This window comes from Paenibacillus sp. TC-CSREp1 (genome assembly GCF_050171015.1).
Classification (GTDB): domain Bacteria; phylum Bacillota; class Bacilli; order Paenibacillales; family Paenibacillaceae; genus Paenibacillus; species Paenibacillus silvae.
The window spans coordinates 173,015-230,685 of sequence record NZ_JBNOKM010000010.1 but is presented as its reverse complement, the minus strand read 5'-3'; the positions used below and the strand labels follow the sequence as shown (position 1 = coordinate 230,685).

The following is a 57,671-nucleotide window of genomic DNA, read 5'->3' as shown; positions in this document are numbered from 1 at the left end:
AGAACGCTTGATGTTGGAGGAAACGAAATGGTTCAAACGCTCCGGGTCGATTCCGCATTGCAGTAAAATTTTCATGATGTCGATCTTGGTGGCTTCGACTGGTGTACCTGCCGGCTTAGGATCGCCCATATTTGGATGCTTCATCTTCATTCCGCTAACCTCTCTTATCTTATACTTTCTCTTCACTCCAAAACTAAGCCTAATTATACTTGAGAACGTTCCTTGATGTTGTCGTCTCATGGCGAGAGCGTTTTTGGAGCGGGTTCTAATTTTGTCGAAAGCAAAAAGGAGCCTTGCAGCGCCAGTTTAGCGGCTGTAAGGCTCCTTTTTGTTTTTTTATCTTTTATACACTTTTATATAGAAAAGAAAAATTCATTAACCTCCGGTACGTGCAAGCTCACGCATGTTGGCTTCAAATGCGGCGAGCAGAGCAGCTTCACCTGTCAGACCTGTCGCTTGCACACGCTCGATCTGTTCAGTCATACGTTTGAAGTCTTTTGGAATGACACGTACGAACTGATTCAGGGAATCCTGCCACGTATCCAGAATACGCTGACCTGCTGTACTTCCCGTAAGTGCTACGTGACGTTGAATCATGCCGCGCAGATCCGCACTTTCGGAAGCATCCTCAATACGCTCCAGAAGAACCATTTCCAAGTTGCAGCGCTGCAGGAATGTGCCTTGTGGATCATACACATAAGCGATACCACCCGACATGCCTGCTGCAAAGTTACGGCCTGTATCACCGAGTACTACCACGCGTCCACCGGTCATGTATTCACAACCGTGATCGCCCACACCTTCAACGACCACTTTGGCACCCGAGTTACGTACGGCAAAACGTTCACCAGCAATACCGCGGATGTATGCTTCACCGCTCGTTGCTCCATAAAGGGCAGTGTTACCGATAATAATGTTATTCTCCGCTTCAAACGTCGCTTTTGGCGAAGGCATAACGATCAGTTTGCCTCCTGACAAGCCTTTACCCACATAGTCATTAGAGTCGCCTTCAACGGTGAGTGTTATGCCTTTTGGTACGAAAGCACCAAAGCTTTGTCCGGCTGAGCCAACAAATTTGAATTTAACGGTATCTTCTGGCAGGCCAGCAAGACCATATTTGCGTGTAATCTCACTGCCCAGAATTGTACCTACAGCACGATTCACGTTTGTGATAGGTAAAACCGCCTCAACAGGCTGACCCGATTCGATTGCAGGCTGTGCAAGTGGTACGAGCTGCTGCATATCAAGCGTCTCTTCCAACTGATGGTTCTGATGCTGTGTGCGGTAACGTGCAGAGCCTTCCGGCATCTCAGGCACGTGCAGCAATACAGACAGATCCACACCTTTTTTCTTCCAGTGGTCTACTGCTTCTACTGCTTCCAGACAGTCTGTACGTCCAACCATCTCTTGAATTGTACGGAAACCAAGCTCTGCCATAATCTCACGCATATCTTCAGCGACGAAACGCATAAAGTTCACAACATGTTCAGGGTCTCCCATGTAGTTTTTACGCAGTTCCGGATTTTGTGTTGCCACACCAACTGGACAAGTATCCATTTGGCAGACACGCATCATGATACAACCAAGTGCAACGAGTGGAGCAGTGGAGAAACCATACTCTTCCGCACCAAGCAAAGCAGCAATCGCCAGATCGCGTCCATTCAGCATTTTGCCGTCCGTCTCCAGTACGACACGATCACGCAGATTGTTCAGCATCAGTGTTTGATGTGTTTCAGCAAGACCCAGCTCCCACGGCATACCGGCGTGACGGATGGAACCTTGTGGAGAAGCTCCTGTACCTCCATCATAACCGCTAACCAGGATAATATCTGCACGGCCTTTAGCTACACCCGCAGCAATCGTACCTACTCCGACTTCGGATACCAGCTTCACGTTAATTTCAGCACGCGGGTTGGCATTTTTCAAGTCATAGATCAGCTCAGCCAAGTCCTCGATCGAATAGATATCGTGATGCGGCGGCGGAGAGATCAAACCTACACCTGGTGTAGAGCCGCGAACTTCAGCTACCCAAGGGTACACTTTACGGCCTGGAAGCTGTCCGCCTTCACCCGGTTTAGCACCTTGTGCCATTTTAATCTGAATTTCATCTGCATTCACCAGATAATTGGATGTTACTCCGAACCGTCCCGATGCAACCTGTTTGATTGCACTGCGACGGGAATCACCGTTGCTGTCTTTTACGAAACGAGCAGGGTCCTCTCCGCCTTCACCTGTGTTGGATTTACCACCCACACGGTTCATGGCGATAGCGAGATCTTCATGTGCCTCTTTACTGATCGAACCAAAGGACATGGCTCCCGTCTTGAAACGACGCATGATATTCTCTACAGACTCTACTTCCTCCAGCGGAATGGATGGTCCAACCGGCTTCAGCTTCAGCATGGAACGAATCGTCAGCAGCTGATCATTCTCACCCTGTACCAGCTTGGAGTACTTTTTGTACAGCTTGTAATCGCCAGTACGTACAGCATGCTGCAGCGTGTGGATCGTTTGCGGATTGAACAAATGCTCTTCCCCATCATTACGCCATTGGTATTCACCGCCGGAATCCAGCACTTTGTCATTGCCGTCCTTGTCTGTAAAGGCACGATTGTGATGTGTCAATGCTTCTGCGGCTACTTCCTCCAGACCAATTCCCCCGATACGGGAAGGTGTCCATGTGAAGTAACGATCTACGAAGTCGGATTTCAGACCAACGGCTTCGAAGATTTGAGCCCCGCGATACGATTGAATCGTCGAGATTCCCATTTTGGACAATATTTTAATAACGCCTTTGGTTGCGGCTTTAATATAGTTTTTAACAGCTTTCTCGTGGGAGATGCCGCGCAGCAAGCCCTGCTGAATCATGTCATCCAGCGTCTCAAATGCCAGATAAGGGTTAACTGCACTTACACCATAACCCAGAAGCAGCGCGTAGTGGTGAATATCACGCGGCTCTGCGGATTCCAGCAAGATGCTGACTTTGGTTCTCGTTCCCTGACGAATCAGGTGGTGATGCAGCCCTGCAACAGCCAGCAAAGCCGGGATTGCTGCATTTTCGGCATCTACACCGCGGTCAGACAGGATCAGAATGTTATGTCCTTTGTCGATAACCCGGTCTGCCGCTTCAAAGAGCAGGTCCATCGCTTTACGCAAACCTTCCGCGCCTTCCGCAGCCGTGAAGAAGATCGGAATCGTCATGGAGCGGAAGCCCGGACGACGAACATGGCGAATTTTCGCAAAATCTTCATTAGACAATACCGGTGTATCCAGACGAATCTGGCGGCAGCTCTCCGGCTCAGGATTCAGCAGGTTGCGCTCAGGGCCAATGGTTGTCGCTGTCGATGTAACGATCTCTTCGCGGATCGCATCGATCGGCGGGTTGGTTACCTGTGCAAACATCTGTTTAAAATAGTTATACAGACGCTGCGGACGATCCGACAGAACAGCCAGCGGTGCATCATAACCCATGGAACCTGTAGCTTCCATACCTGTGGATGCCATCGGCTCAAGCACTTTACGCAGTTCTTCAAATGTATAGCCATAAGCCAGCTGCAGCTGTGTTACATTATCATGTTTTGGATCTGGCAGCTCCGGTGCTTCCGGCAGCTCACTCAGGTCCATCAAATGCTCATCCAACCATTCCTGATAAGGGTTCTCGGCAGCAATAATCGCTTTGACTTCCTCATCAGAGATGATACGACCTTCCTGTGTGTCCACCAGCAGCATACGTCCTGGACGCAGACGATCTTTATACAGAATGTCTTCCGGTGCAATATCCAGAACACCCACCTCGGAAGACAGGATGATTCGGTCATCCTTCGTTACATAATAACGGGCCGGACGCAAGCCATTACGGTCAAGCGTAGCTCCGATCTGCAAACCATCAGTAAAGGCCATCGCAGCCGGACCGTCCCATGGCTCCATCATTGTGCTGTGATATTCATAAAATGCCTTTTTGGCAGGGTCCATATTTTCATCTGTGCTCCATGGCTCAGGAACCATCATCATTGCCACGTGTGGCAGAGAACGTCCGCTCAGATACAGGAACTCCAGCGTGTTGTCAAACATCGCTGTATCCGAACCATCCGGATTAATAACCGGTTTTACTTTCGCAATATCTTCGCCGAACAGTTCACTTTCGAACAGAGACTGACGCGCATGCATCCAGTTTACGTTACCACGCATCGTATTGATCTCACCGTTATGAATCATGAAACGATACGGGTGGGCACGTTCCCAGCTCGGGAAGGTGTTCGTACTAAAACGGGAGTGAACAAGTGCAATCGCCGATTCCACCAGCTCTTCCTGCAAATCCAGATAGAACTTGCCTACCTGCTCAGTTGTCAGCATGCCCTTGTAAACGACTTTACGACAGGACAAGCTTGGCAGGTAGAAGGACTCACCTTCCGCCTCATCTGCCGAATAACGAATAGCCAGTTCAGCACGTCTGCGAATCACATAAAGCTTGCGCTCGAAAGCCAGCTCATCCTTCACATCAGCCGATCTTCCAATAAACACCTGACGAACATATGGCTTCGCAGCCAGCGCAGAACGGCCCAGCATCTCATCATATGTCGGTACATCACGGAAGCCGAGGAAGGTCTGTCCTTCATCCGCAATAATCTTCTTCAAGCTCTCTTCATGCGCTGCACGAACCACCGGATCATGAGACAGGAACAGCATGCCTACGCCGTAAAAGCCTTGTTCAGGCAATTCAAAACCAAGACGTACCGCTTCCTGTACAAAATAACGATGTGGAATCTGAATAAGGATACCTGCTCCGTCACCGGAATTCGGTTCACTACCCTGTCCACCACGGTGCTCCATATTACTGAGCATGGTCAGTGCCTGACTAACGATATCGTGTGAAGGTACTCCTTTGATGTGGGCAACAAAGCCCATTCCGCATGCATCTTTTTCGAACTGCGGGTCATATAGACCCTGCTTTGGAGGTAATCCGATGTGTCTCATGGAACGCAACCTTTCTATAATGAAGTATTTCGGAAAGATCAAGAACATTAGCAACAGGCAACAATAAAACGGGGGGAGCCGGCATTCCGCTTGCGATAAGCCTGCCTGCTGGATGAAGAGGTGACAGCCCAGGCTGTCTGTTCATTACCTGATATTGCGGCGATGACCGCGATTATTGCGAAGGAGCGCTGCCGCCGGGTCTTCCCGTAACAGCATCTATACAACAACATGCAGCCGTTGGTACGACTACGTGTGATGAAGAAACGTTTTTTTGATTACGTATGAAGCAACGTTTTGATTACGTATTATGAAGCGACGGTTTTGTTTGCTTGTTGTAAAGCAACGTTTGATTACGGATCATAAGGCGACGTTTTTTGATATAGTTCTATTATTTTAACACCGACCTAACATCAGCGCAATTTAAACTTTTTAATACCTCCGATAAGAAATGCTTTGCAGTACAGCTTTAGTGTGATGACGTTTAAAAACATCTCTTTTTCGAATAATTATACACATTTTAAGACAGAGTACAACTGATTTTAATTACTGATAAAAGAAAATCGTTCCATATACAGCCTGCGTTTGACCAGATTTTCGCAATTTTCATATCCAAGCTTACAACAAAGCATTCCGTTTTCATACATTTGTATACAAAATAGCCTGCAGCTCATTTTTGAGCTGCAGGCTATTTGCACTATTTGACTACTATATTGCATAATTTCGATACATGCCTTTTAACTTTTTTTTGCAAAAGTTGTCCGGATCACTGTGTCTTTTCTTATTAAACTGTTGCAGCTTGACCAGCTTCTGTCACGTCAGCTTCTTTCTTGGGACGTCTGCCGCTCCAGAGGAAGTATGCCAGTGTCAGAACAATAGATACACCAGCATAAATGCTGAGTATACCTGCTTGATGCCACATCACATCAAAGTTGCCGCTCGATACAACGGCTCTGAGGCCAACAATGCTGTGAGTCATCGGCAGCCACTGACTGATCGACTGCAGCCATGATGGAATCAGCTCTACCGGGAAGGTACCCGCACTCGCTGCAAGCTGGAATACCAGCAGCAAGATGATCACATAACGTCCTGGCAGATCAAGCCAAGTAACCAGCGCCTGAACGATCAGCATGAAGGTCAGACCCGTTATAATCGTAAACAGATAAAACATTCCTGTACTGTGTGTCTCCAGTCCAAGCCCGTACAGCATGAAGCTTGCAACGATAACGGACTGGAATATGCTCACCGAACCAAACACAAGCGTACGACTGACAAAACGATTCCAGCCCGAAACACCTGGTACTGACGTTTCACGCATTTTCAGAACGATGGTGGAAATCAGCGATCCCACGAACAAGCCGATGGACAGGAAGAACGGTGTCATACCTGTTCCGTAGTTGCTCACGCTTTCCGCTTTGTTCTCGGAAGAATTAACTGGTTCCGCAAACATGTTCACCACATCATCCGTTTTCTTCACTTCGGATGTTTTCTTGGCTGCGTCATTCAGCTTGGTTGCCAGCTCTCCGGAGCCGTCCTTCAGATCCGAAAGACCATTGGCCAGTTTACCTGCTCCATCTCCAAGCTGTTTGGAACCGTCGGCTAACGAGGAAACGCCGCCGCTGAGTTTACCTACACCTGTTTGTAAAGCTGTTGTACCCGAGCCAAGCTGCTTCGCGCCAGCAGCCAGCTGCGAACCGCCTGTTGCGGCTTCACCCAGCTTGCCGCTGAACTGTTTCAAGCCATCGGAGAGCTGAGCTCCTCCCTGACTTAGCTGCCCGGCACCAGCTAGGAGTTGCTTCTGTCCATCGACGAGCTGGTTCGCACCAGCCAGCAGCTGCTGCTGACCTCCGTGCAGCTCAGTCGCGCCAGCAGCCAGCTGCTGATTTCCTTGATGGAGCTGATCAGCACCTTGTGCCAGCTTCTGCTCGCTCTCATGCAGCTGTGCACTGCCATCAGCAACAGCCTGACTTGCAGCAATCAGCTTCTGAACATCCGCACTTGCGGCCAGTTCAGGGTTGCTTTCTGCAAGCTGCTTCAATCCGGCAGCGACGCTTTGCGCGCCATCGGCTACCTTGCTGCTGCCGTCTACAGCAGATTGCAGTCCTGTTGCCAGCGTTCCGCTGCCCTGCACTGCCGTTTGCAGCCCGTCGGACAGCTTCGCACTGCCTTGTTCGGACGATTGCAGACCGGCCTGAAGCTTGTTTGTGCCATCGAGTGAAGATTGAAGGCCTGCGGCCAGTTTATCACTGCCCGTTTTCAACTGGTCAGCACCGCTTTGAAGCTGACTTGTAGCCGCCTGCTGCAGCTGCTGCAAGCCTGAAACCAGACTTGTTGTGCCGCTCTCCAGCTTGGACGCCCCATTATGCAGTGCATTTACACCGTTACTTAATGGAGACAAACCATCCTGAAGCTTCAATGTCCCGGAGGCAAGTTTCTCCAGATTGTCCTTCAGCTTCACAGCTCCGTCATCCAGCTTGACTGCCCCGCTCTTCAACTCCCCTGCACCGTCGCCAGCTTCTGCCAAGCCGTCGGATACCTCCGAGAACTTGTCGAGCAGCGTCTCTGCATACGATTCAGTCACTTTGGCTGAAACCTTGGATTTCAAATCCTTGATAGCCGTTTTTCCGATCTGTGCACCAACAAAGTTGTAATTGCCATTGGGCTCATAGATCAGCTCTGCCGGTGCAGGTTTATCATCAAGCAATGTTGTTGCTTTTGACGAGAAATTTTCTGGAATGGTGATCTGCATGTAATACTTGTCGGTTTGCATCCCTTCCTTGGCTTTGGCAGCACTGACAAATTCCCATTTGAAATCATCATTTTTCTTCAATTCATCAATAAGGTCGTTCCCTACATGGAGTGATTTCCCTTCGAGCTCGGCACCTTTATCAAGATTCACTACGGCTACCGGAAGTTTATCCACATGACCGTACGGGTCCCAATAGGCAGCCAGATAAATGCCGCTGTACAGGATCGGTATAAATAAAATAGCAATTACAGGGATCAACACCTTCGGGTTTCTCACGGCCGATCCCACATCCTTGAAAAACACGGATAAAGATTTCATGTCATTTTCTCCCCTTAACCTCTCTGCTCATCAGCAGGAATAACTAATATGAAAACAGAATGAAATTTTCTGGAATTTTCACCAAAATACGTGATGACCATCATTCTCAAACGGTCAATTCAGGGCAAAAAACAAACTTGCCCTCCGACAAGTTTTACTGTCCTTCACCTTTAACTACTTCAATCATCCTGATACAAACCTCTTAATCATCCAGATTCAAGTCACTTAAACTTGTAAATTCAAAACACGTAAATGATCTCAGCCGGCCTTGTCAGTGACTGCTATTCCCTCCATCAGGAAAAGGCGAAAGTAACTTTTGATCTCATCCTTGCTGAGCGGTTCATGTAGCTTGCTCCAGTCTGCGGTTAATGCGGTATACAAACGAATCATCATAAACGCAACGACTTGCGGATCACAATCCCGGATCTCTCCGCTTTCTCTAGCCTTCTCCAGCTCCCGTGCCAGAAAATCGGAAGTCACTTTCTCGACTTTGTCCAGTCCTGCTTTGGCCTGCAGCGTTCCAAAATCCTTTAACTCCTGCGATAGCTTAACCAGCAGCTCATGGTCACGGCGAAATTCCAGCAATGCATCCAGCACACGGAACAGATTTTCGAAAAAACTGCTCTCCTGGTGCACTTCGCGATGTGCAATGTTTTTCATCTCCTGGATAACTTCAACCAGAATCTGATCAAACAGCTGCTCTTTATTGGTGAAAAAAGTATAAATCGTGCCTTTGCCTACATTCGCAATTTTGGCAACCTGATCCATCGTAGTTGCTTTGTATCCAAACATAGCAAACGACTGAGCCGCTGCATGAATAACCTGTTGTCTCCTGTCAATCGGAGCCATTGTATCTCCTCCTTGCTTCTCGTAGATCGCTCGAATATGATGAGTGATGCAGTCGTCCTTGCAGAATTGACCATAAATACAAAACGGTCATTCGGTCACAAGTTACAATATCACCTTCGAATTAAGATTGCAACCCTAACAATGAAAAAATGTATTAATTTTTTTTAACCTAAATGCAGTGGAAACTGTAAGCTTGGTCGTCTATAGTGTAAGATGACTCAAACAGTCCGCACATACATGAAGTTTGATGTCTCAAAACGTGGAGGATGGTGTAAATATTCAGGGATGAAACATGATTCCATACATTTTCGTATATTCATGTAATAGAAGCCTTGCAGCGCCGTCTCAAGCTAACTCACGATACGAATTTTCTTATTGCAAATTTTAAAATTCTTGTCTTATAGCAAATTTTTAAATTCAAATTTAATTAAACTTATGAATAAAGGTGAACTCATGCGAAAACCAAGAGTGCTCTTATTATCAGAAGGATTCGGTACTGGTCACACGCAGGCGGCTCACGCCTTGGCACACGGAATCAAAAAAGTCAGTCCGCATGTTCATAGCCGTGTCATTGAACTCGGAAAATTTTTGAATCCAACTGTGGCTCCACTTATCTTTACTGCATATCGAAAGACACTATCGGTTCAACCCAAGCTTGTCAGCCTGTTGTATCGCACACAGTACAACAAATCGTTAAACGGCTTTACCAAACTGGCGTTGCACCGTATTTTCTATACTCAAACAGCTCAGGTTATTGCTCAGCTGCGACCGGATATCGTCATCTGTACTCATCCGTTTCCCAATGCGGTCATCTCCAGGCTTAAACGTCAGGGGCTCAAAATTCCGCTCTACACATTAATTACAGATTATGATGTACACGGAACCTGGATTAATCCTGAGGTTAACAGATATCTCGTTTCTACACCTCAAGTTAAGGGCATGCTGGAAGATCGGGGAGTTCCTTCCTCGCAAATTCAAATCACAGGTATTCCGGTTCACCCCGACTTCTGGGAAAATGGTGATAAGGTCAAGCTGAGAGAAGAAATGGGACTGCGCAATATGCCGACTGCCCTGCTTATGGGAGGCGGCTGGGGTCTTTCTTTTGACGAGGAGCACATGAAAGCTCTTGCCTCTTGGGCAGATCGGGTACAACTCGTATTCTGTCTTGGAAGCAATCAGAAGATGATTGACAGAATGAAGGAAATTCCATGCTTCCAGCATCCGAATATTCGCATTCTGGGGTACACTCGGGAAGTTAGCAAGCTTATGGATGTATCGGATGTCCTGATCACGAAGCCGGGCGGCATGACATGCACAGAAGCAATGGCTAAAGGTCTTCCTATGCTGTTTATTCCCCCACACCCTGGTCAAGAAGAGGAGAACTGTGAATATTTTGTACAAGCCGGGCATGGGCGAATCATTGACTCTGCCGATGTCATTACAAATTGCTTCCAGAAGATGTGTGATGAGCAGCAGCAAGGGACGACAACTCCTCGTAGAAATGATCAAACAGAACAAGTTGCTGCCTATGATCCGACACTTTGCGCTCAAGCTGTTCATGATTTATTGTTCCCGGCAACTACAGAAGTTACAGCTCCGTCTCTAGAGCGGTTTAAAGCCGGAATAACTGCCAGACCCTTGTCCGGTACCAGACTACCTCTATAATGCCGCTAACGGGCCTTAGAATTGGTCTGAGAGCTTAAATAATAATATATACTCATGAACGTTATGTACAAAAATAAAAATACAACAAAAAGGGTTCCTCTTCACTGATGAAGGGGAACCCTTTTATTTAACCCCATCCTACCGTATATTCTTCCAGAAAAATGGGTATATTATATGTGAAGATTCACTCGGAAAACGACGAAATAAAACTGCATTACAACATTTTCAGGGCTGATGTGAAGCTCACAACGTTAACTACCCTGCCTGTTTGCAGAATTTCAAGGCCTTTTACTTGTAGAAAGTATGATGACCGATCCTTTTCACTTCTTTCTTCGTACGAGCCACTGTCAGATCGTCCGCAAGCGTCAATGACAGGAAATAATACGTATTATCAGAGACTTCCTTCTGTCCGTTCAACGCAGCATTCACCGCTTTGATGCTGTCCTCATTCGGCGTCACCCGTTTCAAACGGCCGTTCGCAACAGGACTGAACTGGGATTTCTGATAGATGACCTTGTATATAGTATCGGGAAAATTGGCTGACCGCAGCCGGTTTAAGACAACGTTGGCAACTGCCACTTTGCCTTCGTACGGTTCACCTTCTGCCTCTGCCATGACGATTTTCTGCAGCAGAAACAGTTCTTTATCGGACACACTGTAAGACCAGGTTGCGAGTTTCGCATCTTCCTGCTTCAAAAGTTCGGTCCGCGTAAAGTAAAGTTTTTGGGGGGGAGTTGAAACAGCAGCAGCCGCTTTGGCACGTTCAATTTTGGCCAGTTTCAAGGCAGCTTCTTTTTTAGCTTTTGCGGCAGCGATCGCCTTCGCTTTTTGTCTGGCCGCAGCTTGCTTCTGTTCCTGCTCATGTTGAGCAGACACAAGCCAATTTCTGGCTGGCAACGCAGCAGTCCAGTTTACCGATTGTGCAGACGGGTGAACAGATAGACTTGTCCCATCTTCCGTCAATCGCCTCTGCTCCGGAGACAAAGACAGGTTATTATGTGTCGAAGCTGCAAGCTCCGTCATCTGTTTGCTATCACTCGCTTCATTCCACTTCCCCGTCGCTTGAACGACATTTACCCCCACTATACATACAAGCAGCACAGATAACATCGGTGCTACCCAACGATTCTTGCTTATAATATCCATTCGAAGATTCCTCCTGTCGAAACAATTCCCTAATCTAAGTAACCCAAAAAAAAGAATTTGAATAACGATGGCTAATATTACATAGGGATAAACACAATGTCAATGTGAGTTTATGGCATAAAAAAGTTTTTCAGGAAAATGAAAACGCATCCAGTGTCTCATACATTGGCGATTGTGCAAGCCTTGTCACATAAAGTACAAACCCGTCCACAGTCCATGAATTCCCATGAGAAACAGGTTCTGTAACGAGGTTGGTCACACCAATATTATCCATTCCAGGCAAGTGTCCAACATATTTTCTGGCCACGGTCACATGTGGACGATACGGCCTCAGCTCTGCTTCAAAGCCTAGCTCCTTCGTCGCCTGAACAATCGTTGCTTGCAGAAGGTGTAACCGTTCTACCTCTCCGCTAACACCCCTCCATAGAACCTTGGGTGAATGTTCCAGGCCAAATGTGCCCCATGTGTCAAGCTGCAGATCAAACCTGCTAAATTCAGCAGCAACATTACGCAGGGCTGCACGAAGATGACCTACATCACTCATCAATGTATCTCCCAAAAACTGCAATGTAATATGATAATCCCTATGGTCCGTCCATTTGCGAAAATCAAGCTTGTTCCGAATGGGCTGTACTTGCATCTGAAGAAACTGCTGAATATCCTCAGGCAGACGTACAGCGATAAACAGACGCTCCCGCCGGGATGCATGTTCCTGAATTGCTTGAGTATTCATTCCATACACCTCTCTAAAGTTCGCTCTATTATTTCATAAATATGCATAGCATTTCAAGCTGGGTAAATATAGATTGACACAAAGAGTGGCATTTGCATATAAGGCTTCATTCCTGCATTTCCTATCTTTGTGCACGTCGTGTACCTAATCTGATACACTTGAAAAGACGAATCCATTGATCTCAGGAGGAATACAACTTATGGGCAAAATCATATGTTTTCCAGCATTATCTCAAGAGCAGCAGCAGCGGATACAGCAAGCCGCACCAGGGTACACCATCCAGATCGGCAAAGCCAAGGACCTCGATCCAGCCGAATTTAAAAATGCAGAGATTATACTTGGATGGTCTTCCCTTATTCGTGAACATGCACTGAATGAGGACAATCCACTGAAATGGATTCAGGTCTGGTCGGCTGGTGTTGATCATCTTCCAATAGAGGATCTGCAGCATAAACAAATTCAGGTGACCAGTGCCAATGGCGTTCATGCCATTCCTATTACGGAAATTATTCTGGGCATGATGTTATCCCACAGCCGGTGGTTGAGACAAGCTATGCTGTATCAGCATCAGGCCGAATGGAAGGCTCCCGCCAAAGCGCTGCCGGAACTGCATGGCAAAACTGCAGTAATCGTCGGCGTTGGGGAAATCGGTACCGAGACAGCACGAGTCCTGAAAGCTCTGGGCATGCACACTGTTGGCGTACGACGTTCAGGCAAGGATGTACCGAATATAGATCATATGTATGATATGTCCGGACTGCATGAGGCTGTCCGTCAAGGCGATTACGTAATCAATATTTTGCCACTGACCGATGAAACCCATCACATTTACAATCAAGAAACATTTGATCAATTCAAATCGGATGCTTGTTTTGTCAATGTAGGTCGCGGCCCCAGCGTAGATACAGAAGCACTTCTAGGTGCTCTTCGCAGCGGGAAGCTCGCTTTTGCAGCCCTGGACGTATTTGAAGAGGAACCTCTTCCGGCAGACCACCCGCTCTGGGCAATGGACAATGTGTTAATTACACCACATATCGCAGGAAGTACTGAGCAGTACACGGAACGTGCTCTTGATATTTTCATCAAAAATCTGGAAGCTTACGTTGCTGGCAAAACTCTACCGCTTAACCTTGTCGATTATAGTCATAAATATTAACACAAACAAACGTTCCCATGCAATATGATTCAAATTACAAATCAACATAAGACACAGAATATGTTGCAAAGAATTCAGCATATAAATAAAAACTCCATCAGGAAAATATTTTCCTTGGTGGAGTTTTTCATAAGGATTCAATTTGCTTTTAACGGTCAGGAACATACCCAGATATGCCTTACAAATGCACTTTTACGAACCGTTCCATACCGCTCAATAGTCCAGCCCGCTTCCAATAAATGCTCCTGAACCCGCTCTGTAGAAACAATTACAGCTCGACCACACAATTCACGTAATTTCATCAGCATTGCCCGCTGCTCATGATCGGGAAGAACAGAGCATAGATTGTACGGCATGTCGAATATTGCCGAATCATAACTTCCCTCAAGCTCCTTCATATCCCCTAGCGTGATTCGTTGTGCATCATATCCAAAATGCGGTAAATTGACACGAGCTCCCCGCACTGCAAGTGCATTCAGATCATTACCTCTTGCATCAATGCCCATGGATAAAGCTTCAATGACAACGGTCCCCATCCCGCAGCAGGGATCAAGCAAACGATGTTGTGCCTCTGCTTCTGGAACAGCGATATTCACAAGTGCTCTTGCCAGAGCAACACCGAATCCGGTGGAGTAGTTTTGTGGCTTCTGCTGATGAACCTGCCATGATTTGTCCGATTCTGTCCACTGACCCAGGAGCCATTTTTGATGAGTTTTGATTAGTCCGAAAGTCACTTTAGGTTTCTTCATCTGTGCTGTTCCTCGGATACACATTCCGATGTCTCTTTCTAACTTGCGAGCCTGGTCATAATCCGGCACAGCGTCTCCCGCCTTCAAACAAGCCACCTTAAACGTTTCATCTGGATTCAAACGAATCTCCCTGGCCACAGGAAGTAATTCGGCAACTGCATCACCTTGTCCAAGCACATCCAGCCGTCCATGGATAAATGGACTTCTCCCCGGTAAAATACATCGTTCAGACCAAACATACGAGCTGCCGGCATTATTTATCGTCAAATCCGTTTGTAGAAGGGTGCTTAGTTCCATCTCACACAATTGCAGCTCATTCTCATGACATGCAAAGGTATACAGGTAATGAAAATGTTGAGGTTCTATAGTTTCACCTTCGTCGATACGTTCAATTGCAGCAGAGCTTGCAGGATACACCTCGGCTTTGTTCAGAATATTCTCCATAATCCCCCTATTTTCCCAGCTTTTATAGCATCCCTTCTCTTCGAGCAGTGCCAAGCGTCGGTAGTCATTGTATCCAAAGTCAGGCTGAGTGACAACTGCACAGAGTTTAGATGCAGCATGCTTTTGATCAGAAAATAAAAAAACAGGGACCTCCAGCATCGGAAATCCCCCTTATCACTATCATTAGTACCTGGTCTTAAATCTCAATTTATGCGACGTAAACATGATGGTTCAAACAACCGTTTTACCCTGTTTCTTCTATTAAAATAGAACAGCTTTATACAGAACAGATTAAACTTTCAGTTTTTCAATAGAAACGACCAGATCGTCTGACATTTCCTTCAACGTCTGAATATTACTGCTGATCATTTCCAATGAGCTTACTTGTTCCTCTGCCGAAGCAGAGACTTCCTCCACGCTTGCAGCCGATTGCTCGGACACCGCAGAAATCTGCTGACTGAAATCATTCATTTGACCACTGCTCTCTTCCATTCCGGCGAGTCCATCCGTCATGATTCCAATGACTTCTACCATGCCTTCAACGGATTGATTAATGGTCCCGAATAACTGACCTGAAGCAAGTACATGCTCCTGTCCAAGCTGTGTTTCCTGCACACCGACACGCAGCTCGTTCACAACTCCCTGAGAGTCCTGTTGAATGTCCTGAGTAATGGTCGTAATCTCTTCAACAGAAGCCTGTACAGCCTCAGATAATTTACGAACTTCGGATGCTACAACTGCAAAGCCGCGCCCACTCTCTCCAGCCCGGGCCGCTTCAATCGAAGCATTCAACGCCAGTAGGTTAGTTTGACGTGCAATATCGTGAATTACCAGAACCAGCTTGGAAATATCTTCGTTTTTGCGGTTCAGCTGCTCCATCTTGTTCATTGAGGAAGACACTACACTGGCAATCTGCTGCATCTGTTGTACGGATTCTTCCATTGCCTTGCGACCACTCTGTCCTTGCTCCAGCACCTGATTAGACATATTACGAAGCTGATTTCCCTGCTCCGCATGTTTCTGAATGTGATCATTCAGTTCTTCAACAGCGCGAGCCGATTCCACAGCAGTCTGTGCCTGACTTTCAGCAGCCTTCGCCGATTCTTCCATTGTAATCGCAATTTGCTGACTGCCAATCTTGACTTCTTCCGAAGCGATGGCCAACTCATTGCTTTGCCGATTCACGGTTTCGGCTACACGCCTTACATTTAACACCATCGAAGTCAGGTTAGCTTTCATCTCATTGACCGCTTTCGCCAGAGCACCGACCTCATCTTCATGTTTCGTATGTACATCCTGTACGTTCAACTGACCTTCCGCGATCAATTTAACGGCACTGATGACACGAAGCAGCGGTTTAACGACTTGTGTACGGATAATCGGTACAAATATAGCCGTGATGATAATCATCACAAGCACACCTATAATCACAGCCAACCTGCCATCCTGAACGGAACGGATCGTTTGGGCTGCCGATGCATCTGATTGCTGCTGATTGTAACTGACGAGATAATCCAGATTCACCTGCATCGTATCAAAGGAATCTGCTCCTTTGACAGCAACTTCCTTGGCAAGCTGTGTCTGTCCTTCGTCACTCAGTCGAATCGCTTGCGTATTGATTTTAAGGTATGCTTCCCACTTATCCTTAAACGAATTCCAGTTTTCCGCCTCTTTCGCAGACTTGCTTAGTTTATCATAAGCGGCAATAGCCTGTGCTGTCTCACGAATAAATTTGGTACGCTCTTCGTTAATCGCAGGTCTGTCGGATGCATCGGCATCAAAGTAGCGATAACTTAAAGACAAAATATGCTCTGTTGTATAGTTCAAGCGGTTGATCTCCTGAATGGACGGCATCCAGTTACGAGTAATATCATTCGTGTTCGTTTCAATTGAATTCATCCGTCCAATAATAGTGACGCTTAGAATGATTAAACAGAGGATTAACAAGTAAAACGCGATGCTGATACGCAGACCGATACTCCTGATTTTAAATCTGCTAAACATATGAATTTCCCCCTCATGACAACTTTCACATCAAATCCAACTTTAGTGCAATATCAGCGGTTAACCCATGCTTTTGGCCTCTTGCAAATTGCACTCATCTATATGATGACTACCCATAAATAGCCATAAAGTATTATAGCATTCTTTCGTCAGGTTGACGCTGTAATTTGTAAAAACATGTTGAAATTTATCGAATTAAAAAAGCTGCTTTATCCGAATACTTCAGATTTGCAGCTCTGGATTTCTTGTATAGCACACTTCACATAATGCAATTTAACTGTTGCACTGCGAAAAGCGAATCAAACACTCCTCTTTGGCTTCAGCAAGCAAACGATAGGAATCCAGCCTGCGTTCATAATCAGGCCCAGCCGTCACAACAAGTATTCCGTTGGTGTTTAACCTCTGCGTCAGCCGCCAAAGCTGCTGCCACACTTGTTCGGGTGTGCCCGCAACATGCTTCAACGCATTAGAATCTGAATGACCTGACCCAACTAGCTCACCTGAATCACTCACGCTACTCGGCCCCGTACCATATTCACGATCCAGCTGATCGCCTGACTGCCTTTGCTGATTTTCTCTGCGTTTGTCCGCCATCTCACGGCTCCAGATCAAAGCCTCTCTCTCTGAAGAAGCGCACATCACACTAACGGCCGCCATGACCACAGGCCGCTTCAGATAAGCGCTCGGAACAAATTGTTCCCGATAACGACGAACAGCCTGAACGCCATCCGAATCACTCATGAATTGACCAAACACATACCCCATACCAAACTGGGCGGCAAAGGCTGCACTTTTGAGATTGGTGCCCAGCATCCATAGGGATAGCGAAGTTTCGGGAACCGGACGAGCTGTAACCGGCACATCCTCATACGTATAACGATCCTCCAGCAGCGCGGTCAATGACGCAAGTGATTCAGGCAGCTTGGACACATGCTGCAGGTAATTGCCGCTGAGCGCCATGGTGGCATGAGGTCCTCCGCCCGGAGCCCGTCCTAATCCAAGCTCGATACGGCCCGGATACAGCGACGCAAGCAAACGAAACGACTCCGCCACCTTCAGCGGGCTGTAATGCGGCAGCAGGACGGCTCCCGAACCAAGCTGAATGGATGCCGTCCTTGCGCCGATATGTGCCAGCAGCACTTCTGGAGCAGCCGAAGCAAGCTCAGCCATGTCGTGATGCTCGGAAGTCCAATATCTGGCGTACCCCCACGCCTCAGCACGTTGAGCCAGAAGCACAGCTTGCTGAAGCGCCTGTTCAGCGGTCGCGCCATTCAACCGGGGGACCAGATCCAGCACACCGAGGCTGATATTTTTTTCAAACGTCAAAGCCTCAACTCCTAATGAGAACATGCTTCTCTGTTCTTCTTTTCTTTTCGTTTCTTTTCCACCAGATCAGAAATGGAGTCCAATAACCCAGATCACAGATGCAGCACGCTAATCGAGGTCATAGATCGAACCCACCTTCAGGCCGTACAGTTCATTATAGATTTTCTCGGCAAAAGCATCCGTCATGCCGGCGATATAATCAATCACCATATGCTCCCAGGTCCAGATTGGCTGAGATTTGGCCTGATCCTTCTCATACCGTTGCAGCCAATCGGATGGAATGATGGATTTTGACGTTTCCGGATCAAGGAACGCATCCCATAAGCGCTTGATCATCCACTCACTGCGTTTTTGCAGACGCTGTACACGCAGATCCCGAATCATCGTTACCCAAGCGAAGCTCTTGAGCACACTCACCGTGCGCAGCATGTCGAGGTCTTCCACACCCTCGCGCACGAAAGTTACTTTTTTCCAATCGCCGTCATCAATGACACCAAGGCTGCCAACAAACAGGCTAACCCAATACGCTTTCACCTCACGACGTGTACGCGAGTAGTCATGCTCACAGAAAGGCATCTTCTCATTCCAGATGCGCAGAAACGATGCAAGGACCTCTTCCACTTTTTCCGCGATCGCTTCACGGGTCCAGCCCTTCCAGAATAAATCCTCCAGCGTGGTTATTTTATCTACAATGAGCCGGTTGATATGCTGGTCCTGCAGGAAATGCTCATGCACCTCGATTTTGCCAGCCTTGATGCCGTCCTCCAGATCATGTGCAGAATACGCAATGTCGTCGCAGAGGTCCATCAGCTGCGCCTCAAGTGTTTTCTTGCCAGCAGGGATGCTCCAGCGCTCCCGAATCTCGCGAATGTACTGCCATTCATGATGGTACATGCCTTTCTTGCTCTCCGTTCCCGGATAAGGGTACTTGTTAATGCCCAGCAGCACGGCATCGGAGAGGTTCAGTCCATCGATATCCTCCCGCTTCTCCAGATACATAATAAGACGGAAGTTATGTGCGTTTCCTTCAAAATGCTCATATTTCCGCTTCAGCTCCGCGCGTACCTCGGATTCAGCCTTGGGCACTTTGGCTGTACGGCTTTTCTTCATGATCTTCTTGGTTTCTGTGTTGATCAGATCATCCAAAATGCCATCCAGCACTTCTTCTCCTTTATGTCCAAAAGGCGGGTGACCGAAGTCATGTGCAATCGCAGCACACTCCACCACCTCCGAATCAATGATAAGCCCCGGGCTCTCCGCCTGTCCAAAGTCTACCTCAGGATAGCGCCGCAGCAGACTTCTGGCCGCTTCTCGGGCAATCTGTGCCACCTCCAGGGAATGAGTCAGACGTGTGCGATAATAATCGCCCGTACCTGCTCCGAACACCTGTGATTTGCCCTGCAGCCGCCGAAAGGTCGGTGAATGTATCAGTCTGGAGTAGTCTCGTTCATACGCTGCACGCGAGCCCTCCAGTTTCGTTAATTCAGGATATTGTCTATGTTCTCTCAGATCATTCCATTGCATGTGAATCACTCCTAGCCGACTGTCTCTATTTTGAGTGATTATACACAACATCTGCGGTTTCGAAAAGCAAAACCTGCTCGTCATGTCATCTCTTCTCACATCAACTGGTGATGTACAGCCCTATCTTTATCTATTATACCCTGCGAGACTATAATCTGTGCATAGAATTAGAAACAACCTGCCGTTTGGCGGGATGAAAAAAGGGAGTCATCTGTACACATCAGAAACGAGTAGTGCGCAGTCCATGGACATGAGCAGAATACTTGGAATGTCCGCAGCACATGCATAAGCGGTAGATCTCCTATGGTGCAGCACGCACGATACATGTAGCAGACCGTAATAATATGTGAAGCGAGCTATGGAGAGGCGGGATCAGAACCTATGCAAAGGCTCGGGCATGTGCACCAGACCTGAACCCCCGCAAGGGCTTCGGCATGTGCAGCAAACCTGAACTCACGCAGAGGCTCCGGCATACGTAGCAAACCTGAACTTACGCAGAGGCTCCGGCATGTACGGCAAACCTAAACTCACGCTCGGGCTCCGGCATGTGTAGCAGACCCGAACGCACGCAAGGGCTCCGGCATGTGCTGCAAACCTGAACTCACGCAAAGCCTCCGGCATGTGCTGCAAACCTGAACTCACGCAAAGCCTCCGGCATGTGCTGCAAACCTGAACTCATGCAAAAGCTTCGAGCTGACCTCAGACATATGAAGTTACGCAGGCCATATGCAGTAGACTTCTAATATGTAGCCGACCACTCTCGTTATGAAGCGGGACACCGCCATACTAGGAGCTTCACGCCACAATTGATATACTTCAATATTGGGCAGAACGTAATTAACACTACCCGCAGGCAAGCATCCCTCCCTCCACCGCTAACGATTCTGAGAGAGCTTATTTGGCCCATTTTCACACGTTTCCGATTCTAACGATTCTCACAAACGCTATTTCACTCCAAACCCGCAAAAAAACCGGAAATATGGAGCTATGGAGAGAATTAACGTCTCTACGAATCGTTAGAAAAAATAATGTGCGAAAAAGTGCAAAATAACGTTTCCAGGAATCGTTAGAGCAAATTAGCAGGTTGAGCGGATCGGGCGGGTTCAGCGGATTGGACTGAATTTAGCTGAATGGGGTCGAGGCAAAGTATTGTAAGATGCATTAAATTGAGTTGTTGCGCGAATGAAGGAATGACACGAGTTGTACGTGAGCAGCCCCATTATAAAAAGAAAGAAACCCGGCAGGCACATAACGTCTCCTGTCGGGTCTACCTCTAAGTAGGCTGAATCAAGCTATCGAGCTGTGATTCATTACAATTTCATTTTGCCATGCATCTGCGCCAGTTGGAGCAGCTAAGTGTCCACGCGTTCTATCCTATCACAGCTTCCTGCTTTGCACCGCGTCATGCCAGCCGTGCAAGCCCAAGCTTAGAGCTTTATATAGTCACGTTAAGCATACACACTCATTCTAATCCTGATGAAGCATCAACCAGGTAACTCGATATTCAATATCGAGTTATCAGCAGACTTACACCATCACTTTGCAGATATCGTTCGTGAACTCCACCGGGTCCTGAATCGGCAAGCCTTCAATCAGCAGCGCCTGATGATACAGCAGGCTGGTGTACAAGCTCAATTTCTCTTTATCCTGTGCAAAAGCATCCTTTAACGACTTGAACACATCATGGTTCACGTTGATCTCCAGCACTTTATCAGCCTGTACATCGCCGCTGTTCGGCATCGCTTTGAGCACCTTCTCCATCTCGATCGTCAGCTCGCCCTCTGTGGACAAACATACCGGATGGCTGCGAAGACGTTTGGAAGCTTTCACCGCTTTGACTTTACCCGCCAATTGCTCCTGCATCGCTTCGAACAATTCCTTGTTGTCATTGTCCTGCGCTTCATTCTCTTCCTTCTCTGCACTATCTTCGATACCCAGGTCTCCGCTGGAGATGGATTTGAACTCTTTCTCCTTATAGTTCGTGATCATCTTGATCGCGAACTCGTCGATATCGTCCGTAAAATAGAGGACTTCGTATCCTTTTTCCAATACTCCCTCGATCTGTGGCAGCTTCTCGATCCGGCTGATCGACTCACCCGCAGCATAATAGATGTACTTCTGATCCTCCGGCATTCTGGAAACATACTCGTCCAGGCTCACCAGCTTGTTCTCTTTGGAGGACGTGAACAGCAGCAGATCCTGCAGTGTGTCCTTGTTTGCGCCATAATCGCTGTAAACGCCATATTTCAGCTGACGACCAAACGCTTGGTAGAATTTCTCGTAGTTCTCACGCTCGTCTTTGAGCAGGCTTTGCAGCTGGCTTTTAATTTTGTTCTTGATGTTCTTGGCAATCAGACTAAGCTGACGGTCATGCTGCAGCATCTCGCGGGAGATGTTCAAGGACAGGTCCTCGGAATCCACCATACCCTTCACAAAACCAAAATAATCCGGCAGCAGGTCGCCGCACTTATCCATGATCAATACGCCGTTGGAGTAAAGCTCCAGACCTTTTTCATATTCTTTGGTGTAATAGTCAAACGGTGTGTTCTCCGGGATAAACAGAATCGCATTGTATACTACAGCGCCGTCCGCGCTAATGTGCAGATGTTTGAGCGGTTTGTCAAAACCGTACCGTTTCTCCATATAGAAGTTGGTATAGTCTTCTTCGGTCAGCTCGCTTTTATTTTTACGCCAGATCGGCACCATGCTGTTGACGGTTTGCTCTTCCTTGTACTCCTCGAACTCGTTCTCCGTGCCTTCCTTCGGACGGTGATTGGTCACATCCATTTTGATCGGGTAACGAATGAAGTCGGAGTATTTTTTGATGATGGATCTCAAGCGATACTCTTCCAAAAACTCGTCATACGAGTCTTCTTCTGTGTTTTGTTTAATCGTCAGTACAATCTCTGTACCTACCGTGTCTTTCTCAGCAGGTGTGATCGTATAACCGTCCGCACCCTCGGACTCCCATCTCCACGCTTCGTCGCTGCCCAGCGTTTTACTCGTTACGGTCAGCTTGTCCGCCACCATAAATGCAGAGTAGAAGCCCACCCCGAACTGGCCGATGATGTTGTGTCCGTCTTTGGCTTCGTTTTCTTTCTTGAACGCCAGGGAACCACTCTTCGCAATCACACCCAGGTTGTTCTCCAGCTCTTCCTGTGTCATCCCGATTCCGGTGTCAGTGATCGTCAAGGTGCGGTTATCCTTATCAATCGTAAGCTTGATGAAGTAATCCTCTTTGTTGAATACGAGTGAATCGTCGGTCAATGCTTTGTAATATATTTTGTCGATAGCGTCACTGGAGTTGGAGATCAGCTCTCTGAGGAAAATTTCCTTTTGGGTATAAATGGAGTTGATCATCATATCCAGCAAACGTTTGGATTCTGCCTGAAACTCTTTCTTAATCGCCATGAATGAAGTGCTCCTTTCGAATTGGGGTATCGAATGATTCGCTTGAAAAAGGCAAGCTGCGCTGCAAGGCAGAGGTCTTGATAACGAATCGTATTTTGGAACGTTGTTATCCACCCATTTCATTACATCCGATTGAATGTGGGAGAAATTCTGTGATGAGGGCGAACGCTTCGCTTCCTGCAAATCCGATTTCGTTCACTCTCCATACTCTTGCGCAGCATAGCCACATGTTCGGCAAAATCATTCCATATGTAATGGTATAGCTGCTGAATTGTTAGCACTCAAATAGCCAGAGTGCTAAACCCTTCTTTTTATATAACATATGGGAAAATTGGGTGTCAATACGAAGACTGTTATTTTAACAAAATGATTGATTTTACACGGCATGGTACATATTTCAACTCGTTATATTGTTTCTTCACACCACACGTTCAGCACCGGATGTAGTTAGTCCTTGGCTATACGCTCGCTCGGCCGAATCACACCCCATCCCAGTGTAACGCACTTACTCCAGCAACACAAAAAACCGGCTCGAAGCTCGGTTCGGGACGGAGTGTGTGGAGAAAGCAACCGATTACTAAAATCTGCACGACGAGTAGTCACTAGCCTTAAACGCTATAGAACTCAATTTCAGCCAACCGAACGACGGATTTCAAGCACCACAACAAAGTATGGTGTATCTGAAAACGCTGAAGGCAGCCAATCTTGTTTTGTTGAAATTTCGTTCCAACCCAGAAGGTTGATCGCAGGCGTGCCAGGGCATATCAATGGAAAGCGACGCGACGGGGGGTGAAATAGCGGTGAAAGATGTACCTTAGTGGGCTTCAAGACACAAGCCTAGACACCGCAGATCAGATACCGCAGACGTCAAATCACTGAGATCCGCTGGCAAACGGTGTCGCACCAAACTCAATCCTTTACCTCCGACGTTAACTACTGTGCTGCAAGCAGCAGCGACTGGGATTCAAAAGCTAACGATTCTGAGAGACGCTAATTCACGCTTTTTCAAGTATTCTCCATTCTAACGATTCACAGGAACGTTATTTCGTCCCATGGAGCGATAATCCGGGCAAATTCTCCGATTTTGCGATGAATAAGCTTTCTGGGAATCGTTAGCTTGGGAAATAGCCGGGAAATTGACATATAAGCTTTCCTGGAATCGTTAGAGTTCAGAGCTGCAGTTCACACAGTCAAGTCGACTACCACTGTTGCTACTATTGCTATCTACATGTAGTCGCTCCCAGCACGCGCGCTCTGCCTCATGACAAGGTGGTCAGTCCAACCTACTGCTGCCACTACTTCTACTTCTACTTCTACTTCTACTTCTGCCACTATTTCTACTCTACCACCATCACTGATACTTCTACGACTTTATATAGCACGTGCCGAGGCTCCAACCTTCTCCCACTACTTCTTCGCCATCTTGGGATCAAGGGTGTCACGCAGACCATCGCCCATCAGGTTAAAGCCCAGCACGGTCAGCATAATCGAAAGGCCAGGGAAAATAAGGGTCCACGGAGCCTTTTGAATAAACTGACGAGAATCGGACAGCATTTTGCCCCATTCCGGGTCTGGCGGCTGCGCACCCATGCCAAGAAACCCGAGTGCAGCTGCCTCAATGATTGCCGTGCCAATGCCGAGCGTGCCCTGCACAATAAGCGGTGTAAGGCTGTTCGGTAAAATGTGCCGGAACAAAATACGTGCATTGCCTGCCCCCAGCGTACGTGCCGAAGTAATAAACTCTTCCTGCCGCAGGCTGAGTACCCGTGATCGCACGAGCCGTCCATAGGTTGGAATGTTCACGATGGCAATCGCGAGTAACGCGTTTTGCAGCGAGGGTCCTAGAATCGCCACAATAGCAATCGCGAGCAGAATGGCCGGAAATGCCAGCAAAATATCAAATAAACGTGAGATCAGCATGTCCGCCCATTTACCATAAAATCCGGCAATCAGGCCCAGCAGCGCTCCTGCGATCATCGAGCCAATGACCGAGAAAAAACCAACCCATAGCGATATTCGCGCTCCATGCAACACACGGGATAAGACATCTCGTCCCAAATCATCCGTTCCAAACCAGTGCTCTGCCGAAGGGGCCTGAAGTCGGTCCTGCAGCACCTGCTCTTTGTAATCATAAGGAGCGATATAAGGCGCAAGAAAGGCCAGAATGATGAAAAAAACGATAATAAGCAAACCTGCTAAAGCAAGTCGATTACGCCGAAAAGTCCTCCACGCCTCACGCCAGGGGCCAGACCCGCTCGCGGGCACTGCATCAACAGTTTGTCCAGTATTGGTCGACAATTTGGCCATACAGGTTCTCCTTTGCTGAACATATATAAGTGTAAAAGAATGAATGAATAAATGAACCAGCTGTCATATTTGCTTCATTGTGTGTATACGCAGTAATTCTCTTGCGGTGTACTTGCAGCTCATACTTGCAGTTTCTAACTTGCACTTCTAGCTTGCAGCATTTCAACTGTAATTTCGCTATTTGCAGAATCAGTTTTTTCCGCACATTCGTCCTTCTTACTTGTAACTGATCCGCGGATCAAACACGGCATACAGCAGGTCTACAATGAGATTGATAACTACGAAAAAGAAAGCAACAATCAGAATTCCGCTTTGAATCACGGGATAGTCCCGCGAACTGATTGCTTCATATATATAACGTCCGACACCCGGCCAGGCAAAGATCGTTTCTGTCAGCACGGCACCGCCCAGCAGCGACCCGGTCTGTATACCGATGACGGTCAGCACGGGAATAAATGCATTTTTGAGTGCATGTCCGTATACGACAAAAAACGGCCCCAAGCCTTTCGCCTTGGCGGTACGAATATAATCCGAGCTCATCACTTCCAGCATGCTGGAACGGGTCATTCGTGCAATAACAGCCATCGGGATCGTGCCCAGTGCCACACTTGGCAGAATCAAATGTTTGGTCACCGTCCACAGCTGATCCCAGCGTCCCGCAAGCACGGTGTCCAGCACATACAAACCTGTAATCGCATCCACCGGATCACGCGCATTCATGCGTCCGATCGACGGCAGCCACTGCAGCTTGTTCGCAAACAGCCACTGCTCCATGAGACCCAGCCAGAAAATGGGCATGGATACCCCGACAAGAGCGATGACCATGCAGCAATAATCAAACCATGAGTTATGCTTCCAGGCACTGATAATGCCAGCATTCACCCCAATAATAATGGCAAACAGCATACTCGCCATCGTGAGTTCAAGCGTTGCAGTCAGATAAGGGCCAATTTCCTGGGCAATAGGCACCTTGGTGCGGATGGAAGTGCCCAGATCCCCTTTCAGCAAGTCGCCCAGATAAGCGAAATATTGCTGGAACCAGGGTTTATCAAGTCCGAGTTGGTCCCGGAGGGCCTGCTTGGACTGTTCGGTTGCTTTTTGCCCCAGAATCGTCTCGGCCGGATCACCAGGTATCGCATGAATGATCGAAAAAACGATTAGCGTCATGCCCAGCAGAACGGGCAGCAGTACCAGCACACGTTTGACAATATAGCTGTTCAACTCCAGATCACCTGCCCTAAACGTATCATGCGTATGATTTCATATAAGCGAGATAAGAAAAAGCACTGGCAAACACACATGCTTTGGATCGTCACTTCCAGGATGCAGAATCATCTAACAAGCATTGCATGTCCACCAGTGCATTTGCCCTGGTTACACAGTCATTTGTGCCTTACCTTTGTTTGATTTTAATTTGGTTTGGTTTCGTTTTACTCAAAATAAGCTCCCGCATACGATTCCGTTCCCAGAGGAGACGTCACAAATCCTTTCAGATTCGCTTTTCCAGCCAAAATCGGCGTGGTATGCACAAGCGGAATCCACGGCGCGTCCTCCTTGATGATTACCTGAGCCTGTTTGTACAATTCAGCACGCTTGTCCTGATCCGTCTCCTGCTGCGCTTTCGTCAGCAAACCATGCAGTTCCTCATTCACATAGTAGCTGCGGTTGTTGCCCGGAATAGCGTCCTTGTCCAGCAGGGTGTACAGGAAGTTATCCGGGTCACCGTTGTCTCCCGTCCAACCGAGCATGTAAATATCGTCCTTCTCCCCGGCTTTGGAATCGTCCAGATAGGTCGCCCACTCGGGGGATTCAATGTTTGTTTTCACACCAATTTTCTCAAAATCCGCCTGAATGGCCTCCGCTACCTTCTTGCCATCCGGCATATATGGACGGGACACAGGCATTGCATAAAATGTCACCGGATCAGGCAATCCGTCAGGGTAGCCCGCTTCGGCCAGTAAAGCTTTTGCCTTTTCCAGATCATAGGTATAATCTTCAATCGTATCATTGTAACCCCATAACGTTGGAGGCATCGGGTTGACCGCTGGCTTCGCCTGTCCCGCAAAGAAGGCGTCGATCAGAGCCTGTTTGTTCACAGCATGATTCAGCGCTTGTCTGACTTTGACGTTATCAAACGGTTTTTTCTTAAAATTAAACCCGAGATACGCCACGTTGAACGGTGGACGCTCAATCTTCTGCAGCTCGCTGTTGCTCTCCAGAATCGACAGATCATCCGGGTTCAGGTCCTCCATGACATCAATCTCGCCATTCTGCAATGCGTTGAAACGAGCGGTGTTATCAGGAATGGAGCGCACGATCACCTTATTCAGCTTCGGCAGCCCTTCCTTCCAGTAATTCGCGTTTTTCTCCAGCGTGATGGAGTCGTTTCGCTTCCACTCTTTGAATACAAATGGGCCGGTGCCTATAGGCTCGCTCTTGAAATTCTCCTTTTTCTCCTGAATCGCGGTTGGACTCGCAATCCCGAAAGATGTCATCGCAATATTTTGCAGGAAAGGGGCCTGCGGCTGGTTCAGGGTAAACTCAACCGTTGCCTCATCCAGCGCCTTCACTTCCTTGATCACACGCGCGCCCTCTGGCCCAAACATGGAATCGTAATAGTCGAAGGAATCCCCTTCGAATTTATATTCACTTGCCGGATCACTCCAGCGATTAAAATTAAAGACAACCGCTTCCGCATTAAAGTCGGTTCCGTCATGGAACTTCACCCCGGATTTCAGCTTGAACACATATTTCAGTCCATCCGCCGAAATCTCCCAGCTCTCTGCTAGTCCTGGCACGACCTCTGTTCCACCCTCCTTGTAATCGAGCAGTGAATCAAACACCTGATGCCCGATCTTGAGCGATTCCCCATCGGTAACAATAGCCGGGTCAAGCGCAACCGAGTCTCCACCACGTCCCATAATCATCGTATCCTGAGCGGCTGCTTCCGTAGGAGGATCATTGCCTTCCGCTGGTGCCGGCGTACCCTCACCGCCCTCCTTGCTGCTGGAGCAGCCAGATAACACAAGTACGGTACTCAGTGCCAAAGTCAGTAAACCGGACATCCATTTTTTTCTCATTCGCATACGTTACAACACCCTTCCCTGTCTCATAATGTGTGTGATGCTCGCGTCAAAAAAACGGTAATTCTGGCAGTGTGAGCGATGATGTTGTGGTGGTGATGCTTTAATTAGTTGAACTAAAAACAATTTACACAGGCACTCCGATGACAGAACAACTTTCGATCGCTGTTATCCCCAGATTTTTTTGATCCCCTTTTCCAAAGGGGAAAATCCGGTGATAAAGGCGAACGCTTCGCTTCTCCAGTTTTTTCTGTCCTCTCCGTTTTTGTGTAAATGAGTAGTTCAACTTGAAGCCAATCATCAGGTAATATCTTCGTAGATTTGAGTACCTCGGTTACTTGTATCTATTAAAGGCTTTAGATGCCTCTGATACCTGATTTAGAGTTTTGAAAAATTGCAGCCCAGATCGTTATTGAATTCAGACTCACATATAATCCCCTTCCAATCGTGACGGATTAGAGGTAATGAGTGTTGCCCCTATTTAAACTAAGGTCAATTAATGACTGAGCTATGACCTTATCCTATCAAGCGTAGAAAGATAGCTGCTCCTTTGGAACAACCAAAGACACACGTACAGATTGTCAATAGGTGATCCGCGACATGTAACCGGGTTTAGTTTGCTGAAGTACAATTCATTGAAATGGGCTGTTTTATGTAAACAGTGTGATTTTCATGGGTGTCTAATTCATAGAAACACGAGTAGAAAAGAATAGAACAGATTGACGACGCTACAATAACTTTGAATGTTATGGTTTTGTCATGATGAGGGAGGTTTATCGTTAAAATCGTGGTGAAAAACATTTTGGTGTAATTTACTTTACATTACATTTATGAATTAAACAAGAGATTTAGAGTCTTATGTCTTCAACTTTATCGGACACGTTATTTTTACTGACATTATGTACAAAAAAGGAACACAGCTCGACAATAATCGCCTGCGCTCCTTGCGTTTGTTTCTCCACCATCAGATCTGTTCTATATAAGTTGGACTAAATATTTTACACACACCACTCCGATGACAGAACAACCTGGAGAGTAGCGGTTATCCCCAGATTTTTTTGATCCCCTTTTCCAAAGGGGAAAATCCGGTGATAAAGGCGAAGCTTATGCTTCCGATGCAGCTTTCTTTTAGAAAGCTTATAGCTCCGCTTTTTCAGGTTTTTTCTGTCCTCTCCGTTAACGTGTAAATGAATAGTTCAACTTATATTCCGAACCGATTTATTTTTTAAACAACCCTCTACGATGCATGACGGTAATAAAACGATAAAAATCGTAGCTTGCTCCGTTATCTATGCTAAACAGCGGATTTTTGGTGTCGTAGGCCAATGCCGCATCGACTGCGGCTTTTGCCCAAACCGGAACTTCCATCTGCTGACGTGCCTGCAAACGGTCAACCTGTGCTTTGAGCGCATCAAACGCGGCCTTCTCTTCAGCTGTCATCGGTTCGCCCCCTTTCGGTGGTTCTGTTGGCGGATTCGGATTCGTCGGGTTCGACGGGTTGCCAGGATTGGACGGCTCTGTTGGATTAGATGGCTCTGTCGGGTTCGGTGTAGCCGCTGCATATCTGGCCCTGAGCTGTGCTGCCGATCCGTCAAATTCGTTCATATCCACGTTACCGGTTATGCCGTTTACCTTCCCTGAATCCGTATACTGCCAGAACGTCCATCGCTTCCACGCTGACTGATCATCTGGCACACGTGCGTTACTGTAACGTGCAATCCACAGATCGTAGGTGCCCAAGGAAGCATCAAAATTCCCGGCAAAGGAGTTACCTGTGTATATGATCGGCTTAACACCTGTGAGTTGCTGCAGATCTGTTAAAAAGGCTTTCGCCACCGTATTCATCTGTGCTTTGCTCAGATTGCCGGGGTTATTCTCGTAATCCATAACGGGCGGCAGCTGCAGCGCCTTGGCTCCCCCGACTTTATTCAGCGTATTGGCATAATGCGCCGCTTCCGCCTTCGCAATCTCGGCAGTTGTTCCGCGGAAGAAATGATAGGTTCCCACCATCATGCCCGCCGCCAGCGCTCCCGCTACATTTTTCTCAAAATTGGGATCGACATAGGTTCGCCCTTCGGTGGCCTTGATAAACACAAACGTTATACCGCTTGCCTTCACCTTGGCCCAGTCGATATTTCCCTGATACCGGGAGACGTCAATGCCCTGCGTGTTGCCCGAGGTTCTGTTTTGCAAAGTTCTCACACCCTTTATGCGGCTGATGCCTTTTGTATATAGTTAATGCGGACGGGTTAGGGAGTGCTTGTGTGCGTGTCCCTTAGTTGATGAAAGGAAAATTGAATGTCCGCTTGCAGGAGTTGGATAGCAATAGTTCATAGCCATGGTTCAAAATACAGACTGCAATGCGAGAATTACCCGTGGTGAGTATGGCACTGCTCCCAAGCTTTAGACCCTTACGTTAGCAAACGTTCAGGAGAAGCCCAGGTTCAGGCAAACATGTTAGTAAAACTTTAGTTTCGAGCATTTAACGCTTGTTCACGTTATCTTTCGTTGTTGGTGACTCTTTTTCATTCGAATCGGTATGGGAAAAAGAATCCTTGGTTGGAGGTGAGAAGTTGTCGGGGGATTCCCCGGCTCCTCCCTTCCCCTTCAGCACCTCAATCGCCTGCCGAATGACTGGCGGAATTGGTGCACCCAGCTTGCCCCCGTTTTCAATAATGGACAGCAGCTCATTCGCGATATAAAAAAAGGCGACCGCATCCCTGAACAAATGTCCGTCTCCCAGAACACCGTCCACCAGATGAGCCACCGATACCATTGCAAATATAAATACCTTTCGCGCGATGCCAAACATGCCAACATTACTTTCAAGCTTGCCCGTCATGCCCGCCGCTGCGATGCCTGTTAGGTAGTCAAGAATGACGAACACAAGCAAAACGCCGAGCACTCCTGACCAGCCTCCAAAGAAGTAGTTTGCTGAGCTGCTCATCAGCGCAATGCCCCATTTCCATAGGGTATCCCATCGTTCCATGGTTTCACCTCCTTTGGTTTTTAAATACCAGCTGCTCCAGAGGGCATAATAAAAGCGCACCACTAGGGTACGCTCGTTAAATTCCTTCAGTTTTTTCTAAAATGTATCCTCAATAGCCTGGCGATAATCAGTATTGGTAATGCCATCAAGCAGGTATACTTGACTTGTCTTTGGGTTGAGTAATTTATTCAATATTCTTGCTGCTGCAATACTTACCACGACTTCGTTCACCATCACAAATTCCCTCCTGTATTTTCATTGGCTAATAATAAAATTTGGTCTTCCAATTCCTTTATTTTTTGCTATTCTGGTGTTTCGAAAATGGGAAGTTCCTCTAAAACTGGTTGTTTCGTAGCAGGATCGATACTGACAATTCGATGGGTGTGATAATCGATTGCCCCATATTCCAAATCGATGTAATGCAGCTCAGTGATTTCTTTCCTTGGAAGTACATCACCCTGTTTTTCACCAGCTCGATAGATGATTTCACCGTCTTGATCGTATATAATTCTAATCCCAATATTCATTATTCGTATGCCCTCCAATAAAACGGCCTTGATGATGCCAATTCAAAATATGGCAGCGGTAACTGAAATCCACCGTTTGTGATATAGGTTCTGCCAGCGCTCTTGTCCTCTACCCGGAAAGTATCATATATAGTTTCTCCGTTTACCCATCTTAGCCCGTTATACACAGGGTAACCATTTTCTATTCTTTTGGAATTATAACCCAGTATATAATCCCCATCATCATAATAAGTAATAATGATTTGCGATGGTAAAAAATCCAGAGTGGATACAACTATATACCCACAGGTAAATGCAGTTCCGTCTGAATAAAGAAACCTTTTATCGCCTAAGTTATATCCAAACCCTGAAGCAAACTTCCTCCCCTTATCTGGCCCATCCAACCCGTAATTATCCAATAAGAAATTATCGATTTTAGGCATTGGTCGCCTCCTGCATGACAACATGGACCTGAGCATTCCCGGCGGTTGATGTCCAGCCTTCGATATATTCGTTTGGCGATATAAACATATCAGCGAACGGAATCAAAACTGTATCATTTCCAGCTATGGTGTACTTGTTTATCAAATTACAGTTATCACCACTCCAACCGAAACGAATAGTTACTGTTTGTGGTCCGCTGCTTACGTTACAAATAACGATAGACTTGACCAATCTATTAACACCGTTTCCGGCGGCTGGAACAATGGTCGTCGTTCCCGTTCCTAACCCAACACGGTACTGCGCAAGCCCTAATGAACTGGGGATTCCATCTTTTTCAACACCTGTTATTCTAGCGTTAACAATTGAATTTGCGCACCACATGTGAAGGGTTTCCTCTGGACTGATAACAATATCACTGATCGGAATAACCAAGGTTTGATTTGCCTTAATAGACTTGTTGTGCAATAAAAAATACAAAGGCCCAGTGTTAAGCCTCATATTTACTGTCGTGTCTACTCCGCTAACATTACAAATAATAATGGATTTTATAATGCATGTCTTACCCGTTTTTCCAGTGTAAATAGTTGTCCCAGATGTTGTGGATAGTGCGTCCCCGTATATTTTAATAGGCGTTTCTGCCATCTATAACGCCCCCCATACTCTTCTTAGTGGTGTTTGCAATACCCAAGGTGTCCATGTCGTTGTTGACCATCTTTGCCTTACGTACACTTTCGCAGTAGTTGTGCTTGCTAGCGTAACTCGTTGAATTAAATTGTTCGCACTAATTTTAATTACTTCGACGTAAAAATCAGCTCCGTTTATAGTGGGTAAATTCGGAGATTGTGAACCTTCAGCGTAATACATTCCCGGATCAGTCAAAGTATTTAAATCCACTCTACTTAATTTTGAATACCCGTTATCTTGCGTTAGGGGGTACTTTTGCCACGCTTTATCATCCACATATTGTTGAGCGGCCAGTCTTGCATCATTAACCGCCTTCTCCGTTGCCGCCAGCGTCTCGGACGTGCCTTCCGTTGCATTGGAAAGCTGCACTATCCCCGGTTCAGTCATTGATGCAGGTGGGATGTCTGCGTTTTGGAGATCCTCCTGCAGCTGTTGAATTTCGTCCCTTGTAGGTACTTTTTTCCACGAACCCCATCCGAAATAGTAGTTGCGTTGAAAAACTTGTAAGTCACTCGGCTCGAAAGTTGTTAGAGTTTGGACGACACCAGCATGTTTTTCTATCGTCAAATGAAAGGCTACTCCTACTGGAGAATTAGCTAAAGTTCCTACTGTGGCATTCGTCGGGCAATAATATTCCCCTTCTGTAATATAACTATTAAGATCCGAATCCGCAGGTATAAGGATGGATTCACGTGTCGCCACACCTGCATCAATCTTCTCAAAAATCGCATTAATACTCTCCCGGGTCACATTCTCGTTCCCCAAGGGAAGAGGCAACTTCAGTCGATCTGTATCTTTTGGCATTACGCCCACACCTCCAGTTCATTCCACGTCAGGGACGCGGCATCGAGTTCATCCCAAGTTATCTGTTTGTTGTCCAGAGCGTCCCAGACCAGATAACGGTATTTATATTCCACAGCCATGTGGGCCGGTTTCAGCTCATCAATGGCTCGTTTCAGATCATCAATATTGGGCGGAATACCCATCGTATCCACAAAACTTACTGTAAAACTCCACGTTTCCGGCTGGAATGTAACATCCACCTTGCCTCCGGCATACGCCTCAGCAACATTAGCAACCTGCCTGCCCGAAAACTTACCTGCCCCGCGCAGCTTAGACTCCACCACAGCACGCCGCTGCTCCACAGGTTTGAGACGATCTGTCTCAATGCCAAGCTCCTGCTCCCAGTAATCCAGACCCCAAGTCGCTGTACGGACAAAAAACTGCTCCAGTGTCTCGTCCAGTGCCTGATACAACATATCCATCTCCACGCCTTTGGACTGCATATCGGCCTGCATGACACGCGAAGTCTCATAATACTGGGGCAAATACGAGAACAGTTCCCGCCCCTTTTCACTCGTTAACACACTACTCATGCACATCCACCGTCCCCAGCACAGCCACCTGATTGGCGCTCATCTCGATATTCTGGTCGCTTACCCCGTTTACGGTTAGCTCCGAATAGTCGATAATTGGCGGGATGTCGAGCAGGATCGCAGCAATGCGGGTGTAACGTACGAGCGGGTCGGCAAAAGCAAGCTGCTTCAGATACGCGGTTACTCCGCGCTCGATTAATGCCCTGACATCTGCCAGCGTTGCATCACTAGCCAGCGTCAGCTTCACCTGAATGTTCATCGGTACTTCTTCCGCTGGCATCACTGTCACCACTGGCCCTGCCGGGGCAACCCCTTCACCTTGTCCATCCTGCGTTGGATCAACATACTTTTGCACCGCAGCCACCAGATCGGAGCCTGCCGCACGTTTGTCCGTATCGAGCAGATACAGTCCAACCGTACCCGGCCCCTCCCACAGCGGGATCACCCGCGTCGCACCGACGCCCGGCACTTCACTGGCCCACTGCACATACTGTGCCTTGTTGCCGCTTGTTCCCTGGTTGCGGACTTTGGCATAAAAGCGCTCCAGCAGCGCGGTATCCGTCTCCACGTCCGCACCGCCCTTGATGACGTCCGTGTTCACCACAGACGTTACGCCGCTCAGTGGTGTAGACAGCACGGTTACCGTGCCTGCGGGCACATTGCTCTCTTTTCCGGCAACAAGTGCTCTCACACCTACACTCCCGAAACCATCCTCACCAAGCTCCACACGACTCACGGTTTCATATTCGAGCGATGCTTCCCCGGACAACTCATCTGCGAGCGTAGCCACAACCGTGCCCAAGGGCACAACCTTCCCCGATGTACCTGCAAATCTAACTGTTCCTTGTGCGTACACCGCTGCCCTGCGTGTAATCCCGTGCTCTCCAGCCCGCAATTCCAGCTCCTCCGAGCGAAAATTCGGATCACTGCTCGCCGCCGTACTGGCAAATCCACGCCGCAGCAGCTCCTGTGCCCAAAGCGCCGCCTCAGACAGCATAAAGGCTACCGGGGCCTCCGCATCCCACAAAAACGACCCTTCCGACTTATCCAGATCCGCGGGCAGACGATCCAGCAACCGCTGCATAATCTGTTCCTCCGTCTGGTCCTCCAAATAACGCGGAATCTCAGCCATCCCGTCAGATCACCTCACTTTCCAGAATAAACATCTCATCCTGCACACTCGTCACCCGGCACGTAAACACACACTGCTCCCGGTCCCAATCGAACGTAAACTGGTCCACCGCATCTGTACGCGGATCGGCCAGCAGCGTCTCCGTGACCATCCGGGCAATCTCACTTTCCATCACGCCGCGGCTATCCCCCTGACCGACCAGATCCTCAAGCTCCGAACCGTAGTCCCGAGAGTAGATCACATGTCTGTACCGCGGGGTTTTCACCGCCTTGATGCACCACTGCACCCACGCTTCATGTGCGTCTGCCGCTGCCACTTTGCCGCTTGGAGTCAGTACAAAATCACCAGCATCATAGTCGTAGCGCCAGCTCCGTCCAAACCGCACCTCCTCCGAGTCCACCCCAGTGAGGTCCTCTTCATCTCCCCAGACAATCCCCGTTTCTGGAAATAAACTAGGCATTCGCACTCACCACCTTACACAGCACCACAATATCGTTACCGCCATTCACCCGCATCGCCAGGACACGGTCCCCGGCCTTCAGGCCTTTTCCCAAAGACCAAACTGCTTCTTCCACTTCCCCTTTTTGCAAAAGAAACCGTCCCGTGCCCGTCGTACCGCCGTTTGCCACGTCAGATATGCCGGAAATTGCGCCAGCCAGCTCGCGGTCCGGCAAATGTAATGTCCCAGGCAGCTCGGCCACGAGATAGTCCTGAACTTCATGCTTGAAGTCATCCAGCTTCACGCCGGACGCCGTAATCGTACCGAGCACCGCGCCCAGACCGCTCACGGCCTGACGGGAATGTGTGCTCATCGCTCCCCGCATCACATCGGCAAACTGCCCGTACGGATCTTCTTTATTCAAGGTAAAACCTCCTTTTCACCAGCTCCGCCGTGCCCAGCTCCAGCGTCATCGTGCCTGGCCCGGCCGACAGATCGCGGCTAACCGACATGACGATGAGCTTCAGGCCTTTGAGCGTAACCGCGTCTCCGGCACGAATCGTATTGATATCTGGAGCCGAGACGGTAAACGTCTCCTGAATACCTGTCAGCTTGCTTTTCGCCAGCTTCTTCGCGGCGGCGGCTGTTTTCACCTGATCGTCCTCGATCAGTTTTTGCAATGTACCCAGCTGCTCGGTATCGCTCTGCTCGATCGCAAGCACTTTCGAAGGAACTTCTTTCCCACTGCCCCCGGATTCTGACGCTGCCATCACTTTCACTTTGGTGACTGCGCCTTCGAGCGTGCGCATCTGCGTCAAGTCGATCAGCCGATCCAGTGCATACACCTTCGTATTGCTGCCTACCTTGAACAGCTGCAGCCCTCCGGGCGTCATCCGTGGGTGGTACATATCTCCCCCGGACTTGGCGGTTTCCTTCAAATCGGCAAACATCATCGAAAAAATCGTCTGCGACCGATACACTGCCTTGCCCAGCTTGGTCTTGGTTTCCGGCAGTGCGGCCAAAGGAATTTTCCACTCCTTGGAGTATGCCTTGAGCCGCTGCGTGGCGGTCTGATCCTTGGGAAACAGGAATTCGTCCTCTGATTTCTCCAGATAGATCATGCGGTCATAGACGGTGAGGGACAGCCGTTTGGTCCCGCTATTTGAGCTTTCCGCTTCCCAGATGACCGCCGGGTGCAGCAGATGCACCATGGATTTTTCACCAAAAGGAACCCCGCTAATCCGCACCGCCATTCCCGGCGAGATGGCAGGCAGCCCGGAGGATGCCGACACCGCCAGCCGGATATTCGCCTGATAGGCGATCTGATCGAGCGAGTCCTTGAGCGTTATCGTCTCCACCAGCTTGGTGATGTCATGCTTGTCATCGACAATGACCTTGTAGGTCATGGCATCACCAGCTTTTGCCCCGGCTTGATCCGATTCGGATCACTACCGATGATTTTGACGTTGAGCTTGTAAATCTCGTTCCATTTGGAACTGCTTCCGAGCTCAAGCTTGGCTATTTTGGACAGAGAATCCCCGGCTTTGACGGTGTAGGTCTTGCTCGTTTTTTTCAGATCCGTACGTGAACCAGACTTGCTCGCTGCAGCTCCTGATCCCACCTTCTCGACTTTGGAATCCCGCCAGGTTCGCAGCGTCAGATCGAAATAAATGTCGCCCGTCTCTCCGCCGCGAAAGCTCGAATTCAGCGAAATCAGAAACACGGGTACATTCACGCCGGTTCCCGAAATGATGAAACGCAGCGGCTTTTTCGAGATAAGAAAGGTGTTCAGGATATTCATGGCTACGCGCGGATCGGGAATCGGGGATACCATACAATAGGATTCGTCATACTCTTTAGGAAAAAAAGAAGAGAAGGTGATCTCCTTCACCTTCTCTCCCTGCGCAAAATCAAACTCGCCATGCTCCAGCATCTGGATCGTTTCGTATCCCTTTGATCTGGAAATATTCACTTCCTCCGGGTTCACCGGGAATTGAAATGAAGTGCTTCCGTCCTTCAACGTAAATGTCATTTCGTTAGGTCCTGCTTCATCTTTCAATACAGACATCTTTGCGGCCTCCTTTCTGCTTAGGCCATAATCGTTTTGCGATTTTGCATCGCCTTGCGGAACTCGTTGCTAATCCGTTGCCCCACCTGATGGCTCACAGCATCATAATCAATGGCGTTCTCACGCACCGTCACCTGTACCGTACCTGGCGCAATATTTACAGCGATCTGGTTGGTCGTTTCCGTTTTGAAATCCTTGAGGTAACCCGACAGACTGCTCATCTGCTCTTCCGAAATATGCACTGTCATCGGAGATGCTTTGCCATTGGACTGAGCATTGTTATTCAGCGCCATAGCTTGGGATTGCATCATGCTTGTGCCAGTAAGACCCGCTGAAGTCGATGAGCCCAACCGATTGTTCATATAGGCTTCGGGCCCGGTAATCGACAGGGCTGCTGGTCTATATGACGGCGGCATCTGAGGTGCTGCGGGTACGGTAGGCGAGGAAGCAACTGTTGCAGCCGGAGTGGTCTGTTCTTCTTTTTTTGAACCAAAACCGAAGAAATTGGAAATGCCCTCGGTGAGACTCTTTGTTTTCTCGGAGACAAAATCAACGGCTCCAGTGAACACCTTGCTTGCGCCCTCTGACGCTTGGGAGAAAAAGTTGCCAATCGCCTCGGACTTGCTTCCAATCCAGCCACCCGCTTCGCTTCCCAGCCAGCCCCCAACGGCTCCGCCTACGTATGTGCCAATGACCGGAGAGATCAGCGTTCCGAGTGCGCTGCCAATCGCCGTGCCTGCTGTTCCACCAATCATAGAGCCGACAGCCCGACCTCTTTCCTCTGGAGGTGCACTTGCGATGTTAGCCACATCCGCCAGCATGCTGATCGGACCAAGCAGCCTTTTTGCCCCTTTGGCAAAGCCACCGCCTATTTTACCCATCATTCCTTCACCGGAGAAAAGGTTAGACATGCCCATCGGTGATGCGGAGGCGAAGCCAAGCTTGTTCCGGTTTATTTTTTGTTCGAATTCCATCCTCAGTCTCTTATCTTCTGCGTGAGAGAAATCGGTAATAAGCTCCGATGCTTTCGGGGTTGGTGCTGTTACTGGATTGGAAGCCCGAGATGTCCTGAAAGTAGATCTTCCTCTACCTCTTCCGCTTCTTCCCCCCATCCCTCTGCGAAAAGGTTTGTTACGCTTCGTTTCCGTATCTGCATCTGAAGTGGTTTGTGTTTGATTTTCACCTTGCTTACCCTCTGCCACTTCTGTACTTGCACTTGGATTGGCGGCTTTGTTCTTTTTGGCTTTTCGATCAGCACGCCATTTTTTTTGTTTTTCCCAAATATCAGAAGCATTGTTTCCAATATCTAAAATAGTGCTGGTCCATTCAAGAGCTTTTTCCCACAATGCCTTATCCTCTTCTTTAGCCACATTATTTATCGTTGTGTTTGTATTGTGACTCCCAATCACAACGGACATGGAAGAGGCACTCGCCGGGGTCATTTTCCCCATCGCCACTTCAACCTTCTGCTTCACCTCAACCGACACCGTGCCGGACGCCTTCACCAATTGATTGCGGAAGCTGTTCAGCTTGATCAGTGCGCGATCCAGTGCCGGGCTTAGCTGGTCATCCAATCCGATTCTCGGTGTGATGCGCAAACGGCTCAACCTTACAGCGGTGCTATAGATATTTTCCAATCTGCGTCCTGTGGTTCTCAGCTCATTATTCACTTTGATCAGGCCCTGATAACGAACCCGATTTAAACGATCCGTAGAGCGCTGAATCTGATCCAGGTAACGAAGAGTGGTCTTCATTTGTGTGTTCGATTGGGATAAACCGATAATCATTTCTGCCATGTTATTCACCTCCTGCCTGTTTGAATTAACGATTCATCTGGGCGCTTAGCGCTGCCATCTCCTCTTCCGAAAAAGCAAGCAGCAGCGAGCGTTCCCCTCGCGGCAAAGACCAGAACTCTCCGGGACGAAGATGATGACGCACCCACATGTGGTACAGGAACGTGGTCATCCCGCCGGAGTGAATCAGTTTTTTAGGTCTTCAATCTCCACACCGAAGCCGGACAGCTCCAACACTTTATCGCCTACAGCATCCAACTCACCCGCCAGAAGCATACGGCGAACCGCCTGCTCTCCACCCGACAGCTTCATCCGGCCCGTGATGCGGCTGTCTCCCCAGCCGGACAGTTCCAGTCCGCGGACGTTCATTTTTACCGTTGCCTCGGAGATCAGGAGAGCATTAAACGTTTCGGTATCCACCTTTTCCTCAGTACGGCCCTTTGTGGTCTTGCGAATCGTACAGCGTTCGCGAATCTGATCGACTTTGGAGGATGTGAGTCCACGCAGCGTAAGCAGCAGGTCCAGGCGCTGAATGCGCACATTTTCTTCAGGCAGGCGTTCTGCCGCTTCAAACAATTGATCCAGAATCTGTTCCTCGGACAAATTTTCGTTCATACTCATCGGTCGTAATCTCCTTTGTTTTCCACGTAATTTCTTCTGTAATCTGCTTCCGTATTTTCTGCATATCCTTCGTTTCCGTATTTCCTCGGTTATCTCTCACTAACATCTCAAGACACCAAAAAGACCGAGAAGTTCTCGGTCTGCTTCAATGTCCTTGCTTGCTGTCAACAAGCTCAAAAACGGTTCACAACACTTAATTCGCCACAATCGGATTCAGCAATTCAAACCCTTCAAACGTAAACCCTGTCTCCTCTGGCACTTCCTCGCCAGCCGTCCAGTTTGCCAGCTGAATTTTATCCACCATACAGCCCTTCAGCAGCACACTTTCATGTCCGTATGATTCCGGGTCGTCCAGCTTGGAGATGATCTGAAACTTGGTGAATCCGCGCTGAATCATATCGGACGTTACCTTGTAACCGGTCATTGTGCCTGTGCCTTTTTTGGCACCGTTTTTGTGAACCTTCCAGTCGTTGCCGACCAGATTCAGCTCGCGCTTCTCAATCTCAACGCTGGCCTCCAGCTTGTTAATATTTGTCTGCCACACTCCGTCGATATGCAGCTGACCGTGGGTACCGAGAATGACTCTTGATGCGTCCAACATGTATATTTCCTCCTTATGATGGTTGAGCGCAACCGCTCAACATGAGATATTTCATTTTATCTATATAACTTGATCATTCATTTACACGTGAACGGAGAGGACAGAAAAAACCAGAAAAAGCGAAGCGGTCGCCTTTATCACCGGATTTTCCCCTTTGGAAAAGGGAATTCAAAAAATCTGGGGATAACAGCGATTGGAAGGTTGTTCTGTCCTCGGAGTGGATGGTGTAAATTCTTTAGTTCAACTTAAAAAGCAACCTGAATCCACTTCCTGCTTCTGCTTCCAGGTCATTTCCCTATTGAACGTAAAATGTACCAAACAGCTGCTCCATCACATCCGTCAGCTTCACATTCCATTGCAGGAATACCTGATCCGCTTCCGGCTTTAGCACAGGTGCTGCGCCATAGTATGCAGGGTCCAGAACAACGTCATAGCCTTCGGCCTCGATCACATTGCTCTGTGCCAGCAGCGCCAAATAGGCCTTCATCGCACCAATCAGTGCCTGACGACCTTCCTCCGTGTTGTTTACTTTCCCGATATAGGTATCCTCTGCGGAACGCTGCAAGTCTGTGTTGATCGCGTCCATGACGCGGATGGAACGAATTTTTTTCCATGCATTGTTCTGTCCGGCGGCAGGCGTAACCAGTGTGTTTACACCGCGAAGTGCTTTGACCCGGCGACCGTCGTGGAAGAAAATAAACACGCCGTTCTGCACGGCCTGCTCCTGTTCCGCACGCGTCCAGCGGCGTGTGACATCATCGAACGGTGTTGCCGCATAGGTCGTGGATTCATTCAGACGCTGTCCGGCAATAAGACCCGCCACATAAGCAGAGGTCTGTGCAGAACTGTAAAAAGCATCGCCCAAGCGTACGCCTGTGCCGACATTGATCACACCTTCATGATTCAGCGTAAGTGAACGTGCTGCCGCTTTCTGAGCTGCCGTAGCGGAAGTATCATCCGCTGTGGAGCCACCGAAGACCGCCATCACGGGCTTGCCTTCATTACGTACCCGTTTCACCCAAGCCGCAAAGCTGGCAAGCAGCGCTGCATCCGCCGCATGATCCAATGCCAGCACATCGAACTGCTCTCCTTCGAGCGCGCCCTGCAGAGCAATATATTCCGCATTGGTCAGTTCATCGTTGCCGCTTACACCACCTTTGAAAGCTGCACCTGATACATTAGCCACTTCGCCTGTACCGTCTCCAATGGCCTGTGCGGTGATCCAGAGATTTTGCTCATCCGCATTCATCTCTTTGGCAACAGCCGCTGCCGTAACATCTGCTGTCTGGAGCGCATACAGCATGCGATTGCCTTCGAACAGACGTACTTCAAACTTCGTGTTATCGATCACGCCGGGCTGGATTGTCACATAGAATCCGTTCGCACGGTCGCCCGGGTACTTTGCATCGAGCTGCAGCACATCCGTACCGCCGCTATCCTTCAGCGTCAACACTGCAGCTTTGGCAGATGAACTCGCCACCCGATAAGCGAGCAGCTTCTTCGGTCCACCCAGCAAAGCCAGCTTGAGCGAAGTATACGCCGTACCATTATCCTGCGCATTAGCCGCAAAAGTGCGCTCAATCGCTGCTTCACTGCCTACTTCTACAAACGTGCCCACCGGACCCCAGTTTGCCTTCACCGGCACCACAACCGTGCCACGACTTCCTGCCTGAATAGCGGACGAAGCTGCCGCCTGAAAATTCATATATAAGCCCGGAAGTACCGGACGATTCGTTTGCTCCCAAGTTCCACCTGCCATTATTCCTTCACCTTCGCTTTCAAAAATTGGTTGATTCTTGTCTGTGCTTCTGCAATGGAAAACGACTGCTGCGCCGCTTCGTGCAGCGCACCAGCCAGCACCTCTGCCTTGACGGCAAAGAGGGCTTCGGAATGATTCATCAGTTCAACCCGCGTATATTGCGGGGGAACTGGCTGCTTTTTTTTCACCGAGCCTGGCATCTGTTTCTCACCTCGTTGGTTAACTTCAATAACAACTATTTTTGACCTATGAATTTTTGATCCTAAAATCTATGAAATTAACTGATAAAAAATCTGGAGCCACTCACAGCTCATATAACGGCCCCTCTCGACTTACACTTACTGTATTCCTTTGCTATGGTGAATCTCCCGCATGAGCGGTGCAGTTGGCATCGGACGACGGATCCGCTGTGACAACGTCAGACGAAGCTGGCCATTTAAATATGCATCTGTCTGCATATCCGCTGTCACCTCATCAACCGTTAAATAACGGACATTGCCTTCAACGCTTTCGTTGGCTTCATTACTTTGATCATCCCTTGGATGGAATGCTATCCGTGATTGAAGTGCCAACTGCTCGACCAAACGGCCTACCGTCTGATCTGTCAGACCTGTGTCGCCTGTCAGCACATGGCCTACCCACTGTTTGCGTACCTCAAGGGCTGAGGTTCCTACAGCCGCTGTACTGACCCCTGTCAAACGCCATAACACGGATGGCATCTGGTATCCCCCAGGCCAGCGCTCCGTGTACACAGACCAGTCTGGACCTAACTCGTCCACCGTCCAGCGCTGAAGAGCAGAAAGCCAAACATCTCCCTCAGCATCAGCATGTTCAGTACTTTGAGGTTCGGGAACATACACGCCAAAACGCAAGCTGCGCGTAACCAGCCCCGATTCAGCTTCCCTGCGCTCACTGTCCGTGGAACCCAGATAGATGCAAGTAAAGGCCCCGCCTTCCCCATCCTCCAGCCGTATCTGATGCAGACCTGTGATCAGCTCTGCCGACCAGACCTCAACCTGTTCTGCTCCACCGTCCTCTGATCGGGCATATGGCGAAATTTTGATGATTCGGCGATACCCTGCCCAGGCCGACTTTGGCACTTCTTCTGCAAAAGCAAGCACAGCGCATGGACCTGAAAGCCCTTCTCCGGAAGCAGGAACATCCTGCACACGGCCCTCCCACGCAGGTACAAGAGTCGCCAGCTTGTGCTTTAACGTCTTTTTGATACGTGTACTCATGGACACATTCATTTCGCCCCCCTCTGCTGCAAATATAAATTCGCTCCCCATGATGCAGCAGCCATGCGGCAGCTTGGGACATCCCCCTTTTCCCCGCGGTCCATGTGGATATCGGATCAATGCAAGGACAACTTCACCGCATCAAAAAGACCAGCCGTAATGGCTGGTCTGTACATTAGCGTATGGGCTTTCGGTGTGTCCCTTGCGATTCATCCGATAATACTATCTTACAGACTTTTTCTCCTAGCGAGGATGGTGCTTCGGTGGACTTCAGCACGAATAAAGTATAAGGTTGGACGGTAAAAAGACGAACTAAAATGGCTATTTTCTCATCAAAACTTCTGACCCAACCTAGTCCAATCTCACCTGCGGGGTCAGCGTAATTTCGAATGCACGGCCCCAGATGAAATCAGGGTTGTTGTACTCCAGCAGCGCACCGTTGTAAGTAGCATACGTCATCTGCCCGTCACAGATCTGGCGGATTGCCGGATTGCCCTGCTGGAAGGCAGGTTTGCTCGCCAATTCAGCCGTGTGCGTCTGCATGAGATCGCGAAGTAAACTTTGCAGATGAGTGTAATCCTCTTCGGAGTTGAACAGCACCATATTCTGATCTGCCAACGTGGCTACATTGGTATATAGTGCATGTGCACGTGAATAGGTGCGAATATCGGCAATGGCTACTGCTTTGTAGCTGTAATCTTTGAGGAAACGCTTGAACAGCAGCGAGCCATGGGCGTTCATCGCGTCACGCAGCTTGTGTTCATGCTTCTCTGTCGTAATCAGCGCATATCTCGATTGCGCCATCCCTACCGCAAGACCGATTTTGTTCCCTGGTGTATTCCAGGCACTGTAACCAAGCACCCGCCCGGTATACGGACTATTCAGCAAAGTTTGCGCCACCTCTACATTCGCAGGCCCTTTACCGACAAAATCAATCAGGATCGAAGGCAGCCCCTGCTCCCCATTCAACGCCAAGCGCTCCACGGCCGCCTGAACCTGATCGAGTGCTGTAATGGCGATAATCTCCATATCTACCGACGTGTCGGCTTCATCCTCCACCAATGTACCGCCGACAATATCAACATGATGCACCACATTCTGGTGTACATCCATATATTCATAGGTGTTGATAATCGTAGAGCCGTGCGGGCCATAATACTTCACTCCATATTTCGTCTTCGCCCCGCCTCTGAACAGCTGATTCGCCATCCGCGCAACCAGAGCATGTCCCAAGCCATCTGCATCCGGCAAAATAATTGCACGATCCGGATTCTGCCCATCCGTTCCGCCCAGCCATTCATTGATTCGAGCTTCGACGTAATTGATCTCGTTAATTTGTACCCCTTGAGTGTTGGCATCGTCCACACCCACGGCGAGGAAATCAATATACCCCGTGCGGGCCAGCTGATCCAGAATGTAACGATTCGTTTTAAACTTGTGCTGTCTCGTATTGTAGTATTTTTGTTTATCAAAATACGTCGTTTCCCCGTACTCTTCACCTTCTGGAGAAACGTTATATCCTTGAATAATATCTTCGAATTCAGTATAAGCCTGACGCGGCTGCTGCATCAGAGAACGGGATTCATTATACGCATCCAGCGCCAATCCCCCTGCGAATGAAGTCGTTGCCAGCCGCATAATCGTATCCATAACAAATAGAGGTTTGCGTGGATACTTTGTTTTAATGATGCGAATGACATCCAGCAGACGAGTCGTTTGCTCGTCATATGCCGGGTAAGCACCGCCACCGTGATCTCGAAGCTGACGACTGCCGATCAGGCCGCCATAAGCGAGCATATCGGTAGAAATAATGAAGCCGTCCACCTTGGCCGCATGCTTCAGAATAAAATCATGAACCTTTGATGGATTCCCGTAAACAGGCGTTGAAGTGCCGAGAAGGGTTGTGCCATCCGTTGTTTTTTCCGTATCCAGACGATTTTTGATATCCTTCAGGTTGGGTGTAACGATGTGAAGACCGGCTGCTTTCCCTTGTACAATAACATCATCCAGATTCGCCGGACGGTCATCCAGTGGAACATACAATACTGTTTTCATATCATGTAGCCTCCTGTTTTTAATATTCTTCAATACCCGATCAGTGCAAGGTTGCAATCACGAAATTGAAAAAACCAGCCGTATGCTGGTCTTATCTTCCGTGTATCAGCTAGCATCTGTAACATCTGGCTTCTGCTATCTGCATTCCTCGCTTCTGATCCGATATTACCATCTTACCGTCTATTGTCCCTCATGCGGACGGGTTAAGGGATGAATTCGGCTGGATTATTGGCGGTTTATTGGGATTGAAATATGGAGAATGAAATGGCGAAAAAGCGCCTGCCCTATCGGCAGACGCTCGTTTAATTATCATTATGCAATAATGTACCGGAAATTTTCCCAAATCTCGAGCTCAGGCTCCCCATTCTTCGCATGGTGATAGAAGCTGAACGGAAACTTGAACACATGGCCCTCATACCAATTACGGCATCGCCTGTCGGTTAACCAGTATTCCAGTTCATGCGGCAGCGCGCGGGAACGCTCAGCCTGTTGTAACGGCAGCACATCTACAGGAGATTGCAGTGTGGCACCCGCCTGTGTTGCATCCACATTGCGACTGAGCCGCAGAGCCTTCACCATTTTCAGAAATGGCGGTATGCCTTTGTCGAACAGAGCCGGGTAACCAAGCTCATAAAGGATATTCAGTGCATGCCCATAGGTCAGCATATGACCGATCAGATCATGATGAGCCTCCGCCTGATAAATGGTGCTGAAGGCTCCCAGCTCCTCCAGAATCAACCGGGACAACTCCATCGGCTTCAGTATGTCGGGAAAACCGTCCTTTTCCTCCAGGGACATATGGCGAATTTCCTTCACGGTTGTGTTCATCCAGGACCGGCCTGGAATCGTTCGTTCAAACGACTCGATTAATTGAGCAATCTGCTCGATCTCTTGTGCCGTGCCCCATCCTTCCAGTTCGCGAATGGCTTTGAGACTAATCGCTCCATAGATGGCCTGATGGCCGACCCAGTGCAGCTCCCCGATCGTTCGCTCCAGTGCGTCTGCAATACGCGCTTCGGCCAATTCCAGCGGCATACACTCATCTGGCAAAACAGTCTGTGCGGAACGGGTTCCATGCTGACGCAGCATCGCTTTGGCTTCGGCGGTGATGCTTCCGGCGGCAAGAGCCGTGAGATGATTTTCCCGTACCCAGAAGTAAGCTGCAATCGCGCCCGCCCCATAATGGGCATGCCACAAATCTCCTGTGCGCTCCCGACTGGATGCCATTGTCGCTAGTCCTTCCTCCAACAAACGTCGATCCAAGTCTGCCATCCCCTTCTCTATTAGACTGAGTTTTAAGATACGCCCTAGAATGGAAGCCTCTCTAACAAGCGGCCTGCCTGATCTCCATAAAATAAAGCGTTTACTTCTATATCATGATCAAGAACCTACACTTATGCCCTTTTTGCAGGATATTAATGAAACGAAGATTTTCTACATGGACACTAAAACAACAGAAGAACCTGAAGCAGCGCTGTTATGCTCCTAGAGTCGAAGTCTGCCTACCTCACGGATTGTTGCTTCCAGCGGAAACATCTGTGCCTTTTGATCGGAGAAAAACCAGACTCGTTCCTTCTTCACCACAATAAACAACCCATTACGGTCACCTACTGGAGAAAAGGTATCACTTCCCTCACCCCAAAGCGGCAAGCCAGCCTTCCCCAGTTCCTTCACCGTTGCAGACACATTCTCCGAAACCAGTCCAATCTCGCACACCTGCAGAATATCTGCTGCCGAGAATGCCCAATCTTGTTCATTATTTAACGGATGATGGGCGATCAGCTCCACAATGTTTCCAGCCGGATCTTCAAAATATAGTGAATGAGAGTCCCAATTGACCGAATAGGTTTCATCCCTTTTTCCATCGCTGTTCAGGGTTACTCGTGACGCTGCCCACTGCTTTGCTTCCTTGAATCGATTACGGGGAATCATCCAGGCAAAATGATAAAACGGCTTACTGCCATTTCCCTCTGTGCCAGCTACTGCATTCCACTGCTTGAACATCATCTTCGTGCTTCCTGCTTGTACAGTGAAGGCTTGCTCGACAGGATCAAGAGCAGACACCTTCATGCCCAACGTACTTCCATAGAAATGATGCAGCTCCTCCAGCTTCGCTGTATAAAATAACACCTCTTGAATAATCATGCCTCAACACCTCTTCAGTCTTCGTACGCCAACACCTTTTTAATCATCGCCAATAGCTTCTCAATCAATCATCATACGCCTCTCCCGTGCATCTTCTCCCATCTACTCCACGGCACCAGCCCAAGCTCAGGCTTCGCCTCATCTGGAAGCACAGCGATGAATTCAAGTGAATGACCATCCGGGTCGGCGAAATAGACGGAAACTGCGGGCATCCAGCCAAAAACGTACAGCTCTCCAATATCATCATCCTGAAAATTGCGAGTCGCTATGCCCTTGTTTTCCAGGTATTCAACCGCATGCTTCATATCTTCCAGAGAGATGTGAAAGGCAAAATGCTGGCGCTGCACCTGTGCAGGCTCCTTCTCCCAAAGCCCCAGCATGTTATAGCGTTCCCCGCCAATCCAATAGAAGGCGTTGCCTCGCTCTGGCTGTCCGTAAGCATGGGTTAAACCCAGTACCTTTTCATAAAAATGATGTGATTTTTCCAGATTCGTCACGTTCAGATGTGTTTCATATATGCCTTTAATCATAGTGAACGACCTCTTTTCTTATCATTGCTTATCATTGCATATCCTTGATCCCGTGCTTTACAACGCCTTCTTTGCTGCTGTTAATGTCTCTGCCAGCTTCAAAAACGATCCCAGTACCCGTTGTACCCGGTCCTCGATATCCTGGCTGCCTTCGTACTCCTCATATCCATCAAATGTTGCTTCAAAGCGTCTACGCTGTGCGCCGCCAATCGAGATCCATTCCGGGGCGTTGATGCCATGCAGGTTACGGACCATCGTTTGCATCTGGGTAAGCGAGCTTACGCCGACTGCGCCGCCAGCAGAACTGATCGATAGCACCGGCTTGCCGCTAAAATGTGCCTGACTTAGATGGTCCAGCGCATTTTTGAGCACGCCGCTGATGCTGCCGTGGTATTCTGGCGTAGACAGGATAATTGCATCCGCTGCAAGCAATACCGTATTTAATTCAGCCAGATGTTCGTCCGTTTCCTGTTTTTCATCCGGGGCGTAGAAGGGCAGCGGTTTCTCATACAGATCAAACAGTACGGCCTCATGTCCCTGTCCCCGAATTACTTCTGCCGCGTATTCACCTAGTCTTGTGCTGGTTGCATTTTTACGGTTACTGCCTGCCAATATAACAATGTTCATCATATTCACTCTCCAATGTCAGATTCGTTTCGTTTCTATTCTCTCGGACCGTTTTGTCCTGTTGCTTTAACATATCCTTATTTTACCTTGTAAACCCTGCGCAATTCGTCAGCTAATGGACTTAACTTCATCACAAAAAAACTCAACCTTTCGGTTGAGTTCATACGACTTTAGTCTGATTTAATCTGAGTTTCGTAGAGAATGAAACCTTACAGCTCCCAGCCATTCCTTACTGCATGAAGCGCCGCCTGTGTACGGTCGGCAAGTCCCAGCTTGTCCAGCAGATGACTTACATGTGTTTTTACCGTTTTCTCCGTAATAACCAGCCGGACGGCAATTTCCTTATTGCTCAGCCCTTGGGTGATCAGCCCCAAAACTTCACGTTCACGGCGGGTGAGCACATTCACGCCTGCTGTACTGGATCGTGCACTTGATTCAATGGATGGACTCGTTAGGCCTGTGCCGAGCATATGCAGCTCCTGCTGTACCGATTTCGTTTCATTTAGACGCTGGAAAAAAGGTGATCCTGCCTCCTGCTGTTCTGCCTGCACAGAGTTCGATTGCAGATCCATTGATGCCATCACATGCATGAGTTGGCCTGCCGCCGCTGGATGCAGCTCCACCTGCCCTGAGTACACGTTGCGAATCGCCTTCGCCAAATCCTCCGGTTCAATATCTTTGAGCAAGTACCCCTTCACTCCTGCACGAACAGCAGGCACGACATGATCCTGATCCGAGAAAGAGGTCAGTACGATGATTCGTGTACCCGGCAGCAAACGGCGCAAATGTCTGGAAGTTTCAATGCCGTCCATCACAGGCATGTGCAGATCCATGAGAACAACATCCGGCTCCAGTTCCTGCGCACGCTCCAAAGCCTCCTGCCCGTTCGACGCTTCACCAACAACCTTCATATCCTGCTGTGTACTCAGAAAAACATGCAGTCCCCGTCTGACCATCACATGGTCATCGGCAAGTAATATTGTAATAGGCATTGCTGCCTGCCCCCTGACTTTATTCGGATTCAAACGGAATTGGAATAACGGCAGCTATGGTGGTTCCCTTACGAGTAGAACTCCATATATCCAGTTTTCCTCCCAGTGATTGAGCACGTTCTCTCATAATGGACAGTCCCAGTGAGCTTTCAGAGGCTGGCTTCCGTCTCTTGGCCCCACCTTTTCCCCGATCCGAGATCGTGAGTTTCGCTTCATGTTCATTGAATTCCAGCAAAATATTGGCCGATGTTACTCCCGCATGCTTCCGAACATTGTTGAGCGCCTCCTGGCCAATGCGCCACAGACCTTCTTCCACGAAACGCGGAATAGCGCGCAGCCCCTTACGGTCGGCAATTACCTGAAGCCCTTGCCTCGCCCCATACTCTTGCAATGCACTTAGCAGTCCTCCCTCCAGTCCGGCTGGACGAAGCTGCATAATAAGAGCGCGCATTTCCTTGAGGGCTTCCTGCGACAAAGCTCTAATATCTTTCATTGCTTCTGCAGCAGGATGCAGAGGCTCTGTGCCTGGGAACATACTCTCCGCACCTCTTGCCGTTAACGACAAGGAGAACAAAATCTGATTCACGGAATCATGCAGATCCCGCGCCAGCCGATTTCGTTCTTCCAGCCTTGCCAGTTCACGCCGATGATCAGCCAGCTTCAGACTTTCTTTGGCTGCCACAATATGCTCTGCCAAAGCCTCCAGCACCTCACTGTCTGCCCTGAGCAGATTCGATGAGCGCACTCCTGTGGCAATCACCAGCACTCCCGGCTCGCCCGGTGTATGATAAGGGATCGGTACGCCAATTCCCGAAGAAAGTTCATAACACTTCGTACCCGCTGTACACGAACTGAACATTTCAATCAGTTCATCCGCTGACAGCATGGCAGCCCGATAATGATCAACAATCCGATCCAGGAGGTGAATCCCTTCCTTGGAGAAGGAGGCTCCTGAATCCATCCATACCTCACCTTCTGCATACACCGCTTGTAAGTGAAAGGTCCCTTGCGTCTGCTGCATGAGCGCAGCGAACGGCCAGTCAAAATGCTTGCCGAGCAGTTCTGCAACCGTGCACGGCAATGCATCTGCCTCGGTGCATTCGTTAACGCGAAGACTTAGTGCTGAGCCAAAATCCCCCAGACGGGCATAGAGATCAGCCCGCCGCTGCTCTGCACGATACAGACGCATCCGTTCCATTGCACTGCCAATCTGGTAAGCAACCGCCTGCAGAAGAGCAAGCTCATTGTCGCTGAAATGCTGCTTGCCAGGCGCTGCCACGTTAAGCAGTCCGAGCATTCGCTCACCCGAGCGTAGTGGAACCGTGGCATGATGCGTAATATCGGCTGTATCTCCCCACTGGAATTCCACAGCATCCTCCAGCCGCTTGCAGTTGATAATATTTACCGCATACTGCAATCTGCCATCCCGAAAACGATTGACACACCAGCATGTTCCCACCCGCATCGGCTCTTTATCATTACGCATCAGGGCGTGAGGCAGGTTGTAGTCAGAGATACAGGTATATTCTCCACGTTCATTAATGAGAAAAAGCCAGCCTGCCGTTAATCCGGTCAATTCAAGCAATTTGCCAACCACCGTATCCAGCATCAGGCTGAGATCGTTGGAGGTATTCAGTGTTTCCGCAATGGTTTTTAACGTGACCATTTCTTGCATTCGAACCTCTTCCGGCATATTACGCTCTCCCCTTCCGCAGCGGCATTCCGTCATTTTGTCCCAACTATTGTAACCAATCCCCGGGTGAGATGAAAGCTTCAACTTCGAGCAGGATGCTCAGCCAAGCTTCTGCCTTTCTTTTCTTCTCGATGACAGAGGCTCCATATTAATCAGACCGCGGTCGGACAAAGCAAGCGCCATTTTGTAAAAAGCACGGGTGCGGATCTTGGTGTACGTATCCTTGCTCACTGGCGGGTCAAAAACATGGTTATAGATTTTATAGTCAAACACATCATCATCCTTCATGTATCGCTCGCGCACAAGCACACGTTCCTTCTCGCTGAGTCGGGACACAATATGGTCAATGGTATCACAATAAGCCCGCCGCGCACGCTGCACGTCCACATTAAAGATCGCTGTTTTGGCTGTGGAATCACCCGTGACGTTAGTAGCACCATGCAAACGCTCCGTATAACTTGCCGTCACCTGCACCTCCCGTTCCTCAAACGCAATCGTTTTGTAGATTCGGTACTTCTCCAATACGGCCTCAACGGCAGCCTGCGTTTTACGACGATCCAGTTCCGGTAACAGCAATTCCATATTTGTCATCATTGCTCTCCTCCTAGTATTAGGTTCATTTATATTTCACCCATTAATCTTCTATATCTCGCCCATTCATCTCACAACATCGTGGCAGCTTGTAACGTCATTAAATCCAAGAACAGACTCTATCTATAGAATTGTTCCAATTCTATAAATCTTAACGTTTTCTGATATATTGCCTTTTGGAAACAATCCTCATTTACATTTTGTTCGTATGTTGTTCGTATTTCTACTAGAGGATACCACTTTCTGGAGATTGGAGTAAACCTTCATTTTGGTTCGTTTAGAGGGTAAAATAAAACCCAAGCTTTCATTTCCTATACCTTTTGGCATAATTGATTCAAATCTCTTTACCTAATGGTATATATACGATATAGTACAGATAATTACTGAACTCGCATAAGTCAATGTGTGGTTTATGAATTAAGATAATGTTTAGAGCAAGCACTTTAACGAAGAGGACAGAACAAACCGGAAGAAGCGAAGCGTTCGCCTTTATCCCCGGATTTCTCCCTTAAGAGAAAATTCATCAGAAATCTGGGGATAACAGCGATCGGAAGGTTGTTCTGGCATCGGAGTGTTCTGTGCAGCACCATTCTCTTATTTCATAATGACAAGCACTTGTGACGAGTCGAAGGAGTGGCATGAATTGTGGAGCACGCTTTTGGTCCTTATATGAAACAGCTGCGCGAGCAGCAGGGATTCAGCATTAACCAGCTCGCTGATGCAGCCGGAATAAGCAATTCACAGATTTCACGTATTGAGAATGGTGTACGCGGGGTGCCTAAACCGATAACCATCCGCAAGATTGCCGATGCTCTCGGTGTACCTTATACCGACATGATGAAACAAGCTGGCTATATCGAAACAGGCCAGGCTGCCGACGTTCAGGATGTACCCGAATGGGCAACGTATAAGGACCGACGGGATTTCAAACGAATGCTGGAGGATGAGGATGACCTGATGTTTGACGGTATACCGCTGGATGAAGAGGACAAGAAAAGAATCAAGGACGTACTTACAGGTTTGTTCTGGGAAGCCAAACAAATGAATAAACGCAAAAAGCCAGGCGAATCGGACCCGCGCTCATGAGGCCAAGACACGAGCTCAACTTACTGGAATTGCAGGTGAGATCACATGGATGACATCGTAACCAAGCTGATTCGAAAACATCGAACCAATTGTCCATTCAGCATTGCCCGCGCTGTAGGTATACAGATTCGGTTCACCAATCTGGGACAATCGACCAAGGGGCTGTATTTCCGCAAGCTTCGCCGCAGATTTATCGTCATACACAATGACTTGCCTCCAGAATGGCAGCGATTTGTGTGCGCGCATGAGTTAGGTCATGACAGGCTGCACAAAGGAATCAATCGTTTCTTTCTGGAGGAGCATTCCTATTTCGCTCCGGGCAAGCTGGAGAGACAAGCAAACCGTTTTGCTATTCAGCTGTTGACGTCTGGTGTTATGCCGGAGCCCGAGGAATCCCTGGAGAAATTTTGTTTGCGCACCGGATTGCCGCGTGAAGCGCAGCATTTTTTTTACACCACATAAGAACATACGTTCTTTAACGGGTGATGAAGCTCTTTTTTTCCATAAACATAATTGCATGTCACTTTCAGGTCACTTATTTTTACGCGAATTACGAGATTTCCCCATTATAGTCTGCTAAAATACTACATGAGCTGTGTAAACACTCTAATAGATTACTATTTTGGGAGGTTTCGGATTGATGAAAAACTGGAAAAGCGTTGTTTCACTTCTGTTAACGGTTTGTTTACTGTTCGGCAGTGTAGGCATTGCGGCAGCAGCGACGGATACCGCTTCAGGCACAGGCAAACACATCACCATCCTACATACCAATGACATGCATGCTCGTGCAGTGGAACAATCACCTGCCATGGGTTTTGCCAAAGTCGCAGGCATCGTTAATAAATATCGCAGCAATAATCCAAATACACTTCTGCTCGATGCAGGTGATGCCGTACACGGTACTACATTTGCAACCCTCGTCCGAGGTGAAAGTGTTGTAAAAGTCATGAACGAAATAGGTTACCAAGCCATGGTACCGGGAAACCACGAATTCAATTATGGCTCTGATCGTCTGCTGGAGCTGGCAAACATGATGAAGTTCCCGATGCTCAGCGCTAACGTGAAGAAAAAGGACGGAACTCGTCTCTTCGAGCCTTATATTATCAAGGAATTAGACGGTGTGAAGGTTGGTATCATTGCCCTGACTACACCGGAAACGATGTATAAAACAAACCCGAAAAATGTAGAAGGTCTGGACATTACCGACCCATCTGCGGAAGCCAAAGCACTTGTGAATGAAATTCGCGGTAAAGTGGATGTGGTTGTGGTTCTTGGACACCTTGGACAAGATGCTTCCAGCACAGATACCAGCTTCAAGGTTGTCAAAGACGTGCCGGGAATTGATGTGTTCATCGACGGGCACAGTCACACGGTCTTGAAGGATGGTCTGGTGTCCGATCACGGCACATTGATTGCAAGCGCAGGGGAGTACACCAACTATGTAGGTGTCATTGACCTGTGGGTAGACGGCGGCAAAGTGACAAAGAAAACAGCTGCTCTCGTTGATGAAACCCTCGCCAAAGACATTAAACCTGATGAGAAGGTTGCCGCTCTCGTAAGCTCCATTCAGAAGGAACAGGAGCCGATCCTGAAAGAAGAAGTAGCAAATACGGCTGTACTTCTCGAAGGCAAACGGGAACAGGTTCGTGCAGGGGAGACCAATCTGGGCGATCTGCTGGCTGATGCCATCCGTGATGTCAGCAAAGCCGATATTGCCTTAACAAACGGTGGCGGCATTCGTTCTTCTATTGAAAAAGGCATTGTCACCAAAGGTGATGTCATTACGGTTCTTCCTTTTGGCAACCAGGTCGTTACGCTTGAAGTCAAAGGCTCCGATGTGCTTGCAGCACTGGAGAACGGTGTGGGCTCCTACCCGGAACCAAGTGGAGGTTTCCCGCAAGTATCCGGAATCACCTTCAAAATTGATGCCTCCGCTCCAAAAGGCAGCCGTGTGCATTCGGTGATGGTAGGCAATAAAGCTCTTGATCCGGCAGCTGCTTACACCCTGGCAACCAATGATTTCACTGCTGTCGGCGGTGATGAGTACACCATGTTTGCCAAGTATCCGGTAGCAGGCATGTATGGTGCAATGGATGAAGCTCTGATCAACTATATGCAAAAGCTCGGCGCTGTAACGATCCAGACGGACGGTCGGATCAGTGAAGGCAAAAAGGCTGTCGTAGAGCCGGAAGCTCCAGGTTCAGGGAATGAAGCACCGGTGATAGTTCCGGCACCTACGCCAACAAAACCTCAGCCAGAGCAGCCCAAACCGGAGAACCCTGTGAAGCCGGCACCGGGTAAACCAGCTCCAGTCAAAGTGCATATTGTTAAATCGGGAGAATCCCTCTACTCCATCTCCAAGCAATACGGTACAACATGGCAGACACTGCAAAAGCTGAATAAAATCAAAAATCCACACTGGATCTATCCAGGTCAAACGTTGAAATTGCCCACGGCTTCATAATCGGTAACAGGATCATACGCTAACCAAACCAAGGAAGGGAGTCTCTCCACCAGAATAATCTGGATGAGCGGCTCCCTTCTCGTCATTATTCTAAGTGTAAAGTTCTCGTTAAAATTAGAAGTGACTTTAGGATTGCAGACATTCTCAAAAATAAATCCCTTGCAACCCTTAACCTCACACTTTCACGCTGTCTCCACCACACTGAACTATAACCCATTTGCTTGCAACATCGGTAATCATACCGTTTGCCATTCAGAATGGCTGCAACAATTTCTGCACTTGCTTTGCGTAAAAATACTTGGGATGCTGTAAATGATCCTGCGTTTTTTATGCTTAAAAGTAAATTAGCCGAAATGTTGATAGCATGAACCTCGATTATAGTTACTTCGTATGATGAATTCCTTAATTTCCATTGATGTATACGTCCAGAGTCCTCATTTTCCATTAAAAACAAGCACGTTCACGCTGTAAAAGGCCCATCGACATAATATGCAGTCCTATAATATACACCTATGGCATCTCACATACTTCATGCTAGGCTCCTCTTCACATGAAGCTTATCTCTGCTGGATTTGTTCCATGACATAAGTTATCGCTTCCTGTGCTGTCAACTGGATTCGACTCGTTTCACCAGATGCAGCCAGCTGGTGTGAACCCAATTCCACTTTCGCTTCACCCGCACCTCTGCCAACGACGATATGCACTGGCAGGCCAATTAACTCGGCGTCCTTGAATTTCACACCCGGGCGTTCATCCCGATCATCAACGAGCACACGCAAGCCATGATCCAGCAGTTGCTGCTCCAGTTCAAGAACAAGCTTCTTCTGCTGCTCATCCTTCCAGCTCACCGGAATCAGATGAACATCATATGCGGCTACGGATGCAGGCCACCGAATGCCCGTCTCAGTAGCATGCTGCTCCGCAATAGCTGCCACCAAACGAGATACCCCGATGCCATAACATCCCATGACAGGTGCACATTGACGACCATTGCGATCCAGGAAAGCAGCCCCCATGGCATCACTGTATTTGGTACCCAGTTTGAAAATATGCCCCACCTCGATGCCTTTAGTGAACACCAGCGGTTCCCCACACGATACACAACGATCTCCTTCCGCAGCAAAGCGGATTTGTTCCACCTGATCCAAGGCAAAATCAATTCCCGGACGTACACCAGACAGATGCATTCCGGCTTCGTTTGCTCCTGTTATGGCTTGCTGCATAGCGGCTACGTCCACATCGACGATTATCCGTAATCCCAGCCCCACGGGTCCAAGATAACCAACGGCAAGCTGAGAATATGAGGCGAGCGCTGCATCATCTGCCAGAACAAGCTCTTCTGCTCCAAGCACCTGCTTCAGAACAATTTCATTCAACTCATGATCCCCTCGTACAAGCGCTGC

At 48.5% G+C, this 57,671-nt stretch carries 48 protein-coding genes (2 of these 48 running past the window's edge); 5 read left to right on the top strand and 43 right to left on the bottom strand.

The window, feature by feature from the left end; all coding sequences use genetic code 11:
- The 4 genes from ACQSGY_RS17200 to ACQSGY_RS17185 form a co-directional block, all read right to left on the bottom strand.
- Window positions 1-144: the 5' portion of a hypothetical protein gene (locus tag ACQSGY_RS17200; RefSeq protein WP_248170913.1), read on the bottom strand. Its footprint begins 3 nt before the window's first position; only the first 144 of its 147 coding nucleotides appear in the window; it begins with the start codon at window positions 142-144; its stop codon lies beyond the left edge, outside the window.
- Window positions 145-375: 231 nt separating this feature from the next.
- Window positions 376-4,974 carry a glutamate synthase large subunit gene (gene gltB, locus ACQSGY_RS17195; protein ID WP_427052767.1) on the bottom strand — a complete coding sequence of 1,533 codons (4,599 nt, stop codon included), beginning with the start codon at window positions 4,972-4,974 and terminating at the stop codon, window positions 376-378.
- A gap of 781 nt (window positions 4,975-5,755) precedes the next feature.
- Window positions 5,756-8,038, bottom strand: coding sequence for a YhgE/Pip family protein (locus ACQSGY_RS17190; RefSeq protein ID WP_427052766.1), 2,283 nt, complete (start codon window positions 8,036-8,038; stop codon window positions 5,756-5,758).
- A 258-nt stretch (window positions 8,039-8,296) separates the two neighbouring features.
- On the bottom strand, window positions 8,297-8,887 hold the full coding sequence (locus ACQSGY_RS17185) for a TetR/AcrR family transcriptional regulator (protein WP_184189847.1): 591 nt from the start codon (window positions 8,885-8,887) through the stop codon (window positions 8,297-8,299).
- A 453-nt stretch (window positions 8,888-9,340) separates the two neighbouring features.
- Between ACQSGY_RS17185 and ACQSGY_RS17180 the strand changes: the two genes are divergently transcribed.
- A complete protein-coding gene (locus ACQSGY_RS17180; RefSeq protein WP_427052765.1) occupies window positions 9,341-10,552 on the top strand; it encodes an MGDG synthase family glycosyltransferase in 1,212 nt (403 codons plus the stop codon).
- Between the two features lie 288 nt (window positions 10,553-10,840).
- Here ACQSGY_RS17180 and ACQSGY_RS17175 read toward each other — a convergent pair whose 3' ends face one another.
- Window positions 10,841-11,698, bottom strand: a complete 858-nt coding sequence (locus ACQSGY_RS17175; protein WP_427052764.1) for a cell wall hydrolase — start codon at window positions 11,696-11,698, stop codon at window positions 10,841-10,843.
- A 130-nt stretch (window positions 11,699-11,828) separates the two neighbouring features.
- Window positions 11,829-12,431, bottom strand: coding sequence for an RNA 2',3'-cyclic phosphodiesterase (gene thpR, locus ACQSGY_RS17170; protein ID WP_427052763.1), 603 nt, complete (start codon window positions 12,429-12,431; stop codon window positions 11,829-11,831).
- Window positions 12,432-12,630: 199 nt separating this feature from the next.
- On the opposite strand from thpR, the gene ACQSGY_RS17165 reads away from it, so the two are divergent.
- Entirely contained in the window at window positions 12,631-13,587 is a 957-nt protein-coding gene (locus ACQSGY_RS17165) for a D-2-hydroxyacid dehydrogenase (RefSeq protein WP_427052762.1), read from the top strand.
- A gap of 155 nt (window positions 13,588-13,742) precedes the next feature.
- Here ACQSGY_RS17165 and ACQSGY_RS17160 read toward each other — a convergent pair whose 3' ends face one another.
- The 36 genes from ACQSGY_RS17160 to ACQSGY_RS16985 all read right to left on the bottom strand — a co-directional run bounded on the left by ACQSGY_RS17160 (window position 13,743) and on the right by ACQSGY_RS16985 (window position 52,709).
- Window positions 13,743-14,780 (bottom strand): TRM11 family SAM-dependent methyltransferase, encoded by a 1,038-nt coding sequence (locus ACQSGY_RS17160; RefSeq protein WP_427052761.1) that lies wholly within the window; start codon window positions 14,778-14,780, stop codon window positions 13,743-13,745.
- A 291-nt stretch (window positions 14,781-15,071) separates the two neighbouring features.
- Window positions 15,072-16,784 (bottom strand): methyl-accepting chemotaxis protein, encoded by a 1,713-nt coding sequence (locus ACQSGY_RS17155; protein WP_427052760.1) that lies wholly within the window; start codon window positions 16,782-16,784, stop codon window positions 15,072-15,074.
- A gap of 273 nt (window positions 16,785-17,057) precedes the next feature.
- Complete coding sequence (locus ACQSGY_RS17150; protein WP_427052759.1) at window positions 17,058-18,110, bottom strand: MsnO8 family LLM class oxidoreductase; 1,053 nt, start codon at window positions 18,108-18,110, stop codon at window positions 17,058-17,060.
- Between the two features lie 108 nt (window positions 18,111-18,218).
- Window positions 18,219-19,634, bottom strand: coding sequence for a deoxyguanosinetriphosphate triphosphohydrolase family protein (locus ACQSGY_RS17145; RefSeq protein WP_145403473.1), 1,416 nt, complete (start codon window positions 19,632-19,634; stop codon window positions 18,219-18,221).
- Between the two features lie 1,527 nt (window positions 19,635-21,161).
- The gene (gene htpG, locus ACQSGY_RS17140; RefSeq protein ID WP_427052758.1) at window positions 21,162-23,045 is read right to left on the bottom strand and encodes a molecular chaperone HtpG; all 1,884 of its coding nucleotides are present in this window, start codon (window positions 23,043-23,045) and stop codon (window positions 21,162-21,164) included.
- A 1,407-nt stretch (window positions 23,046-24,452) separates the two neighbouring features.
- A complete protein-coding gene (nikC, locus tag ACQSGY_RS17135) occupies window positions 24,453-25,352 on the bottom strand; it encodes a nickel transporter permease (protein ID WP_427052757.1) in 900 nt (299 codons plus the stop codon).
- Between the two features lie 216 nt (window positions 25,353-25,568).
- A complete protein-coding gene (locus tag ACQSGY_RS17130; RefSeq protein ID WP_110897295.1) occupies window positions 25,569-26,573 on the bottom strand; it encodes an ABC transporter permease in 1,005 nt (334 codons plus the stop codon).
- Window positions 26,574-26,782: 209 nt separating this feature from the next.
- Window positions 26,783-28,432: an ABC transporter substrate-binding protein gene (locus ACQSGY_RS17125; protein ID WP_427052756.1), complete on the bottom strand. Its 1,650-nt coding sequence runs from the start codon at window positions 28,430-28,432 to the stop codon at window positions 26,783-26,785.
- Between the two features lie 1,221 nt (window positions 28,433-29,653).
- Entirely contained in the window at window positions 29,654-30,628 is a 975-nt protein-coding gene (locus tag ACQSGY_RS17120) for a glycoside hydrolase family 25 protein (protein WP_427052755.1), read from the bottom strand.
- A 289-nt stretch (window positions 30,629-30,917) separates the two neighbouring features.
- Window positions 30,918-31,424, bottom strand: coding sequence for a phage holin family protein (locus ACQSGY_RS17115; RefSeq protein ID WP_427052754.1), 507 nt, complete (start codon window positions 31,422-31,424; stop codon window positions 30,918-30,920).
- Between the two features lie 96 nt (window positions 31,425-31,520).
- The gene (locus ACQSGY_RS17110; protein ID WP_427052753.1) at window positions 31,521-31,658 is read right to left on the bottom strand and encodes a hypothetical protein; all 138 of its coding nucleotides are present in this window, start codon (window positions 31,656-31,658) and stop codon (window positions 31,521-31,523) included.
- A 68-nt stretch (window positions 31,659-31,726) separates the two neighbouring features.
- A complete protein-coding gene (locus ACQSGY_RS17105; protein WP_427052752.1) occupies window positions 31,727-31,951 on the bottom strand; it encodes a hypothetical protein in 225 nt (74 codons plus the stop codon).
- On the bottom strand, window positions 31,951-32,373 hold the full coding sequence (locus ACQSGY_RS17100) for a hypothetical protein (RefSeq protein ID WP_427052751.1): 423 nt from the start codon (window positions 32,371-32,373) through the stop codon (window positions 31,951-31,953). Before ACQSGY_RS17100 ends, ACQSGY_RS17105 begins: the two co-directional genes overlap by 1 nt.
- Window positions 32,366-33,016 carry a hypothetical protein gene (locus ACQSGY_RS17095; RefSeq protein ID WP_427052750.1) on the bottom strand — a complete coding sequence of 217 codons (651 nt, stop codon included), beginning with the start codon at window positions 33,014-33,016 and terminating at the stop codon, window positions 32,366-32,368. The genes ACQSGY_RS17100 and ACQSGY_RS17095 overlap by 8 nt, the downstream gene beginning before the upstream one ends.
- A complete protein-coding gene (locus ACQSGY_RS17090) occupies window positions 33,017-33,862 on the bottom strand; it encodes a tail fiber protein (RefSeq protein ID WP_427052749.1) in 846 nt (281 codons plus the stop codon). It lies immediately after the preceding gene.
- A complete protein-coding gene (locus ACQSGY_RS17085; protein ID WP_427052748.1) occupies window positions 33,862-34,434 on the bottom strand; it encodes a YmfQ family protein in 573 nt (190 codons plus the stop codon). Before ACQSGY_RS17085 ends, ACQSGY_RS17090 begins: the two co-directional genes overlap by 1 nt.
- On the bottom strand, window positions 34,427-35,566 hold the full coding sequence (locus ACQSGY_RS17080) for a baseplate J/gp47 family protein (RefSeq protein ID WP_427052747.1): 1,140 nt from the start codon (window positions 35,564-35,566) through the stop codon (window positions 34,427-34,429). The genes ACQSGY_RS17085 and ACQSGY_RS17080 overlap by 8 nt, the downstream gene beginning before the upstream one ends.
- A 4-nt stretch (window positions 35,567-35,570) precedes the next feature.
- A complete protein-coding gene (locus tag ACQSGY_RS17075; protein ID WP_427052746.1) occupies window positions 35,571-36,026 on the bottom strand; it encodes a DUF2634 domain-containing protein in 456 nt (151 codons plus the stop codon).
- Window positions 36,019-36,429 carry a hypothetical protein gene (locus ACQSGY_RS17070; RefSeq protein ID WP_427052745.1) on the bottom strand — a complete coding sequence of 137 codons (411 nt, stop codon included), beginning with the start codon at window positions 36,427-36,429 and terminating at the stop codon, window positions 36,019-36,021. Before ACQSGY_RS17070 ends, ACQSGY_RS17075 begins: the two co-directional genes overlap by 8 nt.
- Window positions 36,422-37,411 (bottom strand): XkdQ/YqbQ family protein, encoded by a 990-nt coding sequence (locus tag ACQSGY_RS17065; RefSeq protein WP_427052744.1) that lies wholly within the window; start codon window positions 37,409-37,411, stop codon window positions 36,422-36,424. Before ACQSGY_RS17065 ends, ACQSGY_RS17070 begins: the two co-directional genes overlap by 8 nt.
- Window positions 37,408-38,037 (bottom strand): LysM peptidoglycan-binding domain-containing protein, encoded by a 630-nt coding sequence (locus tag ACQSGY_RS17060; protein ID WP_427179473.1) that lies wholly within the window; start codon window positions 38,035-38,037, stop codon window positions 37,408-37,410. The genes ACQSGY_RS17065 and ACQSGY_RS17060 overlap by 4 nt, the downstream gene beginning before the upstream one ends.
- Window positions 38,038-38,093: 56 nt before the next feature.
- Complete coding sequence (locus ACQSGY_RS17055; protein ID WP_427052743.1) at window positions 38,094-39,869, bottom strand: hypothetical protein; 1,776 nt, start codon at window positions 39,867-39,869, stop codon at window positions 38,094-38,096.
- A gap of 25 nt (window positions 39,870-39,894) precedes the next feature.
- A complete protein-coding gene (locus tag ACQSGY_RS17050; protein ID WP_167433730.1) occupies window positions 39,895-40,038 on the bottom strand; it encodes a hypothetical protein in 144 nt (47 codons plus the stop codon).
- A gap of 14 nt (window positions 40,039-40,052) precedes the next feature.
- Window positions 40,053-40,487, bottom strand: a complete 435-nt coding sequence (locus ACQSGY_RS17045) for a phage tail assembly chaperone (protein WP_289375051.1) — start codon at window positions 40,485-40,487, stop codon at window positions 40,053-40,055.
- Window positions 40,488-40,680: 193 nt separating this feature from the next.
- The gene (locus tag ACQSGY_RS17040) at window positions 40,681-41,088 is read right to left on the bottom strand and encodes a phage tail tube protein (RefSeq protein ID WP_110897169.1); all 408 of its coding nucleotides are present in this window, start codon (window positions 41,086-41,088) and stop codon (window positions 40,681-40,683) included.
- A gap of 295 nt (window positions 41,089-41,383) precedes the next feature.
- Window positions 41,384-42,847 carry a phage tail sheath subtilisin-like domain-containing protein gene (locus tag ACQSGY_RS17035; protein WP_427052742.1) on the bottom strand — a complete coding sequence of 488 codons (1,464 nt, stop codon included), beginning with the start codon at window positions 42,845-42,847 and terminating at the stop codon, window positions 41,384-41,386.
- Window positions 42,847-43,047, bottom strand: coding sequence for a hypothetical protein (locus tag ACQSGY_RS17030; RefSeq protein ID WP_427052741.1), 201 nt, complete (start codon window positions 43,045-43,047; stop codon window positions 42,847-42,849). The genes ACQSGY_RS17035 and ACQSGY_RS17030 overlap by 1 nt, the downstream gene beginning before the upstream one ends.
- Before the next feature lie 138 nt (window positions 43,048-43,185).
- The gene (locus ACQSGY_RS17025; protein WP_427052740.1) at window positions 43,186-44,136 is read right to left on the bottom strand and encodes a hypothetical protein; all 951 of its coding nucleotides are present in this window, start codon (window positions 44,134-44,136) and stop codon (window positions 43,186-43,188) included.
- A 300-nt stretch (window positions 44,137-44,436) separates the two neighbouring features.
- On the bottom strand, window positions 44,437-46,140 hold the full coding sequence (locus tag ACQSGY_RS17020) for a DUF4127 family protein (RefSeq protein ID WP_427052739.1): 1,704 nt from the start codon (window positions 46,138-46,140) through the stop codon (window positions 44,437-44,439).
- A gap of 312 nt (window positions 46,141-46,452) precedes the next feature.
- Entirely contained in the window at window positions 46,453-47,403 is a 951-nt protein-coding gene (locus tag ACQSGY_RS17015; protein ID WP_427052738.1) for a hypothetical protein, read from the bottom strand.
- Between the two features lie 222 nt (window positions 47,404-47,625).
- Window positions 47,626-48,285 carry a ring-cleaving dioxygenase gene (locus ACQSGY_RS17010; RefSeq protein ID WP_145403502.1) on the bottom strand — a complete coding sequence of 220 codons (660 nt, stop codon included), beginning with the start codon at window positions 48,283-48,285 and terminating at the stop codon, window positions 47,626-47,628.
- Between the two features lie 71 nt (window positions 48,286-48,356).
- Window positions 48,357-48,815, bottom strand: a complete 459-nt coding sequence (locus tag ACQSGY_RS17005) for a VOC family protein (RefSeq protein WP_145403503.1) — start codon at window positions 48,813-48,815, stop codon at window positions 48,357-48,359.
- Window positions 48,816-48,872: 57 nt separating this feature from the next.
- On the bottom strand, window positions 48,873-49,442 hold the full coding sequence (locus ACQSGY_RS17000) for an NADPH-dependent FMN reductase (RefSeq protein WP_145403835.1): 570 nt from the start codon (window positions 49,440-49,442) through the stop codon (window positions 48,873-48,875).
- A gap of 209 nt (window positions 49,443-49,651) precedes the next feature.
- A complete protein-coding gene (locus tag ACQSGY_RS16995; protein WP_145403504.1) occupies window positions 49,652-50,434 on the bottom strand; it encodes a response regulator in 783 nt (260 codons plus the stop codon).
- A 19-nt stretch (window positions 50,435-50,453) separates the two neighbouring features.
- Complete coding sequence (locus ACQSGY_RS16990) at window positions 50,454-52,211, bottom strand: GAF domain-containing sensor histidine kinase (protein ID WP_427052737.1); 1,758 nt, start codon at window positions 52,209-52,211, stop codon at window positions 50,454-50,456.
- 15 nt (window positions 52,212-52,226) lie between these two features.
- Window positions 52,227-52,709, bottom strand: a complete 483-nt coding sequence (locus ACQSGY_RS16985; RefSeq protein WP_145403836.1) for an ArpU family phage packaging/lysis transcriptional regulator — start codon at window positions 52,707-52,709, stop codon at window positions 52,227-52,229.
- A 651-nt stretch (window positions 52,710-53,360) separates the two neighbouring features.
- Here ACQSGY_RS16985 and ACQSGY_RS16980 point away from each other — a divergent pair.
- From ACQSGY_RS16980 to ACQSGY_RS16970, 3 genes are all read left to right on the top strand, one after another.
- Window positions 53,361-53,804 (top strand): helix-turn-helix domain-containing protein, encoded by a 444-nt coding sequence (locus ACQSGY_RS16980; RefSeq protein ID WP_427179470.1) that lies wholly within the window; start codon window positions 53,361-53,363, stop codon window positions 53,802-53,804.
- Window positions 53,805-53,849: 45 nt separating this feature from the next.
- A complete protein-coding gene (locus ACQSGY_RS16975) occupies window positions 53,850-54,266 on the top strand; it encodes an ImmA/IrrE family metallo-endopeptidase (RefSeq protein WP_184188809.1) in 417 nt (138 codons plus the stop codon).
- 178 nt (window positions 54,267-54,444) lie between these two features.
- Window positions 54,445-56,268, top strand: coding sequence for a 5'-nucleotidase C-terminal domain-containing protein (locus ACQSGY_RS16970; protein ID WP_427052736.1), 1,824 nt, complete (start codon window positions 54,445-54,447; stop codon window positions 56,266-56,268).
- 557 nt (window positions 56,269-56,825) lie between these two features.
- Here ACQSGY_RS16970 and ACQSGY_RS16965 read toward each other — a convergent pair.
- On the bottom strand, window positions 56,826-57,671 hold the final stretch of the coding sequence (locus ACQSGY_RS16965; protein ID WP_427052735.1) for a proline--tRNA ligase. 900 nt of this gene lie beyond the right edge of the window; the window shows 846 of its 1,746 coding nt (coding positions 901-1,746); its start codon lies beyond the right edge, outside the window; the stop codon is at window positions 56,826-56,828.

Excerpts from the sequence above, each read along its gene's own strand:
- ACQSGY_RS16985 (WP_145403836.1), bottom strand. The coding sequence starts at position 52,709 with ATGGAATTGCTGTTACCGGAACTGGATCGTCGTAAAACGCAGGCTGCC.
- ACQSGY_RS17000 (WP_145403835.1), bottom strand. The coding sequence starts at position 49,442 with ATGAACATTGTTATATTGGCAGGCAGTAACCGTAAAAATGCAACCAGC.
- ACQSGY_RS17030 (WP_427052741.1), bottom strand. The coding sequence starts at position 43,047 with ATGCCAGGCTCGGTGAAAAAAAAGCAGCCAGTTCCCCCGCAATATACG.
- ACQSGY_RS17005 (WP_145403503.1), bottom strand. The coding sequence starts at position 48,815 with ATGATTAAAGGCATATATGAAACACATCTGAACGTGACGAATCTGGAA.
- ACQSGY_RS17035 (WP_427052742.1), bottom strand. The coding sequence starts at position 42,847 with ATGGCAGGTGGAACTTGGGAGCAAACGAATCGTCCGGTACTTCCGGGC.
- ACQSGY_RS17050 (WP_167433730.1), bottom strand. The coding sequence starts at position 40,038 with ATGACCACGTTCCTGTACCACATGTGGGTGCGTCATCATCTTCGTCCC.
- htpG (WP_427052758.1), bottom strand. The coding sequence starts at position 23,045 with ATGGCGATTAAGAAAGAGTTTCAGGCAGAATCCAAACGTTTGCTGGAT.
- ACQSGY_RS17165 (WP_427052762.1), top strand. The coding sequence starts at position 12,631 with ATGGGCAAAATCATATGTTTTCCAGCATTATCTCAAGAGCAGCAGCAG.
- ACQSGY_RS17025 (WP_427052740.1), bottom strand. The coding sequence starts at position 44,136 with ATGGGGAGCGAATTTATATTTGCAGCAGAGGGGGGCGAAATGAATGTG.
- ACQSGY_RS16995 (WP_145403504.1), bottom strand. The coding sequence starts at position 50,434 with ATGCCTATTACAATATTACTTGCCGATGACCATGTGATGGTCAGACGG.
- ACQSGY_RS17065 (WP_427052744.1), bottom strand. The coding sequence starts at position 37,411 with ATGACCTACAAGGTCATTGTCGATGACAAGCATGACATCACCAAGCTG.
- ACQSGY_RS17100 (WP_427052751.1), bottom strand. The coding sequence starts at position 32,373 with ATGCCTAAAATCGATAATTTCTTATTGGATAATTACGGGTTGGATGGG.
- ACQSGY_RS17185 (WP_184189847.1), bottom strand. The coding sequence starts at position 8,887 with ATGGCTCCGATTGACAGGAGACAACAGGTTATTCATGCAGCGGCTCAG.
- ACQSGY_RS16970 (WP_427052736.1), top strand. The coding sequence starts at position 54,445 with ATGAAAAACTGGAAAAGCGTTGTTTCACTTCTGTTAACGGTTTGTTTA.
- ACQSGY_RS17060 (WP_427179473.1), bottom strand. The coding sequence starts at position 38,037 with ATGACATTTACGTTGAAGGACGGAAGCACTTCATTTCAATTCCCGGTG.
- ACQSGY_RS17145 (WP_145403473.1), bottom strand. The coding sequence starts at position 19,634 with ATGCAATGGAATGATCTGAGAGAACATAGACAATATCCTGAATTAACG.
- ACQSGY_RS17075 (WP_427052746.1), bottom strand. The coding sequence starts at position 36,026 with ATGCCTAGTTTATTTCCAGAAACGGGGATTGTCTGGGGAGATGAAGAG.
- thpR (WP_427052763.1), bottom strand. The coding sequence starts at position 12,431 with ATGAATACTCAAGCAATTCAGGAACATGCATCCCGGCGGGAGCGTCTG.
- ACQSGY_RS17110 (WP_427052753.1), bottom strand. The coding sequence starts at position 31,658 with ATGGTGAACGAAGTCGTGGTAAGTATTGCAGCAGCAAGAATATTGAAT.
- ACQSGY_RS17040 (WP_110897169.1), bottom strand. The coding sequence starts at position 41,088 with ATGTTGGACGCATCAAGAGTCATTCTCGGTACCCACGGTCAGCTGCAT.
- ACQSGY_RS17020 (WP_427052739.1), bottom strand. The coding sequence starts at position 46,140 with ATGAAAACAGTATTGTATGTTCCACTGGATGACCGTCCGGCGAATCTG.
- ACQSGY_RS17095 (WP_427052750.1), bottom strand. The coding sequence starts at position 33,016 with ATGGCAGAAACGCCTATTAAAATATACGGGGACGCACTATCCACAACA.
- ACQSGY_RS17055 (WP_427052743.1), bottom strand. The coding sequence starts at position 39,869 with ATGGCAGAAATGATTATCGGTTTATCCCAATCGAACACACAAATGAAG.
- gltB (WP_427052767.1), bottom strand. The coding sequence starts at position 4,974 with ATGAGACACATCGGATTACCTCCAAAGCAGGGTCTATATGACCCGCAG.
- ACQSGY_RS17160 (WP_427052761.1), bottom strand. The coding sequence starts at position 14,780 with ATGGAGAATATTCTGAACAAAGCCGAGGTGTATCCTGCAAGCTCTGCT.
- ACQSGY_RS17125 (WP_427052756.1), bottom strand. The coding sequence starts at position 28,432 with ATGAGAAAAAAATGGATGTCCGGTTTACTGACTTTGGCACTGAGTACC.
- ACQSGY_RS17175 (WP_427052764.1), bottom strand. The coding sequence starts at position 11,698 with ATGGATATTATAAGCAAGAATCGTTGGGTAGCACCGATGTTATCTGTG.
- ACQSGY_RS17010 (WP_145403502.1), bottom strand. The coding sequence starts at position 48,285 with ATGATTATTCAAGAGGTGTTATTTTATACAGCGAAGCTGGAGGAGCTG.
- ACQSGY_RS17045 (WP_289375051.1), bottom strand. The coding sequence starts at position 40,487 with ATGAGTATGAACGAAAATTTGTCCGAGGAACAGATTCTGGATCAATTG.
- ACQSGY_RS17190 (WP_427052766.1), bottom strand. The coding sequence starts at position 8,038 with ATGAAATCTTTATCCGTGTTTTTCAAGGATGTGGGATCGGCCGTGAGA.
- ACQSGY_RS17105 (WP_427052752.1), bottom strand. The coding sequence starts at position 31,951 with ATGAATATTGGGATTAGAATTATATACGATCAAGACGGTGAAATCATC.
- ACQSGY_RS17080 (WP_427052747.1), bottom strand. The coding sequence starts at position 35,566 with ATGGCTGAGATTCCGCGTTATTTGGAGGACCAGACGGAGGAACAGATT.
- ACQSGY_RS17085 (WP_427052748.1), bottom strand. The coding sequence starts at position 34,434 with ATGAGTAGTGTGTTAACGAGTGAAAAGGGGCGGGAACTGTTCTCGTAT.
- ACQSGY_RS17090 (WP_427052749.1), bottom strand. The coding sequence starts at position 33,862 with ATGCCAAAAGATACAGATCGACTGAAGTTGCCTCTTCCCTTGGGGAAC.
- ACQSGY_RS17180 (WP_427052765.1), top strand. The coding sequence starts at position 9,341 with ATGCGAAAACCAAGAGTGCTCTTATTATCAGAAGGATTCGGTACTGGT.
- ACQSGY_RS17155 (WP_427052760.1), bottom strand. The coding sequence starts at position 16,784 with ATGTTTAGCAGATTTAAAATCAGGAGTATCGGTCTGCGTATCAGCATC.
- nikC (WP_427052757.1), bottom strand. The coding sequence starts at position 25,352 with ATGGCCAAATTGTCGACCAATACTGGACAAACTGTTGATGCAGTGCCC.
- ACQSGY_RS17115 (WP_427052754.1), bottom strand. The coding sequence starts at position 31,424 with ATGGAACGATGGGATACCCTATGGAAATGGGGCATTGCGCTGATGAGC.
- ACQSGY_RS16975 (WP_184188809.1), top strand. The coding sequence starts at position 53,850 with ATGGATGACATCGTAACCAAGCTGATTCGAAAACATCGAACCAATTGT.